This is a genomic window from Mesobacillus maritimus (assembly GCF_023715205.1).
GTDB classification, from domain to species: Bacteria; Bacillota; Bacilli; order Bacillales; family Cytobacillaceae; genus Mesobacillus_B; species Mesobacillus_B maritimus_C.
In genome coordinates, this window is sequence record NZ_JAMBNR010000009.1 from 115,344 (window position 1) to 173,014 (window position 57,671).

The 57,671-nt window shown below is 44.1% G+C and carries 51 protein-coding genes and 1 pseudogene (1 of these 52 only partly in view); 27 read left to right on the plus strand and 25 right to left on the minus strand.

Features of this window, described 5'->3' with window-relative positions; genetic code table 11:
- Positions 1 to 138: 138 nt before the first annotated feature.
- The 8 genes from M3182_RS14295 (at position 139) to M3182_RS14330 (ending at position 8,473) form a co-directional block, all read left to right on the plus strand.
- Positions 139 to 1,800, plus strand: a complete 1,662-nt coding sequence (locus tag M3182_RS14295; RefSeq protein WP_251558592.1) for a sodium:solute symporter family protein — start codon at positions 139 to 141, stop codon at positions 1,798 to 1,800.
- Positions 1,784 to 3,688, plus strand: a complete 1,905-nt coding sequence (locus M3182_RS14300) for a DUF294 nucleotidyltransferase-like domain-containing protein (protein ID WP_251558594.1) — start codon at positions 1,784 to 1,786, stop codon at positions 3,686 to 3,688. The genes M3182_RS14295 and M3182_RS14300 overlap by 17 nt, the downstream gene beginning before the upstream one ends.
- A 329-nt stretch (positions 3,689 to 4,017) precedes the next feature.
- The gene (locus M3182_RS14305; protein WP_251558596.1) at positions 4,018 to 4,668 is read left to right on the plus strand and encodes a 3'-5' exonuclease; all 651 of its coding nucleotides are present in this window, start codon (positions 4,018 to 4,020) and stop codon (positions 4,666 to 4,668) included.
- A 309-nt stretch (positions 4,669 to 4,977) separates the two neighbouring features.
- On the plus strand, positions 4,978 to 5,250 hold the full coding sequence (gene spoIIID / locus M3182_RS14310) for a sporulation transcriptional regulator SpoIIID (RefSeq protein ID WP_046522783.1): 273 nt from the start codon (positions 4,978 to 4,980) through the stop codon (positions 5,248 to 5,250).
- Positions 5,251 to 5,931: 681 nt separating this feature from the next.
- Positions 5,932 to 6,933 carry a rod shape-determining protein gene (locus tag M3182_RS14315; RefSeq protein WP_251427796.1) on the plus strand — a complete coding sequence of 334 codons (1,002 nt, stop codon included), beginning with the start codon at positions 5,932 to 5,934 and terminating at the stop codon, positions 6,931 to 6,933.
- 147 nt (positions 6,934 to 7,080) lie between these two features.
- Positions 7,081 to 7,344 (plus strand): DNA-directed RNA polymerase subunit beta, encoded by a 264-nt coding sequence (locus M3182_RS14320; RefSeq protein WP_251558598.1) that lies wholly within the window; start codon positions 7,081 to 7,083, stop codon positions 7,342 to 7,344.
- A 94-nt stretch (positions 7,345 to 7,438) separates the two neighbouring features.
- The gene (fabZ, locus tag M3182_RS14325) at positions 7,439 to 7,861 is read left to right on the plus strand and encodes a 3-hydroxyacyl-ACP dehydratase FabZ (protein WP_251427789.1); all 423 of its coding nucleotides are present in this window, start codon (positions 7,439 to 7,441) and stop codon (positions 7,859 to 7,861) included.
- A gap of 246 nt (positions 7,862 to 8,107) precedes the next feature.
- The gene (locus M3182_RS14330) at positions 8,108 to 8,473 is read left to right on the plus strand and encodes a hypothetical protein (protein WP_251427785.1); all 366 of its coding nucleotides are present in this window, start codon (positions 8,108 to 8,110) and stop codon (positions 8,471 to 8,473) included.
- A 53-nt stretch (positions 8,474 to 8,526) separates the two neighbouring features.
- On the opposite strand, the gene M3182_RS14335 is transcribed toward M3182_RS14330, so the two are convergent.
- Positions 8,527 to 8,961, minus strand: a complete 435-nt coding sequence (locus tag M3182_RS14335) for a YwpF-like family protein (RefSeq protein WP_251427782.1) — start codon at positions 8,959 to 8,961, stop codon at positions 8,527 to 8,529.
- Positions 8,962 to 9,227: 266 nt separating this feature from the next.
- Here M3182_RS14335 and ssb point away from each other — a divergent pair.
- The 10 genes and pseudogenes from ssb to M3182_RS14385 all read left to right on the plus strand — a co-directional run.
- Positions 9,228 to 9,557 (plus strand): annotated as a pseudogene (ssb, locus tag M3182_RS14340) (single-stranded DNA-binding protein); the annotation flags it as partial.
- A gap of 97 nt (positions 9,558 to 9,654) precedes the next feature.
- The gene (locus M3182_RS14345) at positions 9,655 to 9,855 is read left to right on the plus strand and encodes a hypothetical protein (protein ID WP_251558601.1); all 201 of its coding nucleotides are present in this window, start codon (positions 9,655 to 9,657) and stop codon (positions 9,853 to 9,855) included.
- A 271-nt stretch (positions 9,856 to 10,126) separates the two neighbouring features.
- A complete protein-coding gene (locus tag M3182_RS14350) occupies positions 10,127 to 10,537 on the plus strand; it encodes a VOC family protein (protein WP_251558603.1) in 411 nt (136 codons plus the stop codon).
- Positions 10,538 to 10,713: 176 nt separating this feature from the next.
- Positions 10,714 to 12,267 carry a glycine betaine uptake BCCT transporter gene (locus tag M3182_RS14355; RefSeq protein ID WP_251558605.1) on the plus strand — a complete coding sequence of 518 codons (1,554 nt, stop codon included), beginning with the start codon at positions 10,714 to 10,716 and terminating at the stop codon, positions 12,265 to 12,267.
- A 239-nt stretch (positions 12,268 to 12,506) separates the two neighbouring features.
- Complete coding sequence (locus tag M3182_RS14360) at positions 12,507 to 12,971, plus strand: DUF2062 domain-containing protein (protein WP_251427766.1); 465 nt, start codon at positions 12,507 to 12,509, stop codon at positions 12,969 to 12,971.
- Between the two features lie 336 nt (positions 12,972 to 13,307).
- A complete protein-coding gene (locus M3182_RS14365; RefSeq protein WP_251558607.1) occupies positions 13,308 to 14,171 on the plus strand; it encodes an MBL fold metallo-hydrolase in 864 nt (287 codons plus the stop codon).
- 170 nt (positions 14,172 to 14,341) lie between these two features.
- Complete coding sequence (locus M3182_RS14370; protein ID WP_251558609.1) at positions 14,342 to 14,809, plus strand: NUDIX hydrolase; 468 nt, start codon at positions 14,342 to 14,344, stop codon at positions 14,807 to 14,809.
- 156 nt (positions 14,810 to 14,965) lie between these two features.
- Positions 14,966 to 15,964, plus strand: a complete 999-nt coding sequence (gene cuyA / locus M3182_RS14375; protein WP_251558611.1) for a D-cysteate sulfo-lyase — start codon at positions 14,966 to 14,968, stop codon at positions 15,962 to 15,964.
- 75 nt (positions 15,965 to 16,039) lie between these two features.
- A complete protein-coding gene (locus M3182_RS14380; protein ID WP_251558613.1) occupies positions 16,040 to 16,723 on the plus strand; it encodes a YdeI/OmpD-associated family protein in 684 nt (227 codons plus the stop codon).
- A 45-nt stretch (positions 16,724 to 16,768) separates the two neighbouring features.
- A complete protein-coding gene (locus M3182_RS14385) occupies positions 16,769 to 17,494 on the plus strand; it encodes a sulfite exporter TauE/SafE family protein (RefSeq protein WP_251427750.1) in 726 nt (241 codons plus the stop codon).
- Between the two features lie 70 nt (positions 17,495 to 17,564).
- On the opposite strand, the gene M3182_RS14390 is transcribed toward M3182_RS14385, so the two are convergent.
- Together M3182_RS14390 and M3182_RS14395 are read right to left on the minus strand one after the other, a co-directional pair.
- Positions 17,565 to 20,450: a DEAD/DEAH box helicase gene (locus M3182_RS14390; RefSeq protein ID WP_251558614.1), complete on the minus strand. Its 2,886-nt coding sequence runs from the start codon at positions 20,448 to 20,450 to the stop codon at positions 17,565 to 17,567.
- Between the two features lie 219 nt (positions 20,451 to 20,669).
- Entirely contained in the window at positions 20,670 to 22,301 is a 1,632-nt protein-coding gene (locus M3182_RS14395; RefSeq protein ID WP_251428457.1) for an SWIM zinc finger family protein, read from the minus strand.
- 487 nt (positions 22,302 to 22,788) lie between these two features.
- Between M3182_RS14395 and M3182_RS14400 the strand changes: the two genes are divergently transcribed.
- A complete protein-coding gene (locus M3182_RS14400; RefSeq protein ID WP_251558616.1) occupies positions 22,789 to 23,448 on the plus strand; it encodes a hypothetical protein in 660 nt (219 codons plus the stop codon).
- 20 nt (positions 23,449 to 23,468) lie between these two features.
- Positions 23,469 to 25,133, plus strand: coding sequence for a permuted SH3 domain-containing protein (locus tag M3182_RS14405; RefSeq protein WP_251558618.1), 1,665 nt, complete (start codon positions 23,469 to 23,471; stop codon positions 25,131 to 25,133).
- A gap of 155 nt (positions 25,134 to 25,288) precedes the next feature.
- On the opposite strand, the gene M3182_RS14410 is transcribed toward M3182_RS14405, so the two are convergent.
- Complete coding sequence (locus M3182_RS14410) at positions 25,289 to 26,527, minus strand: cysteine desulfurase-like protein (protein ID WP_251558620.1); 1,239 nt, start codon at positions 26,525 to 26,527, stop codon at positions 25,289 to 25,291.
- 142 nt (positions 26,528 to 26,669) lie between these two features.
- Here M3182_RS14410 and M3182_RS14415 point away from each other — a divergent pair, with 142 nt between their 5' ends.
- The gene (locus tag M3182_RS14415) at positions 26,670 to 27,194 is read left to right on the plus strand and encodes a DUF3231 family protein (protein WP_251558622.1); all 525 of its coding nucleotides are present in this window, start codon (positions 26,670 to 26,672) and stop codon (positions 27,192 to 27,194) included.
- Positions 27,195 to 27,306: 112 nt separating this feature from the next.
- Here the strand turns inward: M3182_RS14415 and M3182_RS14420 are convergent, their stop codons facing one another.
- The 4 genes from M3182_RS14420 to M3182_RS14435 form a co-directional block, all read right to left on the minus strand.
- Positions 27,307 to 28,323 carry a DUF3231 family protein gene (locus M3182_RS14420; RefSeq protein WP_251558624.1) on the minus strand — a complete coding sequence of 339 codons (1,017 nt, stop codon included), beginning with the start codon at positions 28,321 to 28,323 and terminating at the stop codon, positions 27,307 to 27,309.
- Positions 28,324 to 28,396: 73 nt separating this feature from the next.
- The gene (crcB, locus tag M3182_RS14425) at positions 28,397 to 28,753 is read right to left on the minus strand and encodes a fluoride efflux transporter CrcB (RefSeq protein ID WP_251558626.1); all 357 of its coding nucleotides are present in this window, start codon (positions 28,751 to 28,753) and stop codon (positions 28,397 to 28,399) included.
- Positions 28,750 to 29,124 (minus strand): fluoride efflux transporter CrcB, encoded by a 375-nt coding sequence (gene crcB / locus M3182_RS14430; protein ID WP_251558627.1) that lies wholly within the window; start codon positions 29,122 to 29,124, stop codon positions 28,750 to 28,752. The genes crcB (M3182_RS14425) and crcB (M3182_RS14430) overlap by 4 nt, the downstream gene beginning before the upstream one ends.
- Positions 29,125 to 29,170: 46 nt before the next feature.
- On the minus strand, positions 29,171 to 30,523 hold the full coding sequence (locus tag M3182_RS14435; protein WP_251558629.1) for a TrkH family potassium uptake protein: 1,353 nt from the start codon (positions 30,521 to 30,523) through the stop codon (positions 29,171 to 29,173).
- Positions 30,524 to 31,317: 794 nt separating this feature from the next.
- Between M3182_RS14435 and M3182_RS14440 the strand changes: the two genes are divergently transcribed.
- Entirely contained in the window at positions 31,318 to 31,524 is a 207-nt protein-coding gene (locus M3182_RS14440; protein ID WP_251427721.1) for a hypothetical protein, read from the plus strand.
- A gap of 298 nt (positions 31,525 to 31,822) precedes the next feature.
- Here the strand turns inward: M3182_RS14440 and M3182_RS14445 are convergent, their stop codons facing one another.
- A complete protein-coding gene (locus tag M3182_RS14445; RefSeq protein WP_251558631.1) occupies positions 31,823 to 32,116 on the minus strand; it encodes a hypothetical protein in 294 nt (97 codons plus the stop codon).
- A gap of 117 nt (positions 32,117 to 32,233) precedes the next feature.
- Between M3182_RS14445 and M3182_RS14450 the strand changes: the two genes are divergently transcribed.
- Complete coding sequence (locus tag M3182_RS14450; RefSeq protein WP_251558633.1) at positions 32,234 to 33,616, plus strand: L-cystine transporter; 1,383 nt, start codon at positions 32,234 to 32,236, stop codon at positions 33,614 to 33,616.
- Positions 33,617 to 33,765: 149 nt separating this feature from the next.
- On the opposite strand, the gene M3182_RS14455 is transcribed toward M3182_RS14450, so the two are convergent.
- From M3182_RS14455 to M3182_RS14480, 7 genes are all read right to left on the minus strand, one after another.
- Positions 33,766 to 34,467, minus strand: a complete 702-nt coding sequence (locus tag M3182_RS14455; protein WP_251558635.1) for an HAD family hydrolase — start codon at positions 34,465 to 34,467, stop codon at positions 33,766 to 33,768.
- 642 nt (positions 34,468 to 35,109) lie between these two features.
- Positions 35,110 to 36,252 carry a mannitol-1-phosphate 5-dehydrogenase gene (locus tag M3182_RS14460; protein ID WP_251558637.1) on the minus strand — a complete coding sequence of 381 codons (1,143 nt, stop codon included), beginning with the start codon at positions 36,250 to 36,252 and terminating at the stop codon, positions 35,110 to 35,112.
- A gap of 12 nt (positions 36,253 to 36,264) precedes the next feature.
- Positions 36,265 to 38,364: a BglG family transcription antiterminator gene (locus M3182_RS14465; RefSeq protein WP_251558639.1), complete on the minus strand. Its 2,100-nt coding sequence runs from the start codon at positions 38,362 to 38,364 to the stop codon at positions 36,265 to 36,267.
- A gap of 87 nt (positions 38,365 to 38,451) precedes the next feature.
- Positions 38,452 to 40,368 (minus strand): PTS mannitol transporter subunit IICBA, encoded by a 1,917-nt coding sequence (locus M3182_RS14470; protein WP_251558641.1) that lies wholly within the window; start codon positions 40,366 to 40,368, stop codon positions 38,452 to 38,454.
- Positions 40,369 to 40,615: 247 nt separating this feature from the next.
- Positions 40,616 to 42,421 (minus strand): glutamine--fructose-6-phosphate transaminase (isomerizing), encoded by a 1,806-nt coding sequence (glmS, locus tag M3182_RS14475; RefSeq protein ID WP_251558643.1) that lies wholly within the window; start codon positions 42,419 to 42,421, stop codon positions 40,616 to 40,618.
- Positions 42,422 to 42,483: 62 nt separating this feature from the next.
- Complete coding sequence (locus M3182_RS26195; RefSeq protein WP_285868203.1) at positions 42,484 to 42,612, minus strand: hypothetical protein; 129 nt, start codon at positions 42,610 to 42,612, stop codon at positions 42,484 to 42,486.
- Positions 42,613 to 43,236: 624 nt separating this feature from the next.
- Positions 43,237 to 44,793, minus strand: coding sequence for a glycine betaine uptake BCCT transporter (locus M3182_RS14480; RefSeq protein ID WP_251427700.1), 1,557 nt, complete (start codon positions 44,791 to 44,793; stop codon positions 43,237 to 43,239).
- A 953-nt stretch (positions 44,794 to 45,746) separates the two neighbouring features.
- Here M3182_RS14480 and M3182_RS14485 point away from each other — a divergent pair.
- The 3 genes from M3182_RS14485 (at position 45,747) to M3182_RS14495 (ending at position 46,447) form a co-directional block, all read left to right on the plus strand.
- Positions 45,747 to 45,929, plus strand: a complete 183-nt coding sequence (locus M3182_RS14485; protein ID WP_251558645.1) for a hypothetical protein — start codon at positions 45,747 to 45,749, stop codon at positions 45,927 to 45,929.
- Positions 45,930 to 45,941: 12 nt separating this feature from the next.
- Complete coding sequence (locus M3182_RS14490) at positions 45,942 to 46,112, plus strand: hypothetical protein (RefSeq protein WP_251558647.1); 171 nt, start codon at positions 45,942 to 45,944, stop codon at positions 46,110 to 46,112.
- A gap of 137 nt (positions 46,113 to 46,249) precedes the next feature.
- Positions 46,250 to 46,447 (plus strand): hypothetical protein, encoded by a 198-nt coding sequence (locus M3182_RS14495; RefSeq protein WP_251433939.1) that lies wholly within the window; start codon positions 46,250 to 46,252, stop codon positions 46,445 to 46,447.
- A 46-nt stretch (positions 46,448 to 46,493) separates the two neighbouring features.
- On the opposite strand, the gene M3182_RS14500 is transcribed toward M3182_RS14495, so the two are convergent.
- The 9 genes from M3182_RS14500 to M3182_RS14540 all read right to left on the minus strand — a co-directional run bounded on the left by M3182_RS14500 (position 46,494) and on the right by M3182_RS14540 (position 55,654).
- Entirely contained in the window at positions 46,494 to 47,171 is a 678-nt protein-coding gene (locus tag M3182_RS14500) for an ABC transporter ATP-binding protein (RefSeq protein WP_251558649.1), read from the minus strand.
- On the minus strand, positions 47,168 to 48,814 hold the full coding sequence (locus M3182_RS14505) for an ABC transporter permease (protein WP_251558652.1): 1,647 nt from the start codon (positions 48,812 to 48,814) through the stop codon (positions 47,168 to 47,170). Before M3182_RS14505 ends, M3182_RS14500 begins: the two co-directional genes overlap by 4 nt.
- Before the next feature lie 2 nt (positions 48,815 to 48,816).
- Positions 48,817 to 49,890, minus strand: a complete 1,074-nt coding sequence (locus M3182_RS14510; RefSeq protein ID WP_251558810.1) for a Fe(3+) ABC transporter substrate-binding protein — start codon at positions 49,888 to 49,890, stop codon at positions 48,817 to 48,819.
- A gap of 457 nt (positions 49,891 to 50,347) precedes the next feature.
- The gene (locus M3182_RS14515; protein WP_251558654.1) at positions 50,348 to 50,731 is read right to left on the minus strand and encodes a hypothetical protein; all 384 of its coding nucleotides are present in this window, start codon (positions 50,729 to 50,731) and stop codon (positions 50,348 to 50,350) included.
- A gap of 108 nt (positions 50,732 to 50,839) precedes the next feature.
- Positions 50,840 to 52,222 carry a sensor histidine kinase gene (locus M3182_RS14520; RefSeq protein WP_251558656.1) on the minus strand — a complete coding sequence of 461 codons (1,383 nt, stop codon included), beginning with the start codon at positions 52,220 to 52,222 and terminating at the stop codon, positions 50,840 to 50,842.
- Positions 52,222 to 52,899, minus strand: coding sequence for a response regulator transcription factor (locus M3182_RS14525; protein WP_251558657.1), 678 nt, complete (start codon positions 52,897 to 52,899; stop codon positions 52,222 to 52,224). The genes M3182_RS14520 and M3182_RS14525 overlap by 1 nt, the downstream gene beginning before the upstream one ends.
- Before the next feature lie 97 nt (positions 52,900 to 52,996).
- Positions 52,997 to 53,674, minus strand: coding sequence for an ABC transporter ATP-binding protein (locus M3182_RS14530; RefSeq protein ID WP_251558659.1), 678 nt, complete (start codon positions 53,672 to 53,674; stop codon positions 52,997 to 52,999).
- A gap of 1 nt (position 53,675) precedes the next feature.
- Complete coding sequence (locus M3182_RS14535; RefSeq protein WP_251558660.1) at positions 53,676 to 54,710, minus strand: ABC transporter permease; 1,035 nt, start codon at positions 54,708 to 54,710, stop codon at positions 53,676 to 53,678.
- 116 nt (positions 54,711 to 54,826) lie between these two features.
- A complete protein-coding gene (locus M3182_RS14540) occupies positions 54,827 to 55,654 on the minus strand; it encodes a carbonic anhydrase (RefSeq protein ID WP_251558662.1) in 828 nt (275 codons plus the stop codon).
- A 1,322-nt stretch (positions 55,655 to 56,976) separates the two neighbouring features.
- On the opposite strand from M3182_RS14540, the gene M3182_RS14545 reads away from it, so the two are divergent.
- Positions 56,977 to 57,671, plus strand: partial view of a MerR family transcriptional regulator gene (locus tag M3182_RS14545; protein ID WP_251558664.1) — the 5' portion only. 28 nt of this gene lie beyond the right edge of the window; only the first 695 of its 723 coding nucleotides appear in the window; the start codon lies at positions 56,977 to 56,979; the stop codon falls past the right edge of the window.

Genomic DNA, 57,671 nt, shown 5'->3' on the forward strand with positions numbered 1-57,671 from the left:
TAGGATGTCGGACTTGAACAGTGAAACATGATGAGGTAGTAGGATTAGAGCTCAGACTTGAACAGGTCAACTTTAAAGGGGTAGAAGTTAGGGTTTTTGACCTGAACAGGAAATTGCACTAGCAAAGGGGGAAAACGTTTGGATACTCAATTTTTGGTCTCATTTGCGATTATTATTGCGACATTTGCACTTTATATCGGGATCGCGATTTTTAACAAAGCGAAAGCAACATCTGACTTTTATGTAGCTAGTCGTGGCGTACCGCCGATTTTTAATGGAATGGCTATCGGCGCGGACTGGATGAGTGCCGCGTCCTTTATTGGGATGGCTGGTACGATTATGTTGCTTGGTTACGATGGACTGGCTTACATCATGGGATGGACAGGTGGTTACTTATTATTAACGTTCTTGTTGGCGCCACAGCTGCGAAAGTATGGGCGCTATACGGTGCCAGAATTTATTGGTGACCGTTATGATAGCCATACAGCGCGCGTGATTGCGGCAATCTGTACGATTGCGATTTCCTTTACTTACTCGGTTGGTCAGTTATCGGGTTCTGGTGTGGTTATCGGTCGCTTGTTTGAAATTGATGCCAAACTTGGGACCATGATTGGGGTTGTGTTGATTGCCTTTTATGCGGCCTTCGGGGGGATGAAAGGGATCACATGGACACAGGTAGCGCAGTATCTAGTCTTAATTATTGCTTATTTGATTCCTGTTATTTTTATGAGCTTGCAGCTTACGAGTAGTGCTTTGCCATGGCTTTCCTATGGTGAGCTGGTTGGGAAAATGGGGGAGCTAGATCGTGAGCTTGGGATTTCAGAGTACTTTGCTCCGTTTACAAACGGTACAAAATGGCAGTTCTTGGCCTTAATGTTTACGTTGATGTGTGGAACGGCGGGCTTGCCGCACGTTATTGTTCGTTTTTACACGGTGTCAACAATGAAAGCTGCACGTTGGTCTGGGGCTTGGGCACTTTTGTTTATCGGACTTTTATATTTATCTGCTCCGGCTTATGCCGCGTTCTCTCGCTTTATTTTAATGACAAAGATTGCTGGCAGTAAAATTACCGAACTTCCTGCGTGGACGAAATCATGGATTGATACAGGGAAACTGCAGTTGGCGGACGGCAATAGCGATGGCGTTCTTCAATGGAACGAATTAATCATCTCAAATGACATCGTCGTTATGGCGACACCGGAAATTGCCAATCTTGGTGTGTTTGTTATCGGGCTTGTCGCAGCTGGTGCGATGGCCGCGGCATTATCGACAGCTGGTGGCTTGATGATTTCAATTTCCTCCGCCTTTGCGCATGATATTTTCTACCGTGTGTGGAAGCCGAATGCGACGGAAAAGACGCGTCTATCTGTTGGACGTTGGTCGATTGTTGTTGCAACGTTGCTTGCTGGTTTAATCGCGTTGAATCCGCCGGGAGCGATTACGCAGATTGTGGCTTGGGCGTTTGCGCTCGCAACCGGAACGTTCTTCCCAGCGCTCGTGCTCGGGGTTTGGTGGAAGCGTTCAAATGCACAAGGGGTCATTGCTGGATTGCTTATTGGTTTGGCGGTCACACTTGGGTACATTTTCGCCGCGAAATACGGCGGGTTTACGATTTTAGGAATCATTGACACTGGCGCGGGTGTCTTTGGGGCAATCGCAGCCTTCTTAGCGAACATCATTGTGTCGCTCGCTACTGCAGCACCGTCACAAAAGATTCAAGAAGAAGTGCTCGACTTGCGCTATCCAGAGCAAATGGTCTACAAAGATGGCGAAGTGTGGATGAATGAAGAAAAAGCATAATCACGAGATTTGGGAGGCTGTGCAGCTTCACCCTTTGTTTCAAGGGGTGGAGCAAAGCACGGCCCTTTCCCTTGTTGGCGAGTGTGAATGGCGGCATTATTCGAAACATGAAATCATTCTGGAGGCCGAAGAACCGCGCAACGGCCTTTTGTTGATTTTAGCCGGCATGGCAGAAGTGTTTATTGAAGACGAGGTTTTGGAGGTTCTTCATAAAAATGAACTGATTGGCTTTTCGAGCTTAGCAGGGGCGTTGGGTTTGTCAGCAGTTGACGTCCCAGCTACGGTGCAGGTGAGAGCGGTGGAGGACCTCGAGACACTGTGGATTCCTTATCCTGTTTTGCGACAGCGGTGGCAAGACCCTGAGGTGATGACGTATTTGCTCACGCAGGCCACAGTGAGGCTGAGAGATGTGTATGCTTCCTTGGCTGAACAAGTGAGGTTAGCGCGTGAGTTTGGTGAAACAGACGCGTTTATGGTGCGCGTGCAAGATGTGATGGTGGAAAACTTGGTAACCGTTGCTCCAGAGGTTGCGGCTCAGGAAGTGGCCGTGAAGATGTCTGAAGGGCGGTCTAGCTCGGTGTTGGTGATGGACGGTGGAAAGCTGGTGGGAATAATCACGGAGCGGGATATCGTCCAGCGTGTGGTCGCTAAAGGGAAGTCATTTGGGGTGGCTGCACGTGAAGTGATGACAGAGCGGCCAAGGACGATATCGCGGTTCGCCTATTATTACGAAGCCATTTCTGAAATGCTGTTAACCGGGATCAAACATTTGCCGGTTGTTGACGGTGGAAAGACAGTTGGGATTGTGACTCTGTCGGACTTGTTTCGGAAAAAGAACGCTAGTGTCATGAAGACGATTAAATCGATTGAAGAGGCGGATGAGGAGTCACTGCCTTTGATTAAGAATGCCATCTATGAACTGACGGAGACGTTGATCAAGGAAAAAGTGCCTGCGTTGTCGTTGTTGGAGGTTGTGACGGCGTTATATGATCGCGTGGTCGGGCGTGTGGTCGCGTTGGCAGTGGAGAGAGTTGAGCGGGATGGTGGTGCAGGTTCAGGTTCGGCGGTGGATGATGATGGGGCTGAGTGTCAGGCTAAGTTTGCGTTCTTTCTAATGGGCTCCGGCGGCCGTGGTGAGCAATTTAAATTGACCGACCAAGATCATTTTCTTGTTTATGAGGATGGTGGCGATCCGGTTTATTTTAAACAATTAGGTTGTGAGATTACCAGGCTATTAGAGGTCGTCGGCTATGCGCGTTGCCAAGGTGGGATGATGGCGAGTGAGGAGCTGTGGCGCGGTTCGGTGAGTCAGTGGCAAGAGCGAGTTCGACAGTGGATGATGCGGTCAACGAATGAAAACCTGCTGTTGGCGCAAAATTTCTTTTCGTATCGGGTTGTATCGGGTGGCGATACGGGGGTGGCGACCCAACTTGAGCGTGTTATCACCGAGTTGTTAGGGCGTTCGAAAATCTTTTTGTATCGGTTAGCTCAAGCGGAACGTGCTCATGGGCATATTCCTGAGCTCGACCAACCGATTCTTTCTCTCTTTAAAATGGGTCGGAAAACAATTGAGTTGAAGAAAGAAGTGCTGTTTCCGTATCACCATAGTTTGCAAATTTTAGCGTTGGTGCATGGTGTGGTGAGTGGGACGCCAGTTAAGAAAGTGGACGCTTTGCAAGTGAAGGGCGTGTTCACCGCGGATTTTGCCGGCGATCTTAAAGCGGCTGCGGAACAGGTTCTTTCTTTATATATCAAACTAAAATGGAAGGACGGCGGAACAGTACTGAATCTACACAGCTTATCCACACGTGAGAAGGAAGAATTGATTTTGAGTTTAAATACATTGCGAGAGTTGCAGGGGATGGTGTTTGCGCGGTTTTCGGTGTGATCTTGACTGAAAATTAACACTCTAGGTCTTGCTTGTTGGGGTTTTATGAAAAGATATTCTGCATGAACCCCAGTTTATCCGCTGTAGGGAGAATAAGGTGAGCAGGATATCCGCTGTAGAGCGAATAAATGACAGTTCAGGCGCTGGATATTCGCCGTTAGAGCAGTTTTATTCGCCGTTAACCCCAGTTTATTCGCTGTAGGGAGAATAAGGCGAGAAGGATATCCGCTGTAGAGCGAATAAATGACAGTTCGAGCACTGGATATCCACCGTGAACCCTAGTTTATCCGCCGTAGAGCGAATAACCACAGGGTTGAAAGGAGGTCTCAATGCGTTTTTGGCGGAAAAACAAATCAGTCAATTGTCCGCTTTGTTATGACAGCATACCGCTGTCTACACCGGTCGAGGATTTAACTTTTATTGTGTTTGATACGGAGACAACTGGGTTTAAGGTAGGAGCTGATGATCGGATAATTGAGATTGGAGCTGTACCGATTCGTGGGATGCAGGTTCGGGACGAGGAGTTCTTTCAAACGTATGTGAATCCGAAACGACAAATTTCTCAGGAAATAAGTGAATTAACGTCGATTACAGCGGATAAAGTCGAACAAGCTCCTGAAGCGATACAAGCGATACAAAGCTTTTTTGATTATGTTCAATCTTTTGAGGCGGTGGCATTGGTCGGGCATTATGTGAGCTTCGACCAGCTGGCACTCAAACATGAATTAAAACGTGCAGGGCGCGTGTTAAAAGGAATGCAGACGATTGATACGCTCGATGTGATTGGTGCGCTTGCACCGTCATACGATATGCGCGATCTGGAGCGATACGCGATGATCTTTGGCACGCGGATTTATGAGCGCCACAGTGCGTTGGGCGATGCGCTGACAACGGCCTATCTTTTTACCGAACTTCTTCGGCTTTTGAAAGCGAAGACTTGGGGAGATGTTATCTCTGCGTCGCTAAAATCAGGTTCTTAACGTAGTTATTTAACGTAAATAATTAAAATTTTCTGAAAAAACATACGTATTCCTTGTCCTTATTGTCTTTTTCGTGCATATATTCGTATCCAAGCTAATAGAATGGTTACAAACCTGTCAAAGAGAGTGTTTGAGGTGAGGAGTCGTTATTGTGTATAGGAATTCAGCCGGAGTCATGATTAATTCTAGTAATGTTTAGAGGGCCAGGCCTTCTCCGCACAAGGTAGGATCGTGCGGTACCAGTATTTTACGAGATAAAGCGAGTCTCATTTCACACTTCTCACATCCAATTTAGGGAGGGCGAGTGGTGTGCACGATTACATCAAAGAGAGAACCATCAAGATTGGAAAGTATATCGTGGAGACGAAGAAAACAGTTCGCGTGATTGCGAAAGAGTTTGGCGTATCCAAAAGTACAGTCCATAAAGACTTGACGGAAAGACTGCCTGAAATCAATCCGGAACTAGCAAATGAAGTAAAGGAAATTCTCGATTATCATAAATCGATTCGCCATTTAAGAGGCGGCGAAGCAACCAAACTAAAGTATCGAAAAGAAGAAAGAGAAGGGGAGCCAGTAAAATAAGCCTTCCTTCCGTCTCCAAACGATTACACTTTTCATCAACCTAAAGTTTTAAAAGAGTAAAGGGGTAAAGAGCCATGTCCATTGGACAGGGATAAAAGGCGAGTGCCGTCATTGGGCAGTCGTCTTTTTAATTTCTTTGAGAAATTGTCTAGCTTAAACGGCTAGGGCTCGGGTCATAAGTCAATTCGTCAAGAAGGTTAAAGACAACCTTCAGGGCGGATTGACTTATACATGTCGCGCCTGGGCAAGCCGCCTCCACTTTTCTTAGTGTCTAGCTTTCAGCAGTTAGGGGTTGCGGTCATATGTCTAGCTGTTGCATCTGGCTGTCGGATCGCCTTGATTTGAGATTGGACGTCATGAGGATGGCTGCATCTTTTTCGTTCAACCCGACATCTGAGGTATGCCTATCGCCTCTAAAGCAATACTTTTATGCAAAATGGATAAACCACCTGCAAATGGAAAGGCTGTAAAATAAGGTCTTAAGTCATAAAAATCGACAGCTTATGCAAAAACTGTCGATTTTTTTCGCATATTGTTACAACATTTTACCCATGTGTGTTAAAATAGAAAATTAGGTGAATATGGTTCGCAGGTAGTGGCCGCGTCTGATATTTTTAAGACAATCCTTGTCTAAGTTGGGATAAACAGCCGCAGCCAGCTATTGTCAAGGAGGTTAAGGAAATGTTAGCAAGGGATATTGGAATTGACCTTGGTACAGCAAATGTTTTGATACACGTAAAGGGCCGTGGGATTGTTTTAAATGAGCCGTCTGTCGTGGCAATTGATAAAAATACAAACAAGGTTTTGGCAGTCGGAGAAGAAGCACGTCAAATGGTGGGACGTACACCAGGAAACATCGTGGCGATTCGCCCGTTGAAAGATGGCGTTATTGCTGATTTTGATGTGACAGAAGCGATGCTAAAGCATTTTATTAACAAATTAAATGTAAAAGGCTTGCTTTCGAAGCCACGCATTTTGATCTGTTGCCCAACGAACATTACAAGCGTTGAGCAAAAAGCGATCAGAGAAGCGGCGGAAAAAAGCGGCGGTAAGAAGATTTACCTTGAAGAAGAGCCAAAGGTAGCGGCAATCGGTGCGGGCATGGATATTTTCCAACCAAGCGGAAACATGGTCGTTGATATTGGTGGCGGTACAACCGATGTAGCGGTTCTTTCAATGGGCGATATTGTGACGTCTTCTTCGATTAAAATGGCAGGGGACAAGTTTGATGCGGAAATTTTAAATTACATCAAGCGTGAGTACAAGCTGTTGATTGGGGAGCGCACATCCGAGAATATTAAAGTGAACATTGGAACCGTCTTCCCAGGATCACGTAGTGAGGAAATGGAAATTCGTGGCCGTGATATGGTTTCTGGTTTGCCAAGAACGATTTCGGTTCGCTCTGAGGAAATTGAATCAGCGCTTCGCGAATCGGTTTCGGTGATTGTGCAAGCAGCGAAAACGGTTTTAGAAAGAACTCCACCAGAGCTTTCAGCAGACATTATCGATCGTGGCGTGATTTTAACGGGCGGTGGCGCGTTGCTTCACGGGATTGATACATTGTTAGCGGAAGAATTAAAGGTTCCGGTACTAATTGCTGAGAATCCAATGGAGTGTGTGGCTGTTGGAACAGGCATTATGCTGGACAACTTAGATAAAATTTCACGCCGTAAAATCGGGTAAAATGAAAAATCTATGGTCACGGCCATAGATTTTTTTCGCATTTTCCTATAAATTGTTAATGTATCTTGTTGCATTTTTTTTTATAATAGAAGATAGTGAAAAAGAACGGTGTCCTAGGGATGAACTTTTTTAAAGGGGAAGAACAAAATGACAGCGGATAGTAAACAACAAGCTTTAACTCGAGAACAAGTAAAAAATGTGAAAAAGGAGCAACAACAAGAACGAGTGAAAGTTCGTGTGCGCCTCATTCCAATTTGGCTTCGACTTGTCCTGGTCATTGTGTTGTTGGCTCTTAGCATCGTTGTGGGTGCAATCGTCGGTTATGGCGTTCTTGGAGATGGAGACCCGGTAGATGTGTTTGAAAAGTCTACGTGGACACATGTGTTGGATTTAGTTGAAAAAGAATCATAAATTTTCTAGGAAGGGTGATTTGCCCTTCCTTTTTATATGCCTCTTTTAGTACAATGAGTTAAGAACCTAATATTAGTAGGAGGTACTAATCTCAATGTTAGATATTAATGAAATCAAAGAAATCATTCCGCACCGCTATCCATTTTTATTAGTCGATAAAATTATTGAAGTGGAAGATGGAAAGCGTGCGGTTGGACTAAAAAATGTATCGGCAAATGAAGAGTTCTTCAATGGGCATTTTCCAGATTATCCGGTTATGCCAGGTGTGTTGATTGTCGAAGCACTCGCTCAAGTCGGAGCTGTTGCGATGTTAAAGCCAGAAGCTAACCGCGGCAAGCTCGCGTTCTTTGCGGGCATTGACAATTGCCGGTTCAAACGCCAAGTAAAACCAGGCGATCAATTGCGTTTGGAAGTCGAAATGATCAAAGTACGCGGACCGATGGGCAAAGGCAAAGCGGTGGCGACTGTTGATGGCGAAATTGCCTGCGAAACAGAAATTATGTTTGCGTTGAAATAAAGTTGAAAGCACAAGGGAGATGTTTCCTTTGTGCTTTTTTTATGTTGGCGGTTGAAAATTTGCGAATTGTAGTAAGTACAAATCGAAAAGGTACCTGCCTAGTTTTTACGATTCTAGACATTAGAAATACCGTAAAGGTGTTTTTAAATTTTTCCTGTAAGTTCTTTTTCGTTATCGGGCAATATAACAGCAGGCCCTTGCTGGTCACCTTTTGTTACAAACTTCAATTGAAAGGGGTTCTTACGCATGAATAACAAACTTTATAAAATTATCGGGGGTTCAGCCCTTGCAGCAATGTTACTAACAGGTTGTGGAACAAACGACAATGATCCAGCTCCTCCGGCAGATGGAAATGGTACAAATGACGGTGGAACGACAGAAATCAATGATTTAAATCGTAACGACCGTGATAACCGTATTTTCAACAACAACCGTAATCGAGATAATGATTTGTTTGATAATAACAACAACCGTGACAATGAGTTATTTAATGACAACAATGACATGAACCGTGATAATGACTTAGATACGATGAGAGATCGTAACACACCTGGAGAAGATGTTATTGAAGACCGAATGGATGCAAATGATCGCGATCGTCGCGACCGTTAATAAGGGATTAGTGAAAAGAGGCATGAAGGGCAGGGAATTTTCCTTGCCCTTTTTTATACTTTTTTTGGAAGCAAGATGCGTGGTCTTGCGGTGATTTTTTCTTTAAATTCTTTTAGTAATTCGTCGCCGGCAAGTCCTTGTTCGAGAAGGTGCTCTAGCAACAACGCGGGATAATCGTTTTGGATTTTGGTGAGATGTCCTTTTAAAAGAATGCTTGCGTAACCATTGATGCGTTTCACTTTGCAAACCTGGGACCTAAATGCAGCTGGGTCATTTTCTTTTTTGGTGATAACGACTTGGACAATGACGTCGGTATGATCGCTGCAGGCTTGTTCGAAATGTTTCACATATTTTTCCTCAACAAACACTTCCATCAGCCAAGTTCCGCTTTCGTCTTCTTTGTTGATGATTAAGCCTTCTTGAAAGTCAATATCGGTTAAATTGTTTTCGTCGGCAATTTGCATGGAGATCAGCCTGAATGATTTCATTTGCGCCCTCCTTCTTATCAACACTCGTTTCTATTGGAAATTATAACATATGGAGAAATTGGAAAGCGAATTCACATATGTCGAAAAAAAGTTCATTTTTTGATGAAAAATGTGGAGTGGAAATTTTATGAAGTTTAAAATCAAATTTTGCGAAGAAATTGGAAATGGGTGTGGGGAAATTTGTCGTAATTTCGCGTGATTTGACCATTTTACGCGAAAAGGAAAGGGTCGTAAAATAAAGCCATCCACAGGAAAGGAGATGAAAAATGATCAACCAAGTGATTCTTGTCGGGCGGCTTACACGTGACCCAGAACTGCGACATACCAGTGATGGCCGAGCGTATACGCCGATTACTTTAGCTGTAACACGACAATATCGCAATGCAAACGGTGAGATTGAAGCTGACTTTGTGCAATGTATCCTCTGGAGAAAAACCGCAGAAAACACAGTCCTCTATTGCCAAAAAGGCTCCGTCCTTGGGGTGACGGGTCGGATCCAAACTCGCCATTATGAAAATCAAGAAGGAAAGCGGGTGTATGTGACCGAAGTCGTCGCCGAGCATGTTCAATTCCTAAGTAAAAAACCAAGAGAACAACAAGTTCCGCAAAGTTCCTCTGTTCCTGACCGGAAAAGTTTGGAGCAGGAACCGGTTGAACCGAAAGTGGTTCGCAGTTCAGAGGAGGAGTTTCCAGTTGAACCGGTCCCCCGATGAAATGGAAGGGTTGGAAAAGCTTCTTGAAAGTTTGATTCTAATGGTGGGGCGGACCAATGAGAAAATCGACGGTCTGCAGAAAAGAGTCCACCAGCTGGAAAGAGCGGCAAAAGAGCAACAAGAGCAAAGAGTTTATCGCTTTGTTGCCGAGCCGAATAGGAAAAAGGTAAAAAGAGTGTAAGACTACTCCCCCAAATGGCTTTTCAAGATAGAGTAAAAGATCCCAAAGAGAGAAAATCAAAAACCTATCTCCAATATCCCCCCCATTTTGTGCCGGCTAAGGCTTTAGCCGGTGTTTTTGTTTGGTTTTGTTTGGTTTTGTGGTAGGGCTGGGGCAGGAGCTGGAAGAAAAATGGATGGTGCCTGGCACCATCCATTTTTCTTCCATGAGGAGAGGAATAGACGCTGCATTGAGAGAATAGAAGGAGAGAGGATAGGAGGAGGTTTTGGGAGTGAGTGAAAAATTGATAAGAGTAGGAACGACGTACTTGCCGGTCCAAGATTTGGAGCTTTCAGCTGAGTGGTATGTGTCAAAGCTAGGGGCAAAAGTGAATTACAAAGACCAAGAGAAAGCCATATTGGATCTGGCAAATCAAAGTTTTTTTCTAGTAAAAGCGAGATCCGGGGAACAGGCTCAATTTATGGATGCCCAAGGGGACAAGCGTTTTATGCTTACTTTTGAAGTGGATGGAGAAAGTGCCTTAACCGCCTTGCATGAGGAGTTAACAGGCCTAGGGGTCCAAGTGGGGAAGATTGAAGACAGAGGTCACCCTGGGCGAAACTTTGTATTCTCCGATCCTGATGGAAATCTGTTTGATGTCTGGAGTGAATTGAGCCCTAAGTATAAAGAATGGCTCAGATGATGAGATGGAAAAGATTTGGATGGTGCCAGGCACCTCCCAGAAAATTGGGAGGTGCCTGGCACCATCCTTTTTATTGGTAATGATTGTGTGAGCTAATGAGTGGGGGTTTGTTGGGGAATCTAATACCAAGATAAATTTGATAGGCTTTTGAAATTTACTGTAGGGAGTTGTCATATATGAGCAAGGTAACCAATGTGTTTTGGATTTCACTTGTGATTGCAAGTGCGTTTGTGATTTGGGGTGTCGTTGCCCCGGTGCAATTAGGGGAAATGATGGGGGTTGCGAAGGCGTTCTTTTTAGAAACGTTTGGCTGGTTTTATCAATTGTCCGCAACGTTTTTCTTGGTCTTTTCGTTATTCTTAATTTTTAGCAAATACGGCAAAATTAAATTAGGAAAGGACGAAGATAAACCACAGTTTAAACGCCCCACTTGGTTTGCGATGTTATTTAGTGCCGGGATGGGGATTGGGCTTCTCTTTTACGGAGTTTCCGAACCGATTTCTCACTTTGCTCTCCCGCCGGTTGGAGAAGGTGGGACATCGGAAGCAGCGATTGTTGCCTTGAGATACACTTATTTACACTGGGGCTTCCATGCTTGGGCCATCTACTCGGTCATTGCGCTTGTCCTGGCCTATTACAAGTTTCGTAAAGACAAGCCAGGGTTAATGAGTGCGACCTTGACACCGTTGTTAGGCAAGCGAGCAAATGGGCCGCTTGGAACGACCATTGATGTGGTTGCTGTATTCGCGACAATATTTGGGGTGGCAGCGTCTCTAGGTTTAGGTGCTGCGCAAATCAACGGCGGCTTAAATTATGTCGCGGGAGTGCCAAACAGTTTTCCCGTTCAGCTTATTATTATTGCGATTGTTACCGTTCTATTTATGTTATCGGCGACAACTGGCTTGAATAAAGGTATTAAGTATTTGAGCAATGCAAATCTAATTTTAGCGGTAATTTTACTTTTTACGTTCCTCATTTTGTCGCCGACTGGATTTGTGCTTGATTTGTTTGTGACAACCCTGGGTAGTTATGTACAAAATCTGCCGAGCATGGGATTGCGTTTGTCGCCGTTTAATCAGGAACGAGCGACGTGGATTCAAGATTGGACGATTTTCTACTGGGCATGGTGGATTGCCTGGGCGCCGTTCGTTGGAACGTTTATTGCTCGGGTGTCTAAAGGACGAACAGTAAGAGAATTTATGATTGCCGTTCTGGTGATTCCAACCTTGGTTTGTGCGTTCTGGTTTAGCGTGTTTGGTGGAACCGCCATATATTTTGACTTTTTTGAAGGAGCGAATATCGCCGGGGAAAATCTTGAGACCGCGTTGTTTGCCGTCTTTAATCTGCTGCCGTTATCAGGGGTATTGATTGTCGTCACGTTGGTGTTGATTTCCACCTTTTTCATTACCTCTGCAGACTCAGCTACATTCGTGCTCGGAATTCAGACGACGCGCGGAGATGCTGACCCGCCGAACTTTGTGAAAGTCATCTGGGGACTATTTTTATCAGCTTCAGCCATTGTCTTGATGCTCTCAGGTGGACTTGATGCGATGCAAACTGCGATTATCGTCAGCGCGTTTCCGTTGACATTCGTCTTGTTCGGGATGGCGTTCTCGGTGTTAAAAGACTTTCAGAAAGAAATACCTGCAAAAGTTCGAGCGAAAGAGTCAGCGAAAAAGCGGTCTAGAGTCATCAAGCGGGATGATGAACCTGATCCGGATCCCGTGTAGGGACTGAAATGGAAATTGTCTGGATGGTGCCTGGCACCTTCCAATATTTGGGTTTAATATTAGGAGTTATACGAAAGAACGAGAAACTGCAGGAGAGAGACGCTAGAAAAGGTTTTTTTCGAGGCTAATTTGATTGCAACATTAGGCCTATTTTTTGCCTTTTTTTATTAAAAAGTCGAGTTTGGTCTAAAATGGGAATAGTCAACTCTTGAAAATTTCCAGGTGTTAGGAGTAGCAGAATGAAATTAAAGCGTCCGATGAAGTATTATCTCCTGCGGTTGTTTCGTTTGAATGCAAGTCCTCATCAAGTTGCGATGGGATTAACTTTAGGATTTGTGCCAAATTGGTTTCCAACGTTCGGGTTAGGACTGGCGGTATCGGCAGGGTTAGCCAAGCTAACGAATGCAAATATCATTGCTGCTGTGATCGGTGGGTTAATTGGGACTCCTTTGTGGCCGTTACTTTTTCTGCAGAATTTCAAAGTGGGAAGTTTTTTTAATGGTCAAACCAGTATTGTTGATGAATTGGAGAGTATGGAATACACAGAAGTAGTAAGCGACACCTTAAGTAGCCTCCAATCGGGGAGTTTACAATTTCTAGTGGGGGCCTTGACCAATGTCCTCATTACCTCGCTTTTTCTCTATTTCATTGTGTATATCTTATTTAAGAAATACCGACGTAGCATTTTAGCAAAACTAAAATAAATGGTTAGCCAGGCGCCATCCAGTTTCTGGATGGTGCCTGGCACCTTCCTTTTATTTTCCAGTTTTATTCTTATGGTTGGACAGTGACCAGGAAAGCGTGGAGAATGGTAGGGGGTATGTTTTTTTTATTAAACGATATTTCACTGAACGCTGGAAGGTTTGTATTATCACGATTACATAAGGTATTTAAAGTTCGAATAGGAGAATCTCAGAATCAACCATTAGGAAAAGGAAGCGATAACTTCTAAGTATGTGGCCTGGTGGAATTTATTTTGATGTCTTACGTGAGAGGGGTGAGGATCCCGTTCACTTCAAATATGGAAGGGGAAGAATAAGATGCAACAAATCAAGAGAATCGGAGAGCGATTTTGGTACCAAACGCAAGTAGCTGAGACTGACCGGCCTGTACTGGGAATGGTGGTGGGGAATGAGCGCACACTCATGATCGATGCAGGAAATTCAGAGAAACATGCGCAATTATTTTTAGATGAGATGAAAAGCCAGGGGGTGCCGAGGCCAGATGTTGTGGCGTTAACACATGCGCATTGGGACCATATATTTGGGCTGCCAGTTGTAAACAACATCCCATCAATCGCTCACACGAAAACAAAACAAGAAATGGCAAAACTCATTCCGCTTTCATGGTCAAATGAGGCCATTGATGAACGAGTCGAGGCGGGGACGGAGATTGAGTTTTGCGCTACAGCGATTAAAAAAGAATTTCCGGATGAAAGAGACATCAAGATTGTGTTGCCGATGATAACTTTTGATACGAAGATGGAGATTGACCTTGGCGGCGTGACCTGTATTTTGCAACATGTCGGTGGAGATCACGCAGGAGATTCAGTCGTTGTTTTTATCAAAGAAGAAAAAATTCTGTTCCTCGGAGACAGCATTTATTGCAATATGTATGCGCCGAAATGGAATTATACTGTGGAGAAGACGCGGGCGCTGGTGGAACAGTTGATGAAGTTTGATGCGGACACTTATATTCTTTCACACTCAGGAGTGATCTCTAGAGATGAATTTGAACAGGAGATGGCCGTCTTTAGGGAAATAGGGGACCTTACGGAGCAGTTTGAGGGCGATGAGGGAAAAGTAAAGCAGGAATACGAGAGTCGCCTGGGCAGGGAGTTAAACGAAGGAGAACTAGAAACCATTCAGTATTTTGTTAATGGCTGGAGTCTTTATAACGTATGATGTTTGAAAAGCTGGGCCAACGGGGAGTATAGTTCAGCGTTTTAACTTCGAATTGGGAATTTACTGGATGGTGCCTGGCACCTAACAATATTATCCATTTGTCCAAGTCAAAGTAAGAGCTCGTTCCATATAATAAAGGAGAAGGCTAAACAGTAAAGGTTGGGTGTTAAGTGGGTTATATCGAAGATTTACGGAAAATTGTTGGGCACCGCCCGTTAATTCTGGTCGGTGCAGTGGCGGTGATTGTGGACGAGTTCGGACGGATTTTGCTAGAAGAGAGAAAGTTTCCAAAAAACACGTGGGGATTGCCTGGTGGTTTGATGGAACTTGGGGAATCGACGGAAGATGTTGCTCGGCGTGAAGTGTTTGAAGAAACAGGGCTTACAGTTAAGGACCTTAAGCTGATCAATGTATATTCAGGGAAGAACCATTTTTCGGTTGCTGAAAACGGGGATGAGTTTTATATCGTGACCATCGCTTATTCGACAGATCAATTTGAAGGTGAAATCACAGTGGATAAAAATGAATCTGTCTCGATTGCGTTTGTCGACCCAGAGAACCTCCCTACAAAAATGATAAAAAGTCATAAAGCGATTATTGAAGAGTATCTACGGAAGCAGAACGAGGCGGAGAGTTAAAATTGGAAAAGAACTGGATGGTGCCTGGCACCTTCCAGAGAATTGGGATTTAGCTAGTTGTTTTTGATACTAGTGGGTATATGATTTTGGACTATTATGATTGGTTATAAGGTTCTGTTGAAAGAGAAATAGCAATAACGACAAAGGGGATGTAGTATGAATTTAGCGCAGTTTCCACGGCGGCGTTACACACCAGAGTTTACGCCGCTTGAACATTTGCCTCATTTCTCCAAGGCTCTCGGTGGGCCATCGATTTATTTTAAGCGTGATGACCTATTGGGACTGACCGCTGGGGGGAATAAGACGAGAAAGTTGGAGTTTCTAATCGCGGATGCGCTTCAAAAAGGGGCGGATACGATTATTACAAGTGGTGCCATTCAATCAAATCATTGCCGCTTAACGCTTTCTGCGGCTGTGAAGGAAGATATGAAATGCATTCTTGTCCTTGAAGAGGGCGTCACACCAAATATGGATCCGGAGTTTAACGGCAATTATTTTCTTTATCATCTACTTGGAGCGGAGAACATCAAAATCGTACCTCATGGGACGGATTTAAACAAAGAAATGCAAAAGCTCGGAGAGAAAGTGAAAGACGAAGGGCGCAACCCATACATCATCCCTGTTGGTGGGAGTAATTTTATTGGGGCGAAAGGATATGCTGCCTGTGCTCAAGAAATTCTTGCTCAGACGTTTGACCAAAACATCAATTTGAGTACGGTTGTTTGTGTGAGTGGAAGCGGGGGCATGCATGCCGGCTTGGTGACTGGGTTTCAGGGACTGCAAAGCAATATTCCGGTTATTGGCATCAACGTGAGTCGAGGCAAGCCTGAACAGGAAGAAAAAGTGTACAAGCTCGTCAAAGAAACGGCTGCCCATGTTGGCATGCCGTATGAAATTCCACGTGAGGCGATTACTTGTTTCGAGGAGTATGTGGGACCAGGTTACGCGCTGCCAACACCTGAAATGGTTGAAGCGGTCCAGCTTGTCGCGAAAACAGAAGGAATTCTGTTGGATCCAGTTTACACGGGGAAGGCCGTTGCCGGTTTGATCGATCTCATCCGCAAAGGCATCTTCAAAAAAGACGACCATATCCTCTTCGTCCACTCTGGTGGATCACCAGCGCTTTACGCGAATACCGATTTGTTTAAAAGTTAGGAATGTAATATGGAAATTAGTTGGATGGTGCCTGGCACCATCCAATTCTTTTCCAGCTAAAAGGGAGTGGTTGCTGTGAAGAATAATTCGACGAAAACAGTGGTGGAGAAATTAAGCTTTAAGAAGTTTCCGACCAAGGTGATTTTGAACATCCCAGAGGATGTAAAGGACTTTGAAGAAGTGGAATTTGACACTTCGATCAAAAAGGAAAAATATGATTTAATGTTTGTGTTTATTTATACCCTCGGTGACTTTAAACAATATTTGCAAGATGTCGTGAACAAGGACTTGCTCAACGATAATGGGTATTTATATTTTGCATATCCGAAAAAGAACAATAAAAAGTACAATCAATACATAGAGCGAGATGCGATTTACAGTGCAGATCATTATAACGAGGAAGGCTTTGTTCATAACAGTTTGTTGAAGTTTTCGAAAATGGCCAGCTTCAATGAAGTGTTTACCGTTGTGGGGATGAAACAAACTCCGGCTAAAAAAGCGAAAAAGCCATCAACGAAGGCAAGTCAATGTGTCGATGATTATATTGAAAAAGTGGATGACCTGAAAGAGCATTGGAAGGAAAACGAAGAGGTTTTAAACCTTTATAGTGAATTAACGCCAGGCTATCAAAAGGACTGGGCGCGTTATGTTTATAGCGCCAAGCGAAAAGAAACCCAGGAAAAACGCCTCAAAGACATGGAAATGGTTCTAAAAGAAGGCTATAAAACAATGGACCTTTACCGACTAAGAGGAAGATAATGGGAGGTGCCAGGCACCATCCAGTTTTCTGGAAATGAGGGGATTATGGGTACATTTCTTTTGTTTGCTATGATTCTACTAATGGCTTCGGTTCTGCAGACGAGTACGGGATTTGGTTTTTCCATCCTGGCTACGCCGTTTTTGTTATTGATTTTCGAGCCCATTGAAGCGATTCAAATCAACTTAATCCTATCCCTAGTAATTTCAAGTGTTTTAATGTCAAAAATAAAAAAAGACATTGATGTGGGGATGCTGAAAAAATTTGTGATTGGGAGCATAGTGGGGCTTCCAATTGGTCTCGCCTTTTTGTTGTTCATTGAGATCCCAAAGTTAAAAATGGGCATTAGCGTCGTCATCTTATTATTAACGCTGCTTTTAATCTTTCAGTTCAAAATGAACCAAACGAAAACTCGGGACTTAGTGGTTGGAGGGCTTTCGGGTATACTGACCACAAGCATTGGGATGCCGGGACCACCGCTCTTGCTCTATTTTTCCGGAACAGTCACTGAAAAAGAGAAAGTAAGAGGCACAACACTAGCTTTCTATCTGTTTATCTATTTGATTAGCTTAGTGTTGCAAATCATGTTTGCCGGGACAAGCCAAAAGATTTGGATTTCCAGCGCTGTGGGGCTGCCCTTAGTTCTGATTGGTTTAGTTTGCGGTCAATGGTTATTCAAAAGAATCAATCAAAACGGTTTTCAAAAACTAACTTACCTTTTGTTGCTGTTCACCGGTCTTTATTTGTTGATTGAAACAATATGGGCAGGATAAAAAGGGTTCATAAATGACAAAAAATGGATGGTGCCAGGCACCATCCATTTTATTTCCAACCACCATCTATTTACCCCAACTTCACCAGTTCCTGAAGTTCGTCAGTGGTGAGTTCGGTCATCCAGGTGTCGCTTTGGATGATTTGGTCGTTGAGGCTTTGTTTTTTCTCAAGCATCGCGTCAATTTTCTCTTCAAGTGTGCCGGTGGCAATGAGTTTGTGCACATGAACGAAGCGGCTTTGCCCGATGCGGTAGGCGCGGTCGGTCGCTTGGTTCTCAACCGCCGGGTTCCACCAGCGATCATAGTGAATCACGTGGTTCGCAGCCGTCAAGTTCAACCCAGTTCCGCCTGCTTTCAATGACAGCAAGAAGAACGGAAATTCGCGATTCTGGAATTGTTCAATCATCTGATCGCGTTTTGTCTTCGGCAAACTACCGTGTAAAAACGGCACGTCAACGCCAAACTCTTTCTGCAGCACTTTCCGAATCATTTCGCCCATGCCAATGTATTGCGTGAAAATCAAACAGCTTTCTTCCTGCTCGCGCACAGAACCAACCAATTCCATCAGCTTCTCCATTTTCGCTGACCGCGTCACAAGCTGCGTAGGTTGCTCTTCTTTTAAATACAGCGCCGGATGGTTGCACAGCTGCTTCAACCGACCAAGCATTTGTAAAATTAAACCTTTGCGCTCAAAGCCAGACAGCTTTTCAATCTCGCCAAACGTATCCTTCACCAACTGCTCATAAAGCGAAGCTTGCTCGGCAGTGAGTGGGCAATATTCTTTCTGCTCAATTTTATCAGGAAGATTCAACGCAACATCTTCGTCTTTCTTCGTACGGCGCAGCAAGAACGGACGAATCAATGCTTGCAGCTGACGGATCGGCTCCTTCTCGCCATCCTTTTCAATCGGAAGAATGAATCGCTTTTGGAATTGACCAGCGCTGCCAAGATAGCCGCGATTGGTGAAATCAAAAATCGACCATAATTCCGATAAGCGGTTTTCCATCGGCGTCCCCGTAAGGGCGATATGGTGCAAGCCTTTAAGCTTACGTACAGCACGCGACTGTTTTGTATCGGCATTTTTAATATTCTGCGCTTCATCAATCGCGACCGCACTCCACTCAATTGGCTCAAGCTCCTCAAAGTCCAAATGCGTTAGCCCGTAAGATGTCAGCACAATATCAGCTTCCTTCGTGCGCTCCAGCAGTTCGTCGCCTTTCAAACGGTTCGCACCATAATGTAGGAGCACATCGGTCCCCGGAGCAAAGCGCTCGATTTCTTTCTGCCAGTTGCCAAGAACAGACGTCGGACAAATGATCAACGCTGCACCACTATCCGGTTCTTGGTCTTTCACCGCCAGTAAATACGAAATCAGCTGAATCGTTTTTCCAAGCCCCATATCATCGGCCAGAACGGCACCAAATCCGTATTTTCGTAAAAATAACAACCAGTTCATCCCGAGTTTCTGGTAAGGCCGAAGCTCGCCCGCTAAACCAGCTGGTACCGGTTGGTCCGGAATCGACTTTGTTTCCGAGAGCTGCTTCATCATTTGTTTCCAATGACGGTTCAATTCAATTTTAATTTTGGCAAACGCACGTGGGTCTTCAAGCTCTTCCGACGGTTCCTCATTTTCATCCACCAACTCTTGCTGTAAAAGGTCGCGAATATGGAGACCTTCTTTGTCGGCTTTTTTCATCAAATCTTGAATCTGGCGGATAAAGCCATGATCCAGTTTCACCCAGCGTCCGCGGATATACACGAGTCTACGCTTTTCATTGACCAAGCGTTGAAACTCATCTTCCGTAAGGTCAACGCCATTCATCGAGAAGCGCCAATCATAGTCAAGCAATGCATTGAGCCCAACAAAAGAGCGGCGATAACCGCCTTGGCTTTTCAGCTTTGCTTTTACACGCAGCTGAGAGGTTCGAATTGCTTCCCACCAAGAAGGAAGGAGGATTTCGATGCCAAGCGCAACCAATGTTTCGCTCGTTTCGGTTAAAAATTGCCATGCTTCTTCTTCGGAGAGGTCTGTTTTCAAGCGGCCCTCGTCGTCCGATAGCCATGGAAATACCTTGGCAAGTCGTGCTTCCTCCGCATCGACTTTATCATGGAATCCTTCCCAATCAGCAGGATGCTCGGCGTAGTTGTGAGCATCGATCACCATGCCGTTATGTCCACGTAAAAACAACCGCAGTTCCCAATCGCCTTCGCCGTCTTCTGGTTCTTCCAAACGAATCCCGATTGTAAACGGTGCAGGGTCTTCCTTGATTCCAAGCCACTCCAACCAGCGTTGTTCATCAAAATAAGCAGCCAGTTCGCGACCGGACAACTGATTATTACGCAACAACTCAAGTTTTTCACCAAGCAAGTATTTAATTGTTTCATTTTCATCAAAATAAGCGTCCAACGCGTGGTGGAACAAATCACTGATAAACGGGAGCACCGGGTATTCTTCACCGTCTTGGTGAATCGTTTCAGTCCAAAAGTCCGGGCCAAATTCGTCTTTCACTTGCTCAGGAAGAGCCCAGCGGAAGTTTTGGGATTCAGTAAGGGGAGCGGTCGTGGAACTGCTCTCGTTCCCAGTGAGTTCACCTTCCTGCTCAAGCAAGCGGAAATCCGGATGCCAGTCTTTCTCAAGAATTGCATCGTGGATCGCAAGCGAAGAGCTCAAGCAAAGGTCCGCAAGCTCATCCCATTCCCAGTCGACAATCATGTTAAACGTTTCTTCCGCGAACAGTGTGACAAGCTGCCAGCTGCTGATGACGACGCCAAAAGAGCCGTCCTGCTGGTCTTCCTCGAGCATGGTGCCGTAATAACTTTCTTTATGGCGGTTAAAAAGCAGATGCTTCCAAGACGAAAGCCCAAGCCCGTTTCCGTCCCGATCCTGCGCATAGAGAAAAAACCTCCCATCCGCCAAAGGCTTGATATGAATCGAAATCAACTTCATCTGCAGCATCTAAAACCGCTCCTTTCTATCTATAAAATGGGGGTGAAATTGGTCATTCGTTGTTGTTTGTAAATTCTTTGATCCTGCGTTTTTAATTGGCTGTTATTCGGTAGTTAGTTAGTAGTTAATTTAATAGTTTATTGGTAGTGATTTGGTAGGTGCCAGGCACCATCCAGCAAATTTCCAGTCCGAAACCACCTAAATTTTGGATGGTGCCTGGCACCACCCTTAATTTTCCACTACTTTGGGTTCGATGAGTTTGCCGCGTTCGCATTCGGCGTGGAAGGCGCGCAGGCGTTTGTTGCGGTCAAGAAGAGTGGCGAAAAACGTTTCCCACTCCGGCACGCGCTTCAATTTTTTATAAATCGTCCGCAGTTTCTTCAACAAGCGGACCGCTTGTTTGTAACTCGCTCGATTCTTTTGAGCAATCAGTCTGTCTACCGTTTGATGAAGAATCGGCAGCAGTACTTCCGGGTCTGCTTTTTGGACAATCTTGATCTTGTCGTTAGGCACCGACAGAGAATCTTCATTCGCGTAAGTATACAATTCGCCCCACTTGGCGTATTGTTCTTTTGCAAACAAAAAGTCTTCATATTCAATAAAACTATAAGGAAGCGTCTGCGCTAACATTTTTTCATACAAATCCTCGCGACCGCCTGTACGGAAATACGGTGCCGCTGTTCTGAGCGCATAGCGAGTAAAATCACGCGCTTGATGATAACGGTCCATTTTCGCGAGCGCTGCGCGAATATGCTGCGTCATGTACTCAATATAATCGCCAGCCCGATTATTATCACCTTGTGAGATTAATTCTTGGATCCAATAAAACGTAAACGGCAACGTATGAAGACCCAACTTTCGCAAATGATCCAAGGTATCTTTATCACGCCGCGATAAGAAATACTGATGCGCCAGCGCCACTTCTTCAGCCTGTGTGCGCCGACCCTCACCAAATGCCTCAAGCCGGTGCCGCTCCTCATCGCGCCAACTCGGACTTTTCAGCAAATGGCTCCACATCAAGCGATACAAATTCATCCGCTCATAATGAAAACCGTCCTCATGCTCCACCAACTCCGCCGTTTCCCGTCGCAATTCTTCAATAAACGGATCGAAATCAAACGGCAGCGAATGCACCGACAAGGTCGCAATGAGATCGTCGATGTCCTCTTCAATTGTCTCAAACAAATAACGATAATAACGGTCCACCGTTTGATCGGAATGTTCCAGCTTCACACTTAACGCCGTCAGCTGCTTAAAAGCATACAAATACCCGACCAACTCATATAACGACCGCCACTCTTGTTTTAACGGAGCCGAGGCTCGGATTTGCCGCAAGTAGGCTTGAAACAAGTTGGCAATCACATACGGCGTCGGGTTGCCTTGCCCAAGTACAATTTCTTCAAAATTGTTCTCGAATTCTTCGACCCACCCACGATAATCCTGCGTGTCACTTTGCCGATTTTTCAGCAAGTCTTTGGCCTTTTTCAATCCCCATTTTTCCGCTTCAAGGCTTTCCTTTGCCGGCTTGCGCCATTCATCGACCCAGTCCGAAACACTATCTACTTGCCCGTACGCTTGAAAGAATGTGGCCATTCGATGCCGACAGAAGCCATAGGCCGGGCATGTACAAGTGCTCTCCTCCGGGTCGGACAAGTTCACATACACCCGAACTGGCGTGACATCTTGAACCGTCGCCCAAACCGTTCCGCCGATGAACTTGACATGATGAACAAGACCCTGACGGTAGAGCATTAGCCCTTTTTGGACGATCCGCGCATCTTCTTCCGACTCCGGCCGGAGCATTTTTTTCAGTTCGACAGCCGCCTGCTTCAGCTTCGGCACCTGCGCATCTGGGATCATTGCCACCTTCATTCCTCCTTCATCCGAAAAATCCATATTTCTTTATTATACCCCATAAATGCAAGCAACGCGATTTTTCCAAGGATGAAGGATTTTTCACGAGCGAAACCGAATATCTTATTGTATAAAAGTTCACATAAAAAGGACTTACAAAGCGGAGCGACCCTTTTTTTATAAGGCTGTTTCATAAAAATTGTTGTTAATCCTAAAGCTGATTTTAGCCTTTCTCTGCGTTAGTACTTGGTTTGTATGCTCTTTTCTATACGAACTTTAGAATAGGTTCATAGCTAAATCCTGTAAAAAGTATAAAGTGGATAAAATCCTTAGCACCAAAAGAGTGAACTTCATTTACACTAAAAAAAAGGCCTATCTACGATTTTAAAAAAAGGACACACTCAATTAAAATTGTGCCTCCAATTTTTATAAAAATAAAAGATAATCATAATAGCATCATCCATATTCACCTCAGACTGGAGGGAAGACAACCATGTTTCAAATTCGCCTGATGCGCGGATTGCGCCAACCGAATGATTTTATGTATGAATTGCGCACAACTGAGAGTGTGGGGAAGGTGTGGAAGCACTCCCTATTTTTCCTCCTCATCAGTGGGTTGGTGTTCGGCGTGAGCGGGTATTTCGGCATCGGTTCGGAGTATTTAGCGAAAAAGTTTTTATCTTTGAGCCCGACAGAGTTTCAGCTGCAAAAAGCGATCTTTGTGACGGGACAAGCTGTTTACGGCTTATTTTACGCAACCATCATTTTATATTTCTCCGCGTTTTGGTTTTGGAGCATGACCGATACCGAATATAAAAAATTTCTCGTGATGCAGATGCTCGTATTAACGGTTTTGTTAGTTGAAAAAGTGTTGCTCATCCCGATTAGCTTGTTGCTCGGAGTGCCAGAGATCTCGTCGCCGGTATCGCTCGGACCGATCTCGCAATCTTTAACGGAAAACTCTTTCCTCATCCAATTTTTTGCAGGCATCACACTTTTTAAAATTTGGGCGATGGTCGTGCAATTTTTATATGTGCGTTCGCTCACAGGGAAATCACGCATCGTTGTGCTTAGCTTGGTGCTCGGCTTGAATCTATTATTCTGGCTAATTTCCGCGTTTTTCTCGATCATTCAATTTGAAAAAGTTATATAAAAATCGGCAGGTGAAGGTTGATGAAAAAAAGAACGGCCTTGCTCACTCTAGCAGGAGCTTTGTTGGTAGCTGGAAATGTCTACCTTACTTTACATACAGAGAGCAAAGTCGAGCGCACTTCGTTTGTGACGAACTGGTTTACCGCTAGCACGGAAACGTTAACGAAAACGCTCCAAACGGAGGGAGTCGTTATCCCGGCCGAGGAACATCCGATTTATTTTCACCAAGAAGAAGGGGGCTTTGAGCAATTCCTCGTTCAACAAGGGGAAGAAGTCACCGCGGGAACGACGCTTTTTGAGTACAAGTCGTTGCAAGTGGATGCGGACCGGCAACGGCTCACAACCGAAATTGAACAATTAAACCGCGAAGTTGCCTTGATTGAAGATCAAATCCAACAGCTTGAGTATTTGCAAACAGTGTCCGCCTCAAGTGCGGACAGAGACAGTGTGCCAGTGAGTGGCGACGGCCTATCGTCATTTCCAACGGGAGTGAACTCGGGGACAATCGTTGAAGTCACGATCGAAAAAGAAATCTACGATAAAGAACGAGAGATTCGTAGGTTAGAAGATGAAATCGATGTGCACGAGTCGAGCCTTGCTTCGCTGGATGTGGACAGTCAGGTGGCTGTCCCAAGCAATGTCGATGGAACAGTGAAACAGATTCAATATGATTTGAAAAACCCGATTATGACGATCATTTCCGACCACCCGAAAGTGCGCGGCGCATTCGCGGAGGAAGACTTGTTGAACGTGAAAGAGGGGATGGAGGTTTACGTTTCGTCTGATTTGGTGCCCGATGTTGTTGGTGGTAAACTAACGAAAATCGCCGGTCATTCAGAGAACGAGCCTGATGTAAAAAAAGAAAGCGAGTTTCCGTTTGAAGTTGAACTTGAACTCACCGAGGAAGAAGAAGAGGAAGAGTCGCAGGAAGGACTTGCTGATGATGTGCTGGAGGCAGACGAGAGTGCAGCAGGGTCAGCGGATGGAGTCGAAGGTGAAGGAACGGGAGCCGGGAGTAACTTGAAACCAGCAGGTGGAAGTGTGGACGGTAAAAATGGGGTGGAATCCGCGGGTGGTAATACGGACCTTGAGAATCGTTTGAAACCAGCGGGTGGAACTGCGGACAATGAAGATGAAGCGGGATTAGCAAGAGGAACCGCAAACCAAGAGAATGAAGCAGAATCAGCAAGTGGAACCGCAAACCAAGAGAATGAAGCGGAAAGTGCGGATGGAATCGACACTAATCCAGAACCAGATGAACTGTTGGAAGATCCAGAAGTGCCGGTGAACGCAGAAGTGGCTGCAGCTGACACAGAAAATGATTCTTCCCCAGGCTTGGTGCACGGTTCGCATGTGGACATCACGATTGTGTTGGATGAAGCTATTGGCGCCGTAACAGTCGCTGATAAGCAGATTGAAAAGGGAAGCTATTTGTACGTGCTAACACGAACTGGGAAAATTGAACGCCGCCAAGTCAAAATGGGACTTGCCGTCGGTGGTCGCGTTGAAGTCAAGGAAGGCCTTGAACCAGGTGAAACGGTTCTAGAAAACCCGAACCAAGTCGCTCGAGTTGATGAGCCGTTCATCACGCGCTTAGATTTTTTGCGACTTGATCTAAAACTTTTAAAAGAAGAACCTGTGATGGATTGGGTCAAACTATTGTGGGTAGGATTTTCGAAGCGGTAATGAAAAGTCAGGTCCGAAGGTGGGCCTGATTTTTTTATTTGGCGGACTTGGAGCGGGGTGAGGCAGTTAAATGCGAGAATACAAGTAAAATAGACACCATATAGACCCCAGCAAAAAAACGTGCAGAAGCCCTCCTGCACGTCATGTCATAAACTCTATTTTTCAACCTTCTCAGCCACCAACTCTAGCATCCCTTGTTTAAACAACTCAATCTCTTCCAGCGTGTTATACGGAGCGAGCCCAATCCGGATCCAGCCGTCAGGGCTAAGGCCAAGTTTTTTCGCCATGGTGGAGGCGTAGAAGTCTCCGTCGGCGATGGCCATTGAATAACGCTCGGCAAACCAGCGGCAAACGTCGCGTGAATTCAGATTAGCAATTGTAAAAGCAAAGGTTGGGGTGCGCGGGCCGCTGTCTGCACGATACAGCTGGACTCCAGGCAATCCACGTAAAAATCCTTCCAGTTCGTTGCCTAATCTCTTTTCATATTCATCGATCATGGTCATCCCGGAAACAATTCGCTCACGCCGCGTCTCGCCTGCTCCTAAACTCTCAATAAACTGAATCGCGCCGCATACTCCAGCAATGCCTTCATGATTCTGAGTACCGGTCTCCAATTTAAACGGAATCTCAGCAGGAGCTGGGTCTAGCTTATACACTGGCAATTTTTCAAACAAATCTGCTTGAATGACAGCAATTCCAACATGTGGTCCGAAGAATTTGTACGCGGAACACAGCAAAATGTCACAACCGATTTTTTTAAAATCAATCGGTAAATGCGGGACCGCGTGGACGGCGTCGACGACCATAACCGCACCAACTTCATGAGCACGGGCTGCAATACGCGCAACATCGGTCACGGTTCCGGTGACATTCGAACTCATCCCAGCTGCGACAATTTTGGTTTTCTCGGTAATCACTGTATCAAGCTGCTCAAGGTCTAACCGGTATGTGTCAGGGTTCAGTTCAATAAACTTCACCACCGCACCGCGATCGCGCGCGAGTGTCAGCCACGGGTCAACGTTCGCACGGTGATCCAATTGTGTCACGACGATTTCATCGCCCTCATCAATCCAACCAGCAAGCGACCGCGCGATGGCAAACGCGTGTGAGGTCATATTGGCACCAAACGCCACTTCACGGGCCTCGCAGCCTAGTAAATCCGCTACGGCTTCCCGTGCTTGATCAAGCAACAAGTCCGTTTCAATGCTGGTCGCAAACGGCCCATGGAGGTTGGCCATCCCGCCAGAAATATATTTCACCATTCCGTTGGCCGCGTTATCGACCATTTGCGTGCCGCCTGGGCCATCAAAATACACATAGCGAGTGTCATTTAATGTCCGTGTGAGCGCAGGAAACTTCGAACGGACCCACTCAATTGGAAAAGGCTTGCTCATGAAAACATCTCCCTTTAATGACAGAAATTACCTTAATTTTAACTCTATTCAGACAACGGATACAACCATTAAAACATTTGGTTACAAATACCATTTTTAGGAAAATATAAAATGGAAAAATAAAAGAGAGTAGGAAAGCACGATGAACTTAATGGAAATCATGAGAAATACGTTCAAACCGTTTTTAGACGGAGAGAAAAAGCCGGTCAATGTTGGGGAAGGCGGCAACTTATGGCTGTTTTTAGGTGGAGCGGAACAGTTTTTACGCGAAGAGCAAGCGGCGTTAAATGTGGTTCAGGATGAAGAGTTGAAAGAAAAATTAGTGGATGTAATTGAGAATGTCCAAAAGCCGATGATTGTGGAATTGCGGGAGTTCTTAGCAGATGTAGGTGTTGCTTCTCCGGTCACGTTGCCAGAAAAGCCAAGAGTGGAGTTCACGGAAATTCCTGAAGCCGCAAAACTCTCAGACAACGAAATCGCCAATCTCATTGCGAATAATCTTACGTTAGGAATTACCTACGCCGCCCGCGGTTTATCCGAGTCGGTAAGGGCCGATGTGAGCTGGATGTTCGCTAAATTTCAAATGAGAAAAATCATGTTCGCGTTAACATTCAAGCCGTTGATGGAGGAAAAAGGTTGGCTTCGGGTTCCACCGGCGTTTCGGTGAGTATGGAACAGGGAAGACCCTAATCTATGAAGGTTAAGGTGAAGCGCACAACCAGGTCTCCACATCCCGCTTTAAAACCAAAACAGCCAGGTCCTCGCAACCTGGCTGTTTCTTATTTCTTCTTTTTACGCGCCAATTCATCTCGGTCGGGCGCCATCGGCGGTTGTTCGAGCCAGCCGTTTTTGATCATCAAATTGGCTCCATCTTCCGAGTAAAGCTGAACTTCAGCAGACAAGCGATTATACATGATCCCAATGTCAACCCGTGGGCTTTGCGCAACCGCTGTCCCGTAGTAGCCGACGCTGAGCGAAATCATACCTGAAGTGAAAAACAGCATCAGTTTATCCGAGAATGTTTTCGCGGTGCTGTCGGTCACTTCAGAGCTCCAGGTGGTCGGAGAAGGGAGATTGCTTTCCTCCAATTTTGTACTAAAAATACGCACGTGTTTCTTGGCAATTTCAATGCCTTTAATAAAAAAATCCGTCACTTCCTTGCTCTGTGCAACTTGAGCGAAGCCGGTCAGAGTAGCTGCGCCTAAAGCGTTTCGTTGAAGGTTTGAAAACAAGTTGCTGATTTCAGCGGCAATCAACGGGCGCTTGTTGCCAAAAATGTCCCAGACAAAGCTTTGCTTTTTTACAAATTCGATTTCGGCCAAATTTGGGATATAAGGGGCGCGAATCATTAATCCCTTTTGTAGTAAAACTTGCTTTGCTTTTTTAAATAATTCCATCGTCTCGCTCAGGCATTCCATATAATAATCGGAAATATCCTCGCGAACCGAAGCAGAAACTGCCGCCGCGTAATTGGTCAGTCCAATCATCGCCATTTGATGAACAAAGGTGAGCGCATAGCTATCGGAATACAATCGTGGGGCTTGGAGATTGACATCTTCTTCAACCTTGAATCCATATGGAATCGCAAACTTTTCTTCTTTAAAAATGCTGGTTAACTTTTCAATATGGTTTTGAGATATTTTCAGTGCATATTCAATTAATGGCTTAATGTCTTCATCTTCGGCCTTTTCAGCAAAATAAGTAAGCATACAGACACTGCCACTATCATTCATATATTGAGCCCAGAGCTGTGTTACTTCTCCGGCGGTGAGTCTAATCTGATGTCCCTGATCCATACTAAACCTCCATCATCCTTATCCTGACTCTTATTTTTCCAATAAGTCACCAAAATATGTAGATAAAGACTGATTAAAACAGAAATCCAATACAACCAGCAATACAAGACACAATCACAGAGGTGAGCACATAAATCACCGCAAGTTTCATTTTATTCGCAACCAACAGCTGCACTGCCTCATTTCCAAACGTTGAAAACGTCGTATAAGCCCCGCAAAACCCAATGCCCACAAGCCAGAACAGTGAATCTGCTATCATTTCTTTGTTATGTAAGTTAAAAACAATGCCAAGCAACAAAGAGCCAGTTACATTGATCACCCAGGTGCCGAGCGGGAAAGGCGTGCTGGCTTTGCGGGTCACCAGCAAACCGAGATAGTAGCGGCAAAGCGCGCCGATTGCTCCACCGAGTCCAATGAGAAGAGACGTCATTTGATTTGGCCTCCTCTCGTCGCGAATTTAAATCCGGCAAAAGCCAGTAACAAACCAGCGATAATGCTGATTAGCACATATGTGACGGCCAGGAAGATTTCTCCGGTTGTTATCAGGTTAATGGTTTCAACCGAAAAGGTAGAAAACGTTGTAAAAGAGCCTAAAAATCCGGTTCCGATAAGCAAGCTATATTCAGCGCGCAGTCCTTTTCGTTTAGCAAACGCCGTAAACCAACCTAGAACGAGGCAGCCAAGCAAATTGACAGCCAAGGTTCCGAGGGGAAATCCTTGGTCAGTATGAATCCATTCGCCTAGTTGAAAGCGAGAAAGCGCGCCGAAAAAACCACCTAACATGATAAAAAGGATGTTCATGGTTTTCCTCCTTTTATACAGCAAGTAGGTAAAACCTGCCTCATTTTTAGCCAATAATCACTTTTTCTTTAGGATAATGATACAAATCATCTCCTCCTGGTTTCGCGATGATGGTGATAAACGATAGAATGCCAATTCGTCCAATGAACATTAATAAAATAAGAACAAACTTGCCGAAGGTGCTTAAGTCAGCCGTGATTCCCATTGATAAACCGGTTGTTCCGAACGCCGAGGTGACTTCGAAGATCAATTGAATCGTCGAGAACGGCTCGGTAATAGAAAGAACGATCACAGCGAAAAAGCAAAGGAGGAGCGCCGTAGCCATGACAGCCATGGATTTTAGAATATCTTCAGGATCGAATTCACGGTTAAACACTTTCACCGATTTTCGACCTCGTGCAAAACTGTATATAAATAAGAGAATAATCGCAAACGTCGTGGTCCGGACGCCACCACCGACTGAACTTGGGGAAGCTCCAATAAACATTAAGGCGCTAAGGACAAGTAGAGTTGGGTTTGTAAACTGGCTCACGTCAACAGTCGCCAAACCGCCATTTCGGGTTGTCGATGATTGAAAGAAGGCGTAGAAAAACGACTCATGCCACGTTTTATCCGCAAAGAAATGGTTGAACTCTAATAGTAAAATGGCGACCGTCCCAAAGAGCATCAAACCGAAAAACGTCGTGGTGGTTAATTTGGTATATAAAGAGAAATGACCGTGCTTACCAGCTTTTCTGGAGACAAAATAATCCTTTAACTCAATCAAAACAGGGAATCCAATCGCCCCTAAAGTAAGCAAAATGATGTTGACGGTCTGCACAAAATAATCGTGGGCAAACGGAATGAGCGACTCCCCGGTAATATCGAAGCCCGCATTCGTGGTGGCACTAACTGATGCGAACAGCCCTTGTAAAAAGGCTTCCTGCCAGGTTGGAAAGTAAGATAAAAAATACGTCCCTAACACCAAGGCACCCACAACTTCAATCAGAACAATGATCATGAGAATGTTAATCATGAGTTTCACAAGCCCAGACAAATGACTTTGGTTTTGGTCAGCCTTGATGAGAACCCTCTCTTTTAAGCCAATTTTTTTTCCTAAAATCAACCAAAAAAACGTTCCTAACGTCATGATTCCGATGCCACCAAACTGTAAAATGAACATCAGAATAAAAACACCTGGTGTACTAAAGGTGTCGGCGGTGGATACCACTCCAAGTCCTGTGACACTAATCGCACTAACAGCAGTAAACAGCACATCAACAAACGACCATTCCACCCCAGGCTTTGTCGTAATCGGAAGACTAAGCAAAGTGACGGAAATAATGACAGCAACAAGATAAAAAGATACAAGTAGTTGAGACGGTGACAAATCTCCAAACCTTAATGACAAACTACGCATCGAAAGGACCCCTTTAACGGATGACATAATAAATTCCTTTTTAGGGTAATCACTTGCGAAAGGATAGTCAAATTTTTTTGGAGTAAGTCCTTAGATGGGGGAGAGGGGAGGAATAGGATTTTTTTGATTATAGGTGATTTGCATTATGAAAGAGCTGTTTTTTCTCTATAAATCTAGCGTGAATCGCAACGAAAAGGGGGGGCACTTTCCTTGTTTTATAAAAAGACTAGAATGAGCCATGAACAAGGTAGAGGTGGTCAACCTAAATTAAAAGGTGATTTGCTCTACGAGAAATTAATTTATTCTACAAAAAGTTCAGGTTGCTCTACGAAAATTAACTTTACTCTACAAAATAGTGTTATGCTCTACGAAAAATTCATTTTACTCTACAAACGGGAAATTTTCACAAACCCACTACGCAGCAATTTACTTCCGCCTAAACACCGTTAAACCTTAATCCACCAAGTGAAAATCAATCAAACGTTTGATGGGGGCAGCTTGGAGGGTGTTCTCCGGCATTTGAAAGAGAAACTGTCCATGCTAAGATACTGAACAAAAGTAACAAGATACTAAACAAAATTTTAAGCAGACCCCAGCTCAAACCCTCTTTCAACAACAAAAAAGCAGGTAAGCCACCGCCTACCTGCGTGTAAACACATGTTTTGCAAGTTTTTTATGTTAAATATATTAAAAATTCAGAAAACCATCTATTAGAAACGCGAAATAGATGGTAAAATTTAGAAGAGTAGGTATGTCCCTGCCCCTCATTCTTCTTTGAAGGGAGGATGGGTTTCGTGGCGAAGAAAAAGTTACCTATGTCTTTGAGAGAGGCGAAAGCTTATAAAATGTTAGCAGAAGGAAGGGCTGCCATAGTGACAGCCTGGATGCCGTTGGTCCTGTTGGTCGCAGGAACTGGCCTCCTATTCCTTGCGCGCTGGTTAGGCTTAGACTTATCAATGCTACAGGCTGTGGTGGAAATGGTCTCAACTGTCTTACAGTAACGGAAGACACAAACACATTATATGAAACCGGGACGATAAATATACGAACCGTTAATTCTCGTGTTAGGTTGGTCCCCTAAGCGAGGTGTGCACCTACTCGAAACACCACTATAGGGGCGGGGAGATAGCATGAGGCGTTCCGTGATCCGATGTGTTTGCAAGAAAAAAGCCCTCTGGTCGGGAGGGCTTTTCTTGCTACAGTGCTGTGGTCAATAGCACTAAGTATGGACTCTGTGCGGTCCTGCCACACAAAGCGTACCACTTTTGGTTTCGTTTGGCTTAAAGCTCCTATGTCAACTTAAGTATAACACGCTAGGGGGGATTGTAAACAAATAGGATGTGTCAAATTGTTGAAAAATTCACACGATCCTTTTACGGTATTCGCCAATTCTTTCTCCCGCTCTTTCGCGGCTTCATATACCGATAAAAATCGATCCTCCACCTTTGCGAAGATCGAGCCCTCCGGAGAGCGTCCATTCTCATCGGGAACATTCCCAGCCTGAACTCCAGTGAAAATGTCCATTCCTTCAGCAATATGCCCTACCTGCCAAATGTGAAAATCCCCACGTTCAACGGCGGCGACAAACGTCATAAGTGAAAGCTAATTATTCCTATTTGACAGGTAGGAATAATCGTTGTATGATAGCTCAGGATTATTTCGAATTCAAATGAATATCCTATAGAAAAGAACAACTAGGAGGGACATCAAATGGAGAACCTTTTTATTATTATAAATATTGCTGTGTTCCTTGCTTTGCTTGGCGTCTTGTTTGTGATGCAACGAAAGCATGTTTCGTTTTCAAAGCGAGTGTTCACAGGTTTAGGGTTAGGAATTGTATTTGGCTTTTTACTTCATTTAGTTTATGGATCGGCGTCTGACGTTACCGGCGGAACAATTGAGTGGATGAACATCGTTGGCACCGGTTATGTTCGGTTGCTGCAAATGGTGGTTATGCCACTTGTGTTCATTTCAATCTTAGGTGCGTTTACACGCATGAAACTAGTTAACAATGTTGGGAAAATTAGTTTCCTTGTGATTGGGATTTTAATCGGAACAACGGCGATTTCAGCTGCGATTGGAATTGGCACAACCATCGGCTTCGGACTTGATGGCGTTCAGTTGACAGAAGGGGAAGCGGAAGCGACTCGCAATGCGGAACTGGCTAATCGCGTAACAGAGGTAGAGAATTTAACTGTGCCGCAACAGTTGGTTCAAATGATTCCAAGCAATCCGTTTGCTGACTTAACGGGTGCACGGGCAACATCGACAATTGCGGTCGTCATTTTTGCTGCGTTTGTTGGGGTGGCATTCCTTGGTGTGAGACGCAAGCAGCCTGAACAAGCCGAGTTGTTCGCGAAAATCGTGGATGCATTCTACAGCATCATTATGCGAATCGTGACCTTGGTGCTTCGCTTGACGCCATACGGCATCCTTGCGTTGATCACCAAAGTCGCAGCAACTAGTAATTATGAAGCGATTGTCAGCTTAGGAAAGTTTGTCATCGCATCCTATGTTGCACTGATTTTAATGTTTAGCGTGCATTTAATTTTACTAAGCTTTGCAAAGTTAAACCCAGTTCAATACGTGAAAAAAGGCTGGCCTACATTGATGTTTGCCTTCACTTCTCGCTCGAGTGCGGGAACATTGCCGATGAACATTAAGTCGCAAACAAAAGACTTCGGCGTGTCTGAGGGAATCGCGAACTTTGCTGGGCCGTTTAGCTTATCCATCGGCCAAAACGGCTGCGCGGGGATTTACCCAGCGATGCTTGCGGTCATGGTCGCGCCGACTGTTGGCATTAATCCGTTAGATCCTGGCTTCATTTTGATGCTGATTTTCGTTGTGATGATCAGTTCATTCGGAGTGGCTGGTGTCGGAGGTGGAGCGACGTTTGCTTCGTTGATCGTGTTGTCTGTTATGGACCTTCCGCTCGCGATTGTTGGATTGTTGATTTCCGTTGAGCCACTGATTGACATGGGCCGTACCGCGCTGAACGTAAGCGGCGGGATGACAACCGGAATTCTTACAAGCCGAATGACTGGCGAGTTTGATCAGGAAGTGTATGAACGGAAAGAAGTTGTCGAGGCTTAGATTGCCTTTAGTTAGGTTAAAATAAAGACCGGTTCCTGCTGATTTGGCGGGGAACCGGTTTTTTTGTTGAGATTAGGTGTTCAGCATGGTCAGGGGGAACGCAGGGGAGTGCGTTCCCAAGCTTGGGGAGTACTGGTCAAGCTTGAGAATTATTGAAACAGCTCCATCAAGTATTCTTTTAACTCCAAGGTTGAGATGACAGATTTAGTTGGCCGATAAGGAGAGTCAATCGGTTTTTGGTTATTCTGATTTAACCAAATGGTCTTCCATCCGGAGCTTGCGGCCCCGACAATATCATGATGATAACTGTCCCCGATGTACCAGGTCTGTTCTTTCATTAGCTGAAATCTTTGCTCAGCGATATTAAAAATTTGCCGATCTGGTTTTGCCACGCCTTCTTCGGAGGAAACAATAATCTCTTCTGGGTTGAAGTAAGAACTTAAGCCAAGATTTTTGACTTTATTTCGTTGATTCGGTGTGGGACCGTTTGTCATGATGCAAGTTTGAACCCCTTGGTCCTGTAGAAAATCCAGAATCTCTTGGATAAAAGGGAAGGGCTCAATCTGTTGTTGATAGTGTGCATAGGATGTCTGAAAGCTTAGCGCGTCCTCTTTGCTAATCTTCATTCCGAGCTCAAGGAGAGTTTCGCTGATTCTAAAAATATGAGATTCCTCTAGTGTCATTTGCTGATCTTTTACTTGCTCAAAAGCAATGTCACTGTAGGTTTGATAAATACGGTAAAAGTGTTCAAAAGAAACGTTGGGATGATCCACCTGTTCTAAGAAGGCTTTTCTTAATGGTTGTGTGCGGTCGTACAAAGTATCATCCAGGTCAAAAATGACTGATTGCATGGATCTGTAGCTCCTTTATTTATACAGTATGACGATCGGTAGTGGGTTTTAAATAATGATAGCATCCGTTTTCGTGGAGGTGAACCTTTTCGTTCTACGTCTTTCCGTTAGAACAATCCGTGCCCAAAAGAGAGGAGAGGGGGTGTATTAGGAACGCAAGGGGTTTCTCACGTTCCCGGAAGAGAGAGGAGTCGTGAAAAAGGGAACGCAAGAGGGTTCTCACGTTCCCAGAAGAGAGAGGAGTCGTGGAAAAGGGAACGCAAGAGGGTTCTCAGGTTCCCAAAGGAGAGAGGAGTCGTGAAAAAGGGAACGCAAGGAAGTTCTCGCGTTCCCGGAAGAGAGAGGAGTCGTGAAAAAGGGAACGCAAGGGAGTACTCGCGTTCCCGGAAGAGAGAGGAATCGTGAAAAAGGGAGCGCAAGGAAGTTCTCACGTTCCCGGAAAGAGAGGAGTCGTGAAAAAGGGAACGCAAGGGATTTCTCACGTTCCCGGAAGAGAGAGGAGTTCGTGAAAAAGGGAACGCAAGAGGGTTCTCGCGTTCCCAAAAAGAGGGGAGGCTTAAAAAACGAAACGAAAAAGTGAACAAGAGGTCATAATACTACAAAAGGCCACGACCAAAACGAGATCGTGACCTGAAAAAGGGATTATCCTTTTAACGCTTCATAGTGGCTGATAATTTCTTTCGTCAATTCGTTGGATTCTTCTAAACCGCATACTTCTTTAAGTGTCTGAGCTACTCCTTGTTCTTGAATCATTGACTGTAGCTTGACTGCTTCTTCATCTTCTTTGTAATCAAACAACAAGGCTGCTGCAATTGCTTTGGCTAGGTTGGTATATGAGAGACCTGCTTTTTGCGCTTGTAATGCTGGGCGCAAGAGGCGGTCTTCTGGGCCAAGCTTTCGGATTGGGGAACGACCAACCCTTGTGACGCCGTCATTTAGATGAGCGTTTTGGAAACGGCCGATAATTTTATCAATATACTGTTGATGCTCGGTTGGATCCAGGTTGTATTGATGGATTAAGTAAGCACCGGTTTCACCTAATGTTGCTTTTACTTGATTCGTGATTTCTTGATCGGCAAGTGTTTGGTCAATGGTTTCTTTGTTGGCAAGGTAACCAAAATACGCGATTACCGCATGCCCAGTGTTGACGGTAAACAGTTTACGTTCAATAAATGGAGCTAGTTCAGGGACAATTTTCATTCCTTCGATTGGAGGAATTTCTTCTGTCGTTTCAACCACCCACTCATGGTAAGGCTCAACTAAAACATCAAGCGATCCTTGGTTGTTTTGGATTGGCACAATCCGGTCAACCGCTGAATTTAAAAACGCAACGTTGGCCAATACCTTTTCTTTTGTTGCTTCGTCCAAATGCTCCATAATATACCCTTTTAATAGGTCTGTTGCGGAAATTTGATTTTCACAAGCAATCACATAAAGTTTTTCAGTGTTTGCCTCGACTCTTGCTGCTAGTCCTTTGGCAATTAACGGTGCAATCCGTGGAAGAATATTTGGTCCAATCGCCGTCGTTAAGAAAGCGGCATCCTTAATGGTTTCAATGACTTCGTTTTCTTGTTTCAGGTTATTTAGGCCTGACACATTTTCGACCGTTACCGTTTCTTGAGCATCTGTTGCCAGCTTAACCTTGTACTGTTTTTCCTCATTTAATTGGTCAATAATTTGATCGGCGATGTCGACAAACACGACGTGGTATCCAGACTGTGAAAAGAGGGCTCCAATAAAGCCTCTGCCAATGTTACCTGCGCCAAAATGTACTGCTTTTTTCATGTGATCATTCCTTTATGGTTTATTTTTAAAATGCGATTGAAGATAGTCTACTAAAATGGATTCTAGCCGCTTGTAAATCAGTTCCTCATTAGCTGAAGAAAAGATCAGCAGGGCCTCATCAGATTCAATAATATTGGTACTAATCAAACTTAATATCTCCTGCTCTCGTAGACTTAATTCTGCAGGAGCGAGCATGAGAAATAGGTTCTTCATCACCACTTCATGGCCATCCATCCCTTTGACATGACAAGGATAGGGCAAGTGGGCAATCTGGAAAATCAGTTCATGCACATGTGGGTCCCTTGCATGGAAAAGGGCAATATTGGTTTCTGGAATCCCCAGACCACCCTTCTGTTCCCGCTCTCTGAGTGAATTCAGGACAGCGTCAGGGTTTGTTAGGAGTTGATCCTGTTCGGCACTTTTGAGCATGGTTTCTAAAATCTGTTCTTGGCTTGCCCGGCGATCGATTCGGTAAAAGCGGAAGTTCTGGATAATGGACTCCACGCTCTGCTGCATTGCTTTTAAATCCTGAAGCAGATCCCTCAGCACAATCGTTTGATCTGTGGGTGGTGGCAAAGGATCTTTTTGCGTGATTTTCTGATATCGGTTGCTTTTGGTGAGCGAATCAAGATGATTTTGCAAATACTCTTTAATGGTATCGATGTTTTCCTCACTCAATAGCGGGTTGACCAGGACATATTCCGTGCTGATAAACGGCAGGCGTACAGTGGAAAGAATGACATCGTAGTCTTCTAAATCCAGCTTTTCGCCTATCTCTTTGATCGACGATATATCAATGGTGTCAATCTCGGGGATTTCTTTTTTAACCCGGCTTGCAAGCATCTTTGACGTTCCGATGCCTGTCGGACAGATCACCAAGGCTTTCATCGATAAATTCTCCTCCTGCAAGACTAATGCGGAGCCGAAATGAAGAGCGATAAACGCAATCTCATCTTCAGGAAAGTGGGGTATTTCGCTAAACTCGGCTTCCACACTATTTTGCACGGCCATAAACAACACTGGGTATTTCCGTTTAATTTCTTCTTTTAAAGGATTGAACGATTCCATTCCTTGTTTCATTCGAAAAAGCGAAGGTTCCATATGGGCGAGCAGCCCCTGGAATAATGAAAAGTCATCCGTCAAATCGACATGGATTTGCTCGGAAACAGCGTGGATGACATTTTTGATTCTCTGCGCAAGAACAATCCGCTCGTATGGAGCATCTTGAACTCCCCAAAGCTTCGTGCCTTTCAGAATTTGTGCCAAGTAGAGGATGTCTTGTTCTGAAAAAGCAAGATCGAACTTTTCTTCCAGCACTTTGGCAATCTTGAGCATCACTTCATACTCTGGAGCTATTTCGTTGTCCGATAGACCAGAGTTTGGCTCGATCGAAAAGTTGGATTCAATCCTTTGTAAGGTGATTACAGTATGTACGACAATTTCTAGGTATCCGGTATCGGTAGGCCGGGCATGTGCATGATGAAAAGCTGAATGAACGAGCGAATTGACCTCGCGGAAATAGTCTAGGGAAAAATAATGTAAAATTTTATCCTCATTAAGAGTTCCTTTTTCCAGCAAATACAGTTTTTCAATAAATTCTTCTTGAAAATATTGAAGATAAAAGTGGGCAAGCGCTCTTCGTCTGTTTGCCTCCAAGCCATGAAGCTCGACTCCGACTCCTCTTTTCCTAGTAAGTTGCAATTGAAAAGGAGTAAGCCAATCAGCAAGTTCATCCAAATACGCTGTCAAGGTAACCGGACTTGTGCCAATGGTGCTGGCCAGAACAGAAGTTTTATAAAATTCTTCCTCGAGAATGGCAAGCAGAAGACGGAGTTTCCGTTCCTGCGGGGTTTGGTCGATTGGTTCCCGACCAGCCAAAAACTGCATCAACCGAAAGACTTGTTCATTCTTCCCCTCAATGGACAATCCTTGATGATGGTTGCGTGATAATCGTAGTCCAAACTGTTGGAGAAGTGTTTCCGCTGTCTTCAAATCGCGTTGTACCGTTCTGGTGCTGACATTTAGGAAAGAGGCAATTGATGTGACCGTATGCTTTCCAGAGGTTTTCATAATCAGTTCAATAATGTCTTTTTCTCTCGAGGTAAAATGCATAGGATCAACTCATTCCTCGTGAAATAGGTAGAAAATAGGAATAGAAAAGCATAAAAATATGCTTTTCTATTCGTGACATGATTGTGTTTATTTTTTGCCAAGGATATCGATGATTTCTTGAGCAGTCTTAGCAGAAACCAGTTTCTCGATATTCTCCATTTCTGAACATGTAACGGCAATTCCAGATAGGATTTCAAGATGGGTGCCATCTTTTCCAGCAATACCGAAAATCAGACGTACTTTTTGACCATCAAAATCAACGCCATTTGGTACTTGAAGAACGGTAAATCCTGATTTAAGCACGGCTTTCTTCGCTTCTTCGGTACCATGTGGGATGGCTACATCATTGCCCATAAAAGTAGAAGTGATATTGTCTCGCTCGATCATCGCTTCAATATAGCTTTCTTCAACGTAACCCGCATCGACAAGGACTCTTCCGGCAAAGCGAATTGCTTCTTCTTTATTGGCAAACTCTTGATTCAAGAAGACATTTTCCGGACGAAGTAAATCATCATCTTTGACGGTTTCTTGCTCATCTGAGTTGTCTGTTCCGTTTTCCTCTGCATCATCCACAAGTTCATGAAGCTCTGAGTTGGCTGGGAACTTCAATTCACTGATGAGCTTGTCATATTCAGGACTAGACAAGAAGTTATCGACGGAAATGTGATATGCATTTGGAACTTTGCTCTTCGCTCGTGGTGTTAGCTCTTCCTGGGTGATGACAATTTGTGCATCGGAAGGTAGGTTGCTAATCGCCATATTGGTAACAGCAATATCCATCTCGGCTTCTTTTACTTTTTTACGAAGAAGGGAAGCACCCATGGCACTTGAGCCCATTCCGGCATCACAAGCAAAGATAATTTTAGAAACATTATCAGGAAGTGCTCCTTGATCTTCTGTTAAAACATTGGATACAGAGCTTTTCTTGCCTTTCATATCTTGCATCTTTTTGGCTGCGGCTTCGATATCATCATCTGTTTCTTTTCCTGTTTTTAAAATAAAGGAAGAAGCAATAAATGAAATAGCTGCTGCGACTAGTACGGCTGCAATGTTGGCGATGTAAAAGCTAGCGCTTTGCGGGGTAACCGCTATAATCGCTATGATACTTCCTGGTGAAGACGGAGCAGTTAATCCGCCACCTAAAAGAACCAATGTGAACACGCCACCCATTCCACCAAGGATGACCGCGATGAAAAGCAATGGACGCATTAAGATGTACGGGAAGTAAATTTCGTGAATTCCACCAAAGAAGTGAATGATTCCAGCACCAGGAGCGGAACGTTTCGCCGTTCCTTTTCCAAAGAACATATACGCAAGTAGAACACCGATCCCAGGTCCAGGGTTCGCTTCAAGAAGGAACAACATGGAATTTCCTGCTTCTCGTACCTGTTCGATTCCAATCGGAGATAGTACTCCGTGGTTAATCGCATTATTCAAGAATAAAACTTTCGCCGGTTCAATTAGAATACTTGTGAGTGGCAGCAAGCCAGCGCCAACAAGCCAATCCACACCTGTAACAAGCAAGCCTGTTAACGTACTAACGGCAGGGCCAACGGCTAAAAACGCAAGGATGGCAAGAAGCCCGCCAAGAATCCCTGCGGAAAAGTTGTTTACGAGCATTTCAAATCCTGCACGTACTTTTCCTTCAATCATTTGGTCAAATTTCTTGATGACCCATCCGCCAAGCGGACCTATGATCATCGCACCAAGGAACATCGGGATATCCGCACCCACGATCACCCCGGCAGTTGCAATCGCACCAACAACGGCACCGCGCTGTTCGTGGACAAGCTTACCACCTGTATATCCAATCAGGATCGGCAGCAAGTAGGTCACCATTGGGTCGACCATTTTGGCAAGGCTTTCATTTGGAATGAAGCCCGTAGGAATAAATAGAGCTGTGATTAAGCCCCATGCGATAAACGCAGAAATATTTGGCATGACCATCGAGCTAAGGAAGTTCCCAAACTTTTGGACAGCCACTTTTATATTTGATTGAGCCATAGTCTCTCTCCTTAAAAATGAATTCATTTTTATACTATCTCACAGAGCGAACACGTTCAATGAAGGGCAAAACTAACTTTGTCGCCCATTCTCCGACAAAGTTAGTTTTACATAAACACGCGTTTCTATTCTTTTGAAGAAATGGTTTTTAAAAGGAAAAAGTGGGTCGATTGGAGAGGGAAAGACCTTTTAAACAAAAAGAATCGAATGTTTCCATGTGAGAAACATCCGATTCTATGAGTTCAAGTTATTCAACAGTTACGGATTTAGCGAGATTCCGTGGTTTATCAACATCACAGCCGCGCTGGATAGCTGCGTAATAGGCTAACAGTTGTAAAGGGACAACGGAGACAAGTGGAGTCAACAATTCATGAACCTCAGGGATTACGAAACTGTCTTCATCCATGTCTAGACCCTTCATTGAGATAATGCATGGGTTCGCTCCGCGAGAAACCACTTCTTTGACATTGCCACGAATGCTAAGGTTGACGCTTGCTTGAGTAGCGACGGCAATAATCGGGGTGCCATCTTCAATTAACGCAATCGTCCCGTGCTTTAATTCGCCACCGGCAAAGCCTTCTGCTTGAATATACGAAATCTCTTTTAACTTTAAGGACCCTTCTAAGCAGACATAATAATCAATTCCGCGTCCGATAAAGAACGCATTCGGAGTATCCGTGAAATACTCTTTTGACATGATCTCAAGGATTTCTTTTGAATCACAGAGAACTTCCATCGCATTGGCCACTAAACCAAGTTCTTGAACAAGGTCAAACGGAACTTCTTTTTGTTTGTGGTCGGCTACGACTTTTGCGAGAATCGACATGACGGCGATTTGTGCTGTATAAGCTTTGGTGGAGGCAACGGCAATTTCCGGACCTGCATGCAGCAATAAGGTGTAGTCCGCTTCACGGGAAAGAGTCGATCCAGGAACATTCGTTAAGGTCAAGGTCGGATAGCCTAGTTCCTTCACATGAACCAACACGGCACGGCTATCAGCGGTTTCGCCGCTTTGCGAAATGAAGACGAATAACGGTTTCTTCGATAACAGCGGCATATTATAGCCGAATTCACTAGCAATGTGGACCTCAACTGGGATTTCCGCAATGGTTTCGATTAATTGTTTACCGACTAGCCCCGCATGATAAGACGTTCCCGCCGCGATGATGTAAATGCGATCCGCGTCGTTTACAGTTGTGATGATATCAGGATTGATGGTTAATTGACCTTGATCATCTTGATACGTTTGTATGATTTTTCGAATGACGAGTGGCTGCTCATCGATTTCTTTTAGCATATAAAATGGATAGGTTCCTTTTTCAATATCACTCGCATCCAGCTCCGCTTTATACGATGGTCGCTTAACAGGTTCACCTTGTAGGTTTTCAATTGTGACTTGGTCCTTTGTCACGAGAACAATTTCTTTGTCCATGATTTCTACATATTCATCTGTGACTTGGAGCATCGCCATTGCATCACTCGCGATGACGTTAAAATCATCCCCAAGGCCGACGAGCAATGGACTTTTATTCTTCGCAACATAGAGAGTATCGCTGCCGCTTTCGTCTAAAAAGGCAATCGCATAGGAGCCTTGTAATAACGTAAGGGTTTTACGAAAAGCTTCTAAAACTTCTAGGTTTTCTTCGGTAACGAATTTTTCAATCAGCTGAACAACGACTTCGGTGTCGGTATCACTAGCAAACTCAACGTCTGATAGATACTCGCGCTTTAACTGTTCGTAGTTTTCAATGACGCCATTGTGAACCAATGTAAACCGGCCGGACGTGCTTTGATGGGGATGAGAATTTTCTTTGCTTGGAATCCCGTGAGTCGCCCAACGAGTATGGCCGATTCCCATGGTTGCTGCGACTGTTTCATCGACAATGTTTCGTAAGTTCGCAATGCGGCCTTTTTCTTTAAAAACGTGTACAGCCTCTTCGTTTTTCACGGCAATTCCTGCAGAGTCGTATCCTCTATATTCAAGCTTTTCAAGACCTTTTAACAAGATTTCCTTCGCATCTTGATTTCCGATATAACCGACAATTCCACACATAGTTTCTGTCTTCCTCCTTGAGTAGGGGCAACTTAATGTAGTGTTACTCCCTTTATCACTGATTAGTCCGAACTTCCTTTATACCTTGTCCATCCTGTGCGCATTTTCTCCTCTTTGTCCATAAAGTCACCTTTATGATTTATAGGAAAAATTTCGGTTTTGCGCGCAACCGGGAGGCATCCGCCGAACATTCGATCAACCTCCTCCTCGTCAACTAGCTTGCTCCACTTTTGGCTAGTTCAGGCGCTTTTTTCCTTCGCTTTGTGACAATCCTCCTTTATGTAAAAGTTCACTTTGAACGGGCAAAGTATATCCATACTATGATGGGATTTAGAAATCTCGTCAACGGATTCTGAAGGATGTTCATTTTATGTTCAAAAACAATCGGGGGAAATTGTGACGGGGTGTGAGTGTTTGGAAGGAGTTGTGGGGTGAGGGATGGAGAGATGGGGCTCGCGTGCCTGAAGAGGGTGAAGATGTCGGTCAAAAGGAATAGAAGGTCTATCGTTCCCAAAAGGGTGGAGAGGTCGGTCAAAAGGGCACGATAGAAATCCTATCGTGCCCGAAAAGGAAGAGAGTGCAGTCAAAAGGTAACGATAGAAGGTCTATCGTGCCCAAGTGAGAGGAGGACCGCCCGATTGATAACAATAGAATCAATCCGCTAGAACAGGCTCTCAGTATTAAACACATTCTTCTAGAGGGTAGGATGTCAGACCACAATATCCTGCGATCCTAAATCTAAATTAATCCCACCCATTCACAAAACCACAAAAAAACAACGTCCCAACCAATGTTGGAACGTTGCTGAATGTTTATTATCCCGCTTCTTTGACACCCTTTTTGTTTTGGGCGGCTACCGCTCGTTTTTGCGCCAATGCGAACTGGCCAAGGCCGAGCTCTTTTGCTTCTTTTTGTAATGCTTTTAGGAAGCTAATTACCATTAACACCATTACGACCGAAAATGGCAGAGCGGCGATAATCATCGTGTTTTGAAGAGCTAGCAGACCTCCAGAGTAGAGGAGGGCGAGCGCTGTGATTGAAAGATACACTCCCCAGATGACTTTAATCGCTGCGCTTGGATTTTGTGAGCCGTTCGTGGTCATCATTCCTAGAACGAACGTACCAGAGTCAGCGGAGGTCACAAAGAACGTAACAATGATTAAAATTGCTAATAAGGAGAGCGCCATGCTAATTGGGAATCCCTCTAGCATGCCGAAAAGAGATTGCTCGGTAGCTAATGAGGAAATCGAAATCTGACCAACTGTTTCTTCGACGATCGCTGCACTTCCAAAGGTTGAGAACCAAAGGAAACTAATGAGGGACGGAACGAGTAAGACACATACGACAAACTCACGAATGGTACGTCCCTTTGAAATTCGAGCAATAAACACACCGACGAACGGAGCCCAGGCAATCCACCATGCCCAATAGAAAATCGTCCAGCCGTTGATCCATTCGCGACCGCCTTCATTTAGTGGTGCAATTCGGAAACTCATGTTCACGAAGTTTTGCAAATAACTTCCTATTGTATCCGTAAATAAATTCAAGATAAAAATGGTCGGTCCCAAAATAAAGACAATCAAGAAGAGGACAGCCGTAAGCCCCATATTCACATTACTTAAGATTTTAATTCCTTTACTTAACCCTGTTAAGGCAGAAATCATAAATAAGACTGTCAAAATCAGAATGATGATGGTTTGACTAGTCATCGTGCTGTCAATACCAAATAAGTAGGACAATCCACCGTTAATTTGCGAAGCACCAAATCCCAATGTAGTGGCGACCCCAATGACAGTTGAAATGACCGCAATGACATCGATGGCCTTACCAATTGGTCCATCAGCATGTTTCCCAATTAAAGGTCGTAATGTACGACTGATTAAGCTGAGCTCCCCTTTTCGGAAGGTAAAGTAAGCCAAGACCAAGGCAATTGAGCCATAGACAGCCCATGCATGGACTCCCCAATGGAAGAAGGTAAACCTCATGGCGTCCTTAATCCCTTGATCCGTCCCTTCTTGGCCTGTAGGAGAACTAACCATGTAATGGCTAATCGGTTCAGCCGTTCCGTAAAAGATCAACCCAACCCCAATACCTGCACTAAAAAGCATCGCAAGCCAAGTTGGACGGGAAAACTCAGGCTGATCCTCCTGTTTCCCGAGCTTAATCCGGCCAACTGGACTGACTAATAAATAAAGACACACAGCCACAAATAATGAAACAACGACAAGGTAATACCACCCAAATGTATCGGTAATGAACCCTTGTGTCTGACTAGTAATTTGTTCTAATGTTGATGGCATCATGATACCCATTAAAACGAGGGCCGTCACGATGGCAATTGATACATAAAAAACTTTTGAAGCATTCTTCATATAAAATTTTAACTCCCATCTTTGATTAATTTCGCAGAGGGCTTTGCTTCAATTGTGATAATAAAAAAACAAAACCATTTGATGAAAGGAAACCCATTGAAAGGCCCCTTATCAATTGCGTTACTCTATATGACAATATAAAACATAAAACATAGCGTAAAATTCCCAGTGTCCATCTGAATGGGGAGGAAAGGAATGTAGGAGGTATTTAGGATGAATCAGTTTACATAACGGGATTTTTTGCGGATGTTTAAACTATAACAAAAATCAGAAAAGCAATCATATGTGATAAACAGGCTTAATTGTGGCTCAGCTCTTTCTAATCTTTCTAAGAAGAGTGAATCAGGACTCATTCTTAAAATAACTCCCATATCCTAGCGATACTTCCAGAATGCTAGCAGATGGTGGTGTTTGTTTGGTAAATTATACCTTTTGGTGGGCGGAAGTGTGTTAGAAAACGATGTTAGGGTCTGTATCGTGCCTGAACCGGTGGAGGGTGTGGGCCAAAAGGTAACGATAGAAAGTACATCGCCACCATACTCACCCAATCTCTATTATTCTAGTTATAATCAAACTCCCTTCCCCCCAACGCTACAAGAGCCCACCCACCAAACCCTCCCAAACCAACAAATCAATCCCTTCCTCATTGTTCTCTCTTTCTTGCTTTCTTTCTTTCTTTCTTTTGGAAAATTACTGGATGGTGCCAGGCACCATCCAATTAATCCCACCCAGTTATTTTCCGCCTCGTGCGTTCGGTCCACAACAGAAAGTGCCTATGGTAAACTAGAGAATAGTGGGTTTGCATAAAACTAGACTGAGAGATAGTCACTTTTACTAGATAAAACAGAAAGCGAGTTGAACCAGGAATGGGTCTTTCTTTTGATCTTTTGTTACTGGTCCTGATCATTTATTTATTGACGAAAATTAGCAAGATGGAGCATCGCATCAAGGCGATGAGTGAGACGATCAACCGACTTACCGACAAAGTGAAGCTGCCGGAACCGCCGGTAAACAAAGAGTTGCGTCAACTAATCAAGGAAGGCAAAGAAATCGAGGCGATTCGCCGTGCTCGCCAGGAGTTTGGGTTGAGTTTAGTCGAAGGGAAGCAATACATCGACCAACTAAAAGCAAAGTAAGGAGCAACCACCGTGAAAAAAATCGCAGAGAATGCGTTACTCATTTATGTCATTGTCATCGGAATCATGATTCTCAAAAACTTCTTTTCCATTCCGGATGCGATCAACAGTATCATCAGTTTTCTATCGTTGGTTACGGTTGTCACCGTGTATTGGATTCAACGGAAAACACTGAGAAGATAGTCCAACATAATTTTAGAATAGTACAAGGCAAGGCGAGCATAGGGTAGTATCAAGGAAAGGATGGCCAAAGCTGCTATCCTTCGATAGCAATTGCATATTTCATCTGCATCAGAGCTTCTAAAGAAGGGGCTGGTTGATTGAGGCGACGACGAAATAAGTATTTGCCGGTAATTGGAGTGCTTGCTGCGTTTTTGATCTTGTATATCATCATCACCCTCGTGAAAAATCTACGTGTTTTTATTGTATTTAGTTCGGGTGTCGGACCGTTCCTTTTCGTTGGGGCTATTATATTGGTGATGGTCGTTCTATATGTAAGAGGTTCAAGGACATACTAACGAAAGCCTGCTCATCTTCGAGCAGGCTTTCGGTTCGTTTTCCTGACTAAAGCGACTGCATGTGAACCTTCCGTGCCGCTGAATCTTCACTCAACGAAAAGCTGCGATCACAAATCGCGTCCACATCTTTGCGGTCATGTGTGACCATCATGCACGTCATTCCTGCTGCTTTTAAAATCGACCGCAGTTCAGACCGAATCGACGCCTTTAAATCAGCATCCAAATTACTAAAAGGTTCATCCATTAACAATACTTCTGGCTTCGGAGCCAACGCCCGAGCAAGGGCAATCCGTTGCTGTTGACCACCACTCAATTCGTGCGGGAAGCGCTTCGCAAAGTCCGTCATCTGTACAAGCTCAAGCATTTCATTCAACCGGTTTTTCCGTTCGGCCCGGCTCATCTTGTTCAATCCAAATAAAATATTGTCACGCACATTCATATGCGGAAACAATGCATAATCCTGGAACACCATGCCAATGCCACGCTTCTCGGGTTGCACAAACAAACGTTGATTGACCACAGGTTTGCCCGCAACCGAAATCGAGCCGCCCCAAGGAATCTCTAACCCAGAAATCAAGCGTAGCAACGTACTTTTGCCACTCCCGCTCTGCCCAAGGACGCCGACGATTTCGCCTTTTTTTATCGAAAAGGAGACGTCCGATAAAATCGGCTCCTCGCCACGCTGAAAGGAAAAGGTCAGTCCTTCTACCTCTAAAACCTTCATTGTTTCACCCTCTTTTCAATGAAATAAAATAGCACAACCGACAACGAACTAATCGCAATAATCATCAACGATGGGATTGCTGCTTCATGAATCATTTCGTCTTTTGCATATTGAAACGCCTTTGTGGCAAGCGTCTCAAAGTTAAACGGGCGCAGCAGCAAGACGAGCGGCAACTCCTTGGTAATTTCCACAAACGTTAAAATAAACCCGCTCAGCAAAGCCCCTTTGATTAAGGGGAGGTCGACCTTGAAAAAGGCCATTGTTCGGCCGTTTCCTAGCATCCGCGCCGCTTCCAAGTATTTCGTACCGACCTTTTCAAACCCCACTTCAATCGCATTAAAGCCTGTCGCCATAAAACGGATGGTATAGCCGACAATCAGCATGAACAAGGACATACTTAAAATCAACGGTGCTTCCCCCCAGCCAAGTGAAGCATAAACCGGTGCTAGCTTTCCATCTAACTCGATGAACACCGCCAATACCCCAATCGCAATGATCGCACCGGGAATCGAGTAGCCAGCAGTAATGATTTTAGATAAAAAGTAAGAAAAAACATTCTTCGACCGACTAATATTCGCAACCACGACCGCAAGAATGATGATGAGCGCGGATGAAACAGCTGCAACCGAAATGGTTTGTTTTAGCAAGATAAAAAACGAGAGATCCCAAACTTTTTCAAACGTTAATCCGGCCCAGGAAAGAAGCTGGAGCAATGGAATGGCAAATCCTAAGCCAAACACAAGCGCACAATAGCTCAATGCGGCTACTGCCTTAACACCCCGTAGTTTCATCGGAGTAAGCGGTTTGGATTTCGAACTTAAATGATAGCGTTGCCGCTGTCTTAGTAACCTTTCCACCACTACCATTCCAACTAAAATCACCATTAACCACGCCGCAAGACGCATCGCCGTATCAACATCGTACATCCCAAACCAAGTCTGAAAAATCGCCGTTGTAATCGTGTGAATGCCAAAGTAACTCGTCACCCCGTAATCACTTAACACTTCAAAAACGACCAGTGCAACGCCACCAACCACTGCAGGGCGGGAGAGGGGCAGGACGATTTTTAAAAACACATCAAAAGGCTTTCGCCCAAGGAGCCTAGCGGTTTCAATATAAGAAGAGCTCTGATTTTCGAGAAATGCTTTCGTAATCAAATACACATATGGGAATAAGAACAACGTAAAAATAAACACTGCACCCCGTAACGAGGAAACCGAGATTACTTCAGGGTCTACTTGAACCCCAAACTCATATCGCAGCGTCGTTTGCACGACACCGGTATAGCTGAACATCGTTCGGTACGTATAGGCTGCAATATAAGGAGGAATGGCGAGTGGAAGCATCAATCCCCAACGGAAAAAGTTTCTGAGTGGAAACTGATAAGCCGTCGTTAACCATGCAAGCGTAACCCCTAAAATCGCGGTGAATAATCCTGTTAACAGCAAAAGCGTCACCGTATTAAACAAATACGTTTGCAGCAAATAGTCACGAACTTGGAACCAATTTTCATTTGGCGCTTGGAAAAGCTCGAAAAACACAAACAAGATCGGGAGCAGGATAATTCCTGCCCCGACCATGCTGATGATCCACCAACCGTTAAGCTCTTTTTGCAGATAGCGCCTAACAAGGTTTGCTTTCATGATTACTTCCAGCCTGTCTTATTGAAGATTTCAATCGCCTTTGCGTTGTGCTCGCCAAGGGTATCAAAGTCAAGCTCTTGCATCTTAAACTCGCCCCATGATTTCAGCAATTCCGGCATTTGTGCTTCAGGATTCACTGGGAACTCATAGTTGTTCGCAGACAAGTATTCTTGTGCTTCGACATCGGTCATGTATTCAACAAGCTTCAAGGCATTTTCTTTATTTTTACTATGCTTTGTTAACCCAATTCCACTGACATTCACATGGGTTCCGTTTGTTTCTTGGTTCGGATAAAAGACCCCAATGTTTTCCGCGACTTTCTTTTCTTCTGGGTCTTCAGAGTTTGCCATCAGGCCAACATAATAAGTATTCATGATGCCGACATCGCCAGTACCTGCGGCAATTGCCTTAGCCTGGTCACGGTCGCCGCCATCCGGCTGACGAGCGAAGTTGTTGACGATTCCTTCTGCCCATTCTTCGGCTTTCTCTTCACCGTTCAATTCAATGAAGGAAGCAAGCAAAGACTGGTTGTAAAGGCTTGTCGATGAACGAGCAAGAACTTTGCCTTTCCATTTATCACTTGTTAAATCTTCATAGGTAGAAAGGTCCTCAGGGTTTACGCGGTCTTTCGCATAGACGATCACACGCGCTCTTGTGGACATGCCAACCCAATAATTCTCTTTATCTCGTAAATTATCAGGAACATTTTCATTGATCGCATCGGATTCGATTGGCTGAAGAACGTCATTGTTCTTCGCGTTCGCCAAGACACCACCATCGACGGTAATAAACAAGTCCGCATTCGTGCTCTCACCTTCACGCTTTAAGCGCTCAATCAACTCTTCTGCTTCAGCTTTCACCACATTGACTTCAATGCCAGTTTCTTCGGTAAAATTCTTGTACACTTGGTCATCTGCTTCATAGTGTCGAGCAGTATAGACGTTGACAACCTTGCTTTCCTCTTTCGCCGGTTTCGCTTCTTTCGACTCTGAACTGTTATCAGTTGTATTGCACCCAGCAAGCCCGATGGTAAGCAAAGCACTTGCTAGTACAGGTTTGATCCATTTTGATGCCATCATGATTGAAACTCTCCTTTTTATAAAATAAATTAATAGTATAACTAACTAGGAATGAAATTCATTCTCAATTAACTCGTTTTTATTGTACAAAGAGGGAGGGGGTTCGTCAATACAAAATTCACAACTTTTTACTATTTTCTAAAAAATAATTTTAGACGTTTATTGGAAGAAGTTACAGATATTAAACGCGCTTTCTTTGTGCAGGAGGCTGAAAAAGAAATTATATTTTAGATAATAAATTTAAGGGTATGGACGTGGCGTCTGTCAGAGGAAAAAGGTGGGCGAGAGATATCCGCGAGCATGACGTGGGAACCACGAAGAACAACTATGTGGCGCAGTCGTTCTACAAAAAATGGGGGAAGATTGCGGATTGGTTGTTTTATGAGATGAAGTAAATGAAGCTAATGAAAAAACGAGTATAAAATCCTTGTGATTTTATACTCGTTTCATCTATTTAATCTCTCACCGATAACGTAATCAAGAAAAACAGCAAAAAGCTCACAAGCAAAGCCACTCCGCCACCGATATAAAGGATCAAAGTGAAAGCCTCAGGGAGCGGGAAGGGTTTCACCATATATAGCCACATGCCCGCCGTTAACCCAACCGAACCAACAATCGCAGTCCGCACTTGCAACCGGGTCATAAAGTTCTCACTGATGCGAAACACTTTATAAAAAACGGCCCACCCGAACAAGGTCAACCAGCCAACGACGAGGATATGGGCATGAATCGGGCGAAAGGCATAGGAACCTGCACCAGCCATATGCCCGCCCATCATGGCACCAATCAAGCCAAACAGCGCGGCGAAGCGCAACAGCGTTTTACTATGTGTGTTCATTTGAAAATCTCCTCCATTTGTTCAACATCTTGTCCTCTTTAATATAGATGCGGAACATGAACGGAAAATGAACAAATGGATAGAAAAAGTTCAGGCCAGGGACGGGTCCTACGATTGAACAGGCAACTCCACAACAAACGTCGTGCCTTCATTTTCCGTACTCTTCACTTGAACCTCGCCACCATGCAGATGGACAATCGTCCTCACAATCGATAACCCCAAACCCGTGCCTTCAACGGTTCGCGAGCGAGCCGAGTCGACGCGGTAAAAACGGTCAAAAATTCGTTCCTGTTCTTGCGCACTTAAGCCAATTCCACTATCTGCAAAAGTGACGACAACCGATTGTTCTCGCTCTTCAAGTGTGATGTCAATACGGCCATGCTCTCGATTATATTTAATCGCATTGGAAAGCAAGTTATCCCAAACGGTATTGAGTAATGACGGATCGCCCGTGATGACCACATCTGGCAGCGAAAAACTGAGCATGATCCCTTTTTCACCTATCTGCCATTGATAGGTGCGAACCAGTTCCTTGATTTGCACGCCAACATTAAAAGGTTTCTTTTTCACAATCTCTTCATTCTGATCCAACGAAGCGAGCAGCAATAATTGTTTCGTTAACGTCGAGAGCCGTGCAATTTCATCATTGATGATCGATACATAACGCTTTCGTTCCGCCGGAAGAACCTCTTCATTTTCTAAAAGATTCGTATAGCCTTTAATATTGGAAAGTGGGGACTGGATATCATGCGAAATGTTCGAAATGAACTCTTTTCTTGTGTCTTCAGTTTGTTCCAGTTTACGAGCCATGGTTAAAAAGCTATGAGAAAGTTTGCCTAACTCATCTTGACGAGTGACATCCAGGTCGACATTGAACTGACCATTGGCAAGTTGTTTGGTCGCAGATGTCAGTTTTGTAATCGGCTGGACCAAATACTTGGTGCTAAACATCACCAATACAATACTAAAAGCAATTGTTAAAGCTAAAAGCCAGGCAAACAAATGATGCATTTCATTAAAAAGCAGGTCAATATTCGGCCTCAAGAAAAGCGCATACTGTTTGTCATCATGAGTGAGCGGGACGCCAATCGTATTTTTCAGTTCATTTGCGAAAAAGCCAGTCACAAAGGTCTCCTGCGGAAAATGGAGAATCCCATGATAAACCTCGCCGTCCAAAACTTGTTTGACAACCGGGTCGGCAACATTCTGCTCCCGAAACGGGGCGCCAAAATACGTTTCGCTTCCGGCAGAGTTCACCAAGTACAGCTGGTACCCAACAGTCGAAAGATTCTCCAAATACTCTTCTAGATTGATGGAAGGATGACTTTCCGCAAACGCCGCAACTTCTAAGGCGATGGTAGTGTTTTTTTCATCATTATAAGGCTTTAATTTCTGTTGGTAATACGTGTTGGAAAGGATAAACGCCAACACGCTGCTTAACAACATGATCGACACCGTCACAACAATGAATTTGACATAAAGAGTTTTCATCAGCGTTGAGCCTCCAGAAGATAACCAACGCCCCGTACGGTTTTGATGTGAAAATCATCGGTTAATCCTGAAAACCGTTCGCGCAATCGTTTGATATGGACATCAACCGTGCGTTCGTCGCCTTCGTAATCAATGCCCCAGATGTGTTCAATCAATTGATCCCGCGAAAACACTTGCATCGGATGAGAAGCTAAAAAATACAAAAGCTCAAATTCTTTTAACGGCAAAAGCAACGTCCGGTCTCCAAGCTGAACTTCATAGGTTTTTTTATTAATGGAGGTACTGCCTAGGCGGATCATCGAATCATCAGTTGAAACCTCATAGCGGCGCAACAACGCCTGGATGCGAAACAGCAATTCTTTTGGTTCAAACGGCTTGACCAGATAATCGTCCGTCCCAGCTTGAAAGCCTTCTTCTTTATCTTCAATTTGATTTTTGGCGGTCAGCAATATGACTGGTAGATCATAGTGGGTGCGAATCTCACGAGTTAACTGAAAGCCGTCGATAAACGGCATCATCACATCCACCACTGCCAAATCACAAGTTTCTTTTTTCAAAATCTCTAACGCTTCGCTGCCATCTTTTGCTTGAACAACGTTGTACCCGGCTGCATGTAAGTGAATGGTGACAAGCTCTAAAATATGTTGATCGTCATCAACTAGTAAAATCGTGGTCATCTTGATTTCTCCTATTTTTTAATAGTTTTCTTTCAATCGTAAAAATTTATCCTCGAATCAAAAAGCCCACAACAAAAGCTGGGGCTGTTTCTTCTATTTAAACAACAAGCGTTCCATCGCTCATTTTAACGATTTGGTCAACATAGGCAAGCATTTCTTCGTCGTGGGTCACCATTAACGTTGTCAGATTCAAATCTTTCGTCAAATCGCGAATCAATTTCATCACATCTTTGCTTTTTTTTGAATCCAAACTGGCCGTCGGTTCATCGGCGAACAGCATTTTAGGTTGGTGAATTAACGCCCGTGCAATCGCCACTCGTTGTTTTTCGCCGCCTGATAACGAAGCTGGATAAGCCTTTTTCCGATGATTCATTTCAACGAATTCTAGCATTTCCGTCACTTTACGTTTTTGATCTTGTTTCGTTAAAGTCGATTCGGATACATCAAGCATAAGCATCAATTGTTCTTCGACAGTGAGAAACGGAACGAGATGAGCAAATTGAAACACAAAGCCAAACTCTTTTGCGCGGATTTTCCGAACTTGTTCAGCGTTCATCCCTGATAGATTTTTCCCATCGAATTGAATTTGTCCATTAGAGGCAGGTTGGAGCCCTGCCGCAATCGTCAAAAGCGTGCTTTTCCCAGAGCCAGACGCCCCGACCAATGCGGTGACCTTTCCTTCTTTAAGCGAAAGGCTGATTCCTTTTAAAATTTCTTCGCTCACTTCGCCGTGCGTAAACGTTTTTCTCACTTGATTTAGTGTAAAAATGCTCATCTTACATCTCTCCTTGTTGGATTGCTTGTAAAGGTTGTACTTTTTTAATCTGAATCCCTGAGACAGTAGCACCGATAAAACCAATCAGCAGAAAGATAACGGATAGGAAAATTGTTGTGTTCAACGGTAAATGGAATGGCATGCCACTAGGGGCCAATCTATTAAAAATTTGACTGAGGGCAGTCGCCAGCGTCAATGCAATCGCCGTAATCACAACCATTTGCGTCCACATCATATTGAAGAGGGAGCTTGTTTTCATCCCAATCGCTTTTAAAATCCCGTATAACCCGAGTTTTTGCACGTTCATCATATAGAAAAAGATCGCAAACAACAGGCCACTGATGACCACTAAAAACCAAACAATCATATTCAAAGACATTTGTTCGGCTTTATAACTGGCAATCGTGTTGAGAAACTCACTGTTTGAGAAAGACTCTAAGCCTGTATATTCTTGAGAAGAATCAGCCTCTGGTAGGAAAACCAGTTGCATTTCGTCCACACGATACATTTCCTGAAAATCTTCTTTATGAATAAAAGCAACAGGGGCATGGCTAAACTTCTTTTGGTCGACAAAGCCCTTGACCGTTAAATGGCCACTAAATTGTGGGTTGGTTAAATGATCGCCAATCTTCATTCCTTCATCTTCCAACGAGCGATCTAAAATAACTTCGCCTTTATTCACTTTTGGAAACCATTTAGAATCCGTAGCGGTGACAAACGCAACACTCTGCTGCTTCTCCGCTTCGTCATGTAAAAATCCCATTTGCATGGAAAACGCAACCGCGTCAGGATGCTCATTAAGCAATTCTGTTTGTATCACGTGATCAATTCTTGAAAAGGTATAATTCTGGTCAGCATCTTTATTGAGATAAAATTGACCATCCGGCAAATCCTTGATTAATGCGGCATTGTCCTGCGACAAGCCATTGGCCAAACCCGATATGATAAAAGTAAGGAAACTGATTAGAAACACAATCGATCCTAATATCAAAAAGCGTGCTTTATTTTTCTTCATTTCTTTCCAAGCCATTTTCATCGGTCATTCCTCCCTTTGACATTCTTAATTTACCGCGTGAATATGAACGGAGGATGAACAGGGGAACACAAAAAAAGAAGCCGCTACGAAATTGTAGAGGTTCCTTTTTGATAGGGCTATTCTGTTTTCGTCACTTCCCGTTCGTTGATCGGCTGAACGGGCCTGCTGTTATGCGGGAAGATACTACCGAACGCATCAATTTGTTCCCGAGACATTTCGATTGGTTTTTCTAAAAGAATCCAACTGACTCCCTCTGAACATGCCGGTGTGGTTAACGAACCATTATAACGGAGGAAGGATTTGTCTTCAGGCAAGAAGTTCTCAAGGTCGACAGCCTTGTCTAACGGCACATCTTCATCCGTTTCTTCCTCTGGCAGCTTGGACCACATTTCAGCTAACACTTGATTTTCCTTTCCTTCACTCATAAGAAAGCCTAGAACGGCGAGCTCACCTTCGTCATTTTGATGAACGAGATGGCCCTCCATTTCAAAAGCTTGGCCATCTAGCTGATGTTCACTTGGTTTATGAAAGTGCATTTGCACTAGGGTATATTCTTCACCATCGACGGTGATGGTATTTTTCTCTGAACCATCATTTGCTTGAATTGTGTGTGTGTTATTCATAAGTGTAAAAGCAGTAGGGGAATAATTGATGTCCACTTCTGCAGCGCTTTTGTCCACCTTCACATTGGCTAGTTCAATATCAATCGGGGATTGCTCTGTCCCATCCGCGCAGTCGGCAAAGGACGAATCTACATTTGCCCATTGATCAGGACCGTTCTCCCCCTTATAAGACCAGACGGGGGTACTGTTATCTGTTTCCGCTTCAACTTCCGTCTCGATCACTTCAATCTCTTTAGAAGAAGTGGTAGCCTTTGGGGTGCAAGCAGTCATCAATAATAGAGTTGCTAGAATAATAAAATGGATAAAGTTTTTCTTTTTCATCGTATTTCTCTCCTTTGCTGTTAAGGTGAATATGTAAGTGGTGGTAAGTTCTAAGAACAGTCTCTATTATTATAAAATTCTGTGAAAAATGAAATGCAACTTTATATGCAATTCTGGTTCTCTTAAATGGGGGTAGAGGACAAGAAAATAGATAGGTCTTTTTACCTAATAATAAAACTGAAAAAGTGACAAGGTTTGATGATTTGCACGTAATAAACTACGCATAAAAACAAATCATTCGTCGAAATTTGTATTTCCGGGGAAATAGGTGGTTGATTATGTCTTTTGGTTCGCCTAGTAAGAGTAGCTCGTTTTGTGTTTCTATTTTATTAGTACTTCCATTAAGAATAGGTGTTATGTAGCTATTTATATGCGGATTAGTAGGAAATAGGAGAGAGATTTACTAGAATTCGATACAAAGTGAAATAGAAAAATAATGTTAGAAATGATGGATTGTTTGGTTGTTCTAGCTATATGTTGTTAACCGATACGGTTAGATAAACTCTTCGAAAGGGATTGTGAGCTACCGGAAAGGCGTATTGCTAGGCGATATGTAATAGGAGTTGGATAAGGGGGGCTGGGGTTGGGAGAGTAGTAGTAGTATTTACTAAGAGATCTTTCGCATATAAAATATTTTGGAACATATGTTTGTATTTAAGAGATAGCAGAACCCATCGGTGGTAGGCTGATGTTACCCGATAACTTTTTGATGCTAGGAGTTTATATCGCTGTACGATATGTCAAAATTGTACGAAAAAAAGGAACAGCTTGTGAAAACTAGTTGACTCGTTAAGTGAATTAGAAGAGAAAGTACAAGAGACTACCTTTGCAGCTATGCATTAGATAGTCTGTATCGGTGGGCGATATGGTTAGCTAGACAGACATAATATAGTATTGAGAGAGCAACTATGAAGTTGTCCCTTACGAGGGAAAGGTATGTTGGTAGAGTGAACGGATATGAAAGAATTGTAGCGTGTATCGCTATGCGATATGTAAGCCTCGCCTGAAGACTTAACAATGTCGTATCCGTGACGTTGAATAATGCCATACACAGTGAAATTGAAGTAACCGATCATTAGACGCGAACTCCCCAAAACTAGCTGTTTGATAGAATCGAACAAAGGCACCCAGCGAAAGCGATATATAATCCTCTTATTTCGATGATATTCGACTGAATATTTTGTATCGGTAGGCGATATACCCCTTGCGCATTCGTGTGAAAACCGGCATATTTAATATAGATACATTTTTTGACTTCGTAGATTTAAGACCGATTGAATCGGCTTTAAGTTTTTAATAATAGATTTTGAAGGAGGCGCGATATGCGAAGCGATATTCAACCGTATGAACTATCTTTCTCTTCAAAGGAAGCGGCGGAAAAAGCGGGGATTGCGACACCGACTGTTCGGAAGTATGCGCAAATCTTAGAGAAGAATGGCTATGAGTTTTTAAAAGAGGGCGATCGCCGGATTTTTGTTCAATCCGATATTGATGTGCTTGTATCGTTACGCGATACGGACATGCCCTTAGAGGATGCGGCAAAAGAATGTGCTACTCAACAGAAAGAGCGATTAATAGGCTCCACTGAAATCGAAGTAGCGGTACCCGATACATATAGCAATAACAATAGCAATTTGCCCCAAGATCCCAATCAACTAAAAGAGATGTTCTCGTTTCTAGCCAACGAGCTCGCAGCCACAAGGGAAATAAATGTTCAACTCACCAATGATATGGCTCACTTGAAAACAACGGTTTCGCGGCTCCAGCAGGACCATCATGATTTAGGAGCGCATATTCGAAACTCCGCCCAAAAAACACAATTGAAAATTGAAAAACTAGCGGAACAAGAACGAACACATTACGAAACGATGTTAGAAGAAGAAAAACAAAAGAACGAAAACTTACAAAAGGAAATCCAAGCTTTAAGGGAAGAACAGAGTCAGGTGTGGCGTTCGCAAAGTGAATTTAATCGACGGATTGAAGCCACGGTGGACAAACAGCCTAAAGCCCCTTGGGG

What these genes read in the sequence shown, in the direction of transcription:
- M3182_RS14300 (WP_251558594.1), top strand. Translation starts at nt 1,784, where the DNA reads ATGAAGAAAAAGCATAATCACGAGATTTGGGAGGCTGTGCAGCTTCAC.
- M3182_RS14305 (WP_251558596.1), top strand. Translation starts at nt 4,018, where the DNA reads ATGCGTTTTTGGCGGAAAAACAAATCAGTCAATTGTCCGCTTTGTTAT.
- M3182_RS14315 (WP_251427796.1), top strand. Translation starts at nt 5,932, where the DNA reads ATGTTAGCAAGGGATATTGGAATTGACCTTGGTACAGCAAATGTTTTG.
- M3182_RS14320 (WP_251558598.1), top strand. Translation starts at nt 7,081, where the DNA reads ATGACAGCGGATAGTAAACAACAAGCTTTAACTCGAGAACAAGTAAAA.
- fabZ (WP_251427789.1), top strand. Translation starts at nt 7,439, where the DNA reads ATGTTAGATATTAATGAAATCAAAGAAATCATTCCGCACCGCTATCCA.
- M3182_RS14330 (WP_251427785.1), top strand. Translation starts at nt 8,108, where the DNA reads ATGAATAACAAACTTTATAAAATTATCGGGGGTTCAGCCCTTGCAGCA.
- M3182_RS14335 (WP_251427782.1), bottom strand. Translation starts at nt 8,961, where the DNA reads ATGAAATCATTCAGGCTGATCTCCATGCAAATTGCCGACGAAAACAAT.
- M3182_RS14355 (WP_251558605.1), top strand. Translation starts at nt 10,714, where the DNA reads ATGAGCAAGGTAACCAATGTGTTTTGGATTTCACTTGTGATTGCAAGT.
- M3182_RS14360 (WP_251427766.1), top strand. Translation starts at nt 12,507, where the DNA reads ATGAAATTAAAGCGTCCGATGAAGTATTATCTCCTGCGGTTGTTTCGT.
- M3182_RS14365 (WP_251558607.1), top strand. Translation starts at nt 13,308, where the DNA reads ATGCAACAAATCAAGAGAATCGGAGAGCGATTTTGGTACCAAACGCAA.
- cuyA (WP_251558611.1), top strand. Translation starts at nt 14,966, where the DNA reads ATGAATTTAGCGCAGTTTCCACGGCGGCGTTACACACCAGAGTTTACG.
- M3182_RS14385 (WP_251427750.1), top strand. Translation starts at nt 16,769, where the DNA reads ATGGGTACATTTCTTTTGTTTGCTATGATTCTACTAATGGCTTCGGTT.
- M3182_RS14390 (WP_251558614.1), bottom strand. Translation starts at nt 20,450, where the DNA reads ATGCTGCAGATGAAGTTGATTTCGATTCATATCAAGCCTTTGGCGGAT.
- M3182_RS14395 (WP_251428457.1), bottom strand. Translation starts at nt 22,301, where the DNA reads ATGATCCCAGATGCGCAGGTGCCGAAGCTGAAGCAGGCGGCTGTCGAA.
- M3182_RS14400 (WP_251558616.1), top strand. Translation starts at nt 22,789, where the DNA reads ATGTTTCAAATTCGCCTGATGCGCGGATTGCGCCAACCGAATGATTTT.
- M3182_RS14405 (WP_251558618.1), top strand. Translation starts at nt 23,469, where the DNA reads ATGAAAAAAAGAACGGCCTTGCTCACTCTAGCAGGAGCTTTGTTGGTA.
- M3182_RS14410 (WP_251558620.1), bottom strand. Translation starts at nt 26,527, where the DNA reads ATGAGCAAGCCTTTTCCAATTGAGTGGGTCCGTTCGAAGTTTCCTGCG.
- M3182_RS14415 (WP_251558622.1), top strand. Translation starts at nt 26,670, where the DNA reads ATGAACTTAATGGAAATCATGAGAAATACGTTCAAACCGTTTTTAGAC.
- M3182_RS14420 (WP_251558624.1), bottom strand. Translation starts at nt 28,323, where the DNA reads ATGGATCAGGGACATCAGATTAGACTCACCGCCGGAGAAGTAACACAG.
- crcB (WP_251558626.1), bottom strand. Translation starts at nt 28,753, where the DNA reads ATGACGTCTCTTCTCATTGGACTCGGTGGAGCAATCGGCGCGCTTTGC.
- crcB (WP_251558627.1), bottom strand. Translation starts at nt 29,124, where the DNA reads ATGAACATCCTTTTTATCATGTTAGGTGGTTTTTTCGGCGCGCTTTCT.
- M3182_RS14435 (WP_251558629.1), bottom strand. Translation starts at nt 30,523, where the DNA reads ATGCGTAGTTTGTCATTAAGGTTTGGAGATTTGTCACCGTCTCAACTA.
- M3182_RS14445 (WP_251558631.1), bottom strand. Translation starts at nt 32,116, where the DNA reads ATGACGTTTGTCGCCGCCGTTGAACGTGGGGATTTTCACATTTGGCAG.
- M3182_RS14450 (WP_251558633.1), top strand. Translation starts at nt 32,234, where the DNA reads ATGGAGAACCTTTTTATTATTATAAATATTGCTGTGTTCCTTGCTTTG.
- M3182_RS14455 (WP_251558635.1), bottom strand. Translation starts at nt 34,467, where the DNA reads ATGCAATCAGTCATTTTTGACCTGGATGATACTTTGTACGACCGCACA.
- M3182_RS14460 (WP_251558637.1), bottom strand. Translation starts at nt 36,252, where the DNA reads ATGAAAAAAGCAGTACATTTTGGCGCAGGTAACATTGGCAGAGGCTTT.
- M3182_RS14465 (WP_251558639.1), bottom strand. Translation starts at nt 38,364, where the DNA reads ATGCATTTTACCTCGAGAGAAAAAGACATTATTGAACTGATTATGAAA.
- M3182_RS14470 (WP_251558641.1), bottom strand. Translation starts at nt 40,368, where the DNA reads ATGGCTCAATCAAATATAAAAGTGGCTGTCCAAAAGTTTGGGAACTTC.
- glmS (WP_251558643.1), bottom strand. Translation starts at nt 42,421, where the DNA reads ATGTGTGGAATTGTCGGTTATATCGGAAATCAAGATGCGAAGGAAATC.
- M3182_RS26195 (WP_285868203.1), bottom strand. Translation starts at nt 42,612, where the DNA reads ATGTTCGGCGGATGCCTCCCGGTTGCGCGCAAAACCGAAATTTTTCCT.
- M3182_RS14480 (WP_251427700.1), bottom strand. Translation starts at nt 44,793, where the DNA reads ATGAAGAATGCTTCAAAAGTTTTTTATGTATCAATTGCCATCGTGACG.
- M3182_RS14485 (WP_251558645.1), top strand. Translation starts at nt 45,747, where the DNA reads ATGAGTGAGACGATCAACCGACTTACCGACAAAGTGAAGCTGCCGGAA.
- M3182_RS14500 (WP_251558649.1), bottom strand. Translation starts at nt 47,171, where the DNA reads ATGAAGGTTTTAGAGGTAGAAGGACTGACCTTTTCCTTTCAGCGTGGC.
- M3182_RS14505 (WP_251558652.1), bottom strand. Translation starts at nt 48,814, where the DNA reads ATGAAAGCAAACCTTGTTAGGCGCTATCTGCAAAAAGAGCTTAACGGT.
- M3182_RS14510 (WP_251558810.1), bottom strand. Translation starts at nt 49,890, where the DNA reads ATGGCATCAAAATGGATCAAACCTGTACTAGCAAGTGCTTTGCTTACC.
- M3182_RS14515 (WP_251558654.1), bottom strand. Translation starts at nt 50,731, where the DNA reads ATGAACACACATAGTAAAACGCTGTTGCGCTTCGCCGCGCTGTTTGGC.
- M3182_RS14520 (WP_251558656.1), bottom strand. Translation starts at nt 52,222, where the DNA reads ATGAAAACTCTTTATGTCAAATTCATTGTTGTGACGGTGTCGATCATG.
- M3182_RS14525 (WP_251558657.1), bottom strand. Translation starts at nt 52,899, where the DNA reads ATGACCACGATTTTACTAGTTGATGACGATCAACATATTTTAGAGCTT.
- M3182_RS14530 (WP_251558659.1), bottom strand. Translation starts at nt 53,674, where the DNA reads ATGAGCATTTTTACACTAAATCAAGTGAGAAAAACGTTTACGCACGGC.
- M3182_RS14535 (WP_251558660.1), bottom strand. Translation starts at nt 54,710, where the DNA reads ATGAAAATGGCTTGGAAAGAAATGAAGAAAAATAAAGCACGCTTTTTG.
- M3182_RS14540 (WP_251558662.1), bottom strand. Translation starts at nt 55,654, where the DNA reads ATGAAAAAGAAAAACTTTATCCATTTTATTATTCTAGCAACTCTATTA.